The following is a 49,862-nucleotide window of genomic DNA, read 5'->3' as shown; positions in this document are numbered from 1 at the left end:
TATAGAAAATTTTTAAAATTGGTGTCATTTATTTACCTCCCAATGTTTTTTGGGAGGTTTATTTTTAACATATTTTTATTTTTCACTCAAGGTATTATTTAATATTTACCAAAAAGCTTTACCATTTGTTTTAGGTTTAACTGCTATTATTTTATTTGTAGTTATGGCTTTTTTATATTATAAATCTGGATAGAAAAAGATAATTTTTATAAGTTTAAGTATAGTTTATTTTTGAGGTGTTATTATGAAACTTATAATGGAGTTTCCTGATGAACTAAATTTAAGAGAAGATGAAGTAAAAATAGCTGCGTTAGCTAAATTATATGAACTTGGGAAAATATCTTCAGGCAAAGCTGCAAAACTTTTAGGTATATCCCGTGTTGAATTTTTAGATTTACTTGGAAAGTATAAAGTTCAAATAGAACCGGATACAGAGGAGGAACTTTTAAAGGATATAATGTAATAATTTTGTAAATAATTTAAAAATTTTGTATAATTTTTAATTAAAAAATTTAATAGAGGATAAAATGCCTATAGAGATTAAAGGCTCTACAATACCTGCTTTACTTATAAAGCTTGATAAAAATTTGTCCTTAGAGGAAAATATACAAGAGCTTGAACAAAAACTCTCATCTACCTTTTTTAAAGGTTCACTTGCAGTTATAGATTTCAACGGATTAAAAATTACAGATGAAGAAAGAGAAAAAATAGATAAAATCCTTCAAGAGTATAATACAAAATTACTTGGATTAACCGGTATAGAAAAAACAGAAAAAAAAGATTTAATACAAAATATAACACCTAAGAAATCATTAAAAATAATAAATAAAACATTAAGAAGTGGTCAAAAAGTAGAGGAAGATTCTGATGTTGTAATACTTGGAGATGTAAATCAAGATGCTTATGTTATAGCATCGGGAAGTATTATAGTTATGGGAACATTGAGAGGCATAGTCCATGCAGGAGCAAATGGAGATGAAACCGCAGTTGTAATGGCATTAAAATTAAAGCCACAACAACTTAGAATAGCAAGTTATATATCAAGGTCTCCGGATAATAAAGATGAAGAACCGGAATATCCGGAAAAAGCATATATAGAAGAAAATAAGATAGTTATAGAAAAAATATAGTGGGGTAAAATAATGGCAAGAGTAATAGTTGTAACATCAGGAAAAGGTGGTGTTGGAAAAACAACAATAACTGCAAATTTATCTACAGCCCTTGCTTCAATGGGTAAAAAAGTTTTAGCTATAGATGCAGATATAGGGCTAAGAAATCTTGATATGATACTTGGTTTGGAAAACAGAATAGTTTATGATATTGTTGATGTTGTAGAAAAAAGAGTTCCACCGGAAAAAGCATTTGTTAGAGATAAAAGAGGTTTACCTTTATATCTTTTACCGGCAGCCCAGACAAAAGATAAAGATGCAGTAAAACCTGAGCAATTAATAGAAATAGTAGAATCAGTTAAAGAAAATTTTGATTATATCTTTATAGATTCTCCTGCCGGTATAGAAGGAGGATTTAAAACTGCATCTGCACCGGCAGAAGAAGCACTTATCGTAGTTAATCCGGAAGTTTCTTCTGTAAGAGATGCAGACAGAATTATAGGATTACTTGAATCAATGGAAAAAAGAGATATGAAATTAATTATAAATAGGATAAGATTACATCAAGTTAAAAAAGGAGAGATGTTATCTGTAGAAGATATAGAAGAGATTTTACAAATACCTAAGATAGGAATAATCCCTGATGAAGAAAAATTAGTAGATTTTACAAATAAAGGAGAACCTATTGTTCTTTCGGAAGAATATTCAGCCTCCAAAGCATTAAGAAACATAGCAAAAAGATTGGAAGGTTTTGATGTTCCATTTACAGAGTTAGAAGAGAAAAAAGGATTTTTAAGTAGATTATTCGGGAGGTAAAAATGTCTTTTTTTGATATCTTTAAAAGAAAAGATTCTGCGAATAAGGCAAAAGAAAGATTAATGATGGTTTTATCTTACGAAAGGAAGGGATTACCACCGAATTTTGCAGAAATCTTACAACAGGATTTAATTCAGGTTTTTTCTAAATATCCCCAATTTAATGCAAAGGATATAGAAGTGGAAGTTAAATCGGAAAATAATAGAGATGAACTTTGGATAAGTGTTCCTTTTGCAAATGGAAAATAAAATGAGTTTAACAATAGCTGTTCCAAAAGGAAGATTATTTGAGCAAACCTTAGATTTATTTGAAAAAGCTGGATTAATAACAGAAAAAATAGATACAAATACAAGAAAATTAATAATTTCCGGAAATGATTATAACTTTTTAATGGTAAGAGCAAAAGATGTTCCTGTTTATGTAAATCAAGCAGTAGCAGATATAGGTATAGCCGGTGATGATGTTCTACTTGAGATAGATTTTGATTTATATAAGCCGGTAGATTTAGGGATAGGTTATTGTAATATAGTGGTGGCAGGAAAACCTGAAAGTAGAGATTTATATTTTTCCAATCCTTCTACATTAAAAATAGCAACGAAATATCCAAAAATTGCTCATAAATTTTTTTCCGAAAAAGGAATAAAAATTCAGATATTTGAGCTTTATGGCTCTGTTGAATTGGCTCCATTAGTTGAAATGGCAGATTTTATAGTAGATATTGTAGAAACAGGAAGGACACTCAAAGAAAATGGTTTAGTTGTAATAGATAACATAAGACCTTCAACGGCAAAACTGATTGTAAATAGAGTAAGTTATAAAACCAAAAGAAAAGAGATTTTAAATCTTATTGAAAAATTAGAAAATTATCTGGAGGCTCTTTATGATTGATTTTCCACTTAAAGCTATAATACTTGCAGCCGGAAAAGGAACAAGATTTAAATCTAAAAAGCCTAAGGTATTACATACAATCCTTGGAAAACCAATGATAGATTATGTTTTATTTTCTGTAAGATGGATAAATCCTGACCAGATAATAGTTGTTGTCGGGCATCAAAAAGAGCAGTTAAAGGAGCATATAAATTGTGATAAATGCAAAATAGTTGAGCAGGAAGAACAGCTTGGCACTGCCCATGCAGTAAAGATAACAAAATATCTTTGGGAAGATTTTGATGGATATTTACTTATAATAAGTGGAGATACGCCACTTATAAAAGGAGAAACCCTTTCCAATGCAGGAGAGTATCTAAAAGCTCTTGTTAGATATGAAGGAGCTAATTTAGCTAACTTTAGAAAAGGTTATAGAAATGAAAAAATTGCCGGAGTTGTCTTAACTGCAAGAGTTCCAAATCCTTATGGATATGGCAGAATAATAAAAGATGTAAACCATAGAGTTTTAAAAATAGTTGAAGAAAAAGATGCAACTTTTGAAGAAAAAAGTATAAATGAAGTAAATTCCGGTATATATTTCTTTTATGCACCTTATATAAAGGATTTAATAGAGAAAATATCCAATGAAAATGCACAAAAAGAGTATTATTTAACAGATTTGATAGAGTTATTAAATAAAGAAGGAAAAGAAGTTTATGCCCTTGAAATTCCTGATTATAGAGAAATACTTGGAGTAAATGATAGATTACAGCTTGCAGAAGTAGAAAATATACTACGAAGAAATTATATATATTTTTGGGCAATAAATGGCACAACATTCCATAATCCTGATTCAATCTGGATAGAGTTTGATGTAGATTTATCACCAGATGTTGAAATTTTCCAAAATGTTATATTATCAGGAAAAACCCAAATTGGTGAAGGAACTATTATAGGAGCAAATTCTGTAATAAAAAATTCAAAAATAGGAAAAAATGTAGTTATAAAAGAAAATTGTGTAATAGAAGATTCCATCATAGAAGATAATGCAGTTATTGGACCATTTGCAAGAATTAGAGAAAATTCTGTAATAAAATCCGGTGCAGTTATTGGTAATTTTGTAGAGGTAAAAAATTCCGAAATTGGAGAAAAAACAAATGCAAGACATCTATCTTATCTTGGAGATGCTCAGATAGGAAAAGAGGTAAATATTGGTGCAGGCACAATAACTTGCAATTATGATGGCTTTAGAAAACATAAAACTGTAATAAAAAATAGAGCATTTATCGGAAGTGATACAATGCTTGTAGCTCCTATAACAATTGGTGAAGAAGCAATAACCGGCTCAGGCTCGGTTATAACAAAAGATGTGCCGGATAAAGCCCTTGCAATAGAAAGAACCCAGCAAAAAATAATAGAAAATTATGCAGAAATAAGAAAAAAAAGAAAAGAGGGAAAAAATGAGTAGATTTTTTAAATTATTGCTGTTATTAATCATACTATCTTACCTATCTTCCTGTGGTGGAAAAAAATATAAACCTTTATCTAAACCAACAAAAGAAGAAGAAACGATAAAGATAGAAGATGCCCAGCTTGCAGATAAAGTTGTTTTAGTTGTAAATTCAGAACCAGTTTTATTATCAGATATAGAATTTGCAAAAACATGGTTTAATGAAAAAGATACAAAAAAGGCTACCAATAGATTAATAGATGAGATTTTATTATCCCAAGAAGCAAGAAAAATAGGCATCTCTGTATCTCCACAAGAAATAGATGAAGCTATCCTTAGAATAGCAAAAGCAAATAATATAAATAATTTAGAAGAGTTTAAAAAAGGTTTAGAAAAACAGGGAGTATCATACAGAAAATTAAGGGATTTTATACAAAGGGATATACAGGTAGCAAAATTTATGCAGTTTTATCTTAGACCACAGCTTTCTAAAAATGTTTTAGAAGGAAAACAGGATTTAGTAAGAAAGATAGATATGATTTATATAGATAAATCAGATGAGAAATATAAAGAAAAACTACAAAAATTAAAAGATTTAAATAAAGAAAATTTTGCAGAAATAGCAAAAACAATCTCTGATTATAAAGATATCTCTATGGAAGTAAAGAAAGGAGATATGATACCTCAGTTAGATGAAGAAATTTTTAAGCATAAAGTAGGAGATATATTTAAGGTAGAAACAGATAAAGCTATTTATTATGTGTATATTAAAGGCGAAGAGAAGAAATTTGTGCCGGATTTTGAGATGAAAAAAGAAGATATGGAAAAATTTGAAAAAGATTTTGATATTTATATAAAAAAACTTAGAGAAAAAGCAACTATTATGTATTTAGATGAAAGCTTAAAGTAAGGGGCAAAAATGATAAGAGAATATATAAAAATGCTTACCGAAAGGGTTAATTTATCTGAAAATCAGATGAAGGATTTATTTAATATATTAATGAGTGGAAATGCTACCGATGCACAGATAGGAGCAGTATTAACTGCATTGAAGATGAAAGGAGAAACAGAAGAAGAAATATCTGCTGCTGCAAAGATTATGAGGGAAAAATCTATTCCTATCCCTATAAAATCAAAAGAAAAAGTTATAGATACTGCCGGTACCGGTGGAGACCAACTTGGGACATTTAATGTATCAACAATAGCCGGATTTGTTATAGCAGGTGCAGGAGCAAAAGTTGCAAAACATGGAAATAGGTCAATATCTTCAAAATGTGGTAGTGCAGATTTAATAGAAGCCCTTGGTATAAAATTAGAACAAACACCGGAGCAAGTAGCTTATGCAATACAAAATATAGGATTTGGATTTATATTTGCCCCATTGTTTCATCCGGCTATGAAAAATGTTATAAAACAAAGAAGAGAAATAGGAATAAAAACAATATTTAATATCCTCGGACCATTATCTAATCCAGCAAAAGCAGAATACCAAATTATCGGTGTATTTGATAAAAATTTAGTTCCATTAATAGCAAGAGTCCTAATAATGATAGGTATAAAAAAAGCTTATGTTGTCCATGGATTAGAAGGATTAGATGAAATATCAATAACAGCACCTACATTAGTAGCAAAAGTAGAAAATAATGAGATAGAGATAAAAGAGATAAAACCGGAAGATTTTGGTTTAAAAAGAGCTTCCATACAAGATATAAAAGGAGCAGATATAGAAAAAAATAAAGAGATAGCATTATCAATTTTAAAAGGAGAAGATTACTCACCAAAAGTTGATTTTGTAGCTTTAAATTCTGCTTTTGCCATTGAAGCAGTAGGAGTTGTTAATTCTATAAAAGAAGGAATAGAGCTATCTAAGGAAGTTATATATTCTAAAAGAGCTTATGAAATTGTTGAAAAACTAAGAGATTTCACAAATGCATCTTAAAAAGATAATTGAGATAACAGAAGGAAAACCACTTACAGATATAGAAGATATAAATATAGAAAATTTCGTTATTGATAGCAGAGAGGTAAAAGAAGGGGATTTTTTTGTTCCGATTAATAAGGGTCATTTTTTCATTGAAGATGCATTAAAAAATGGAGCAGTTTCCCATTTTACGGAAAATAAAGATTTAAGATATAAAAACAGCATATATATTACAAATTCCATAGAAGCATTAAAAAAAATAGGAATATATAAAAGAAAATCTTTAAAAGCTACCATAGGAATAACCGGAACAAGTGGAAAAACCACAACAAAAGAGCTTTTACATTTCGTATTAAAAAATATATATAACAGCTATGCAACAAAAGGAAATTATAATAATGAGATAGGAGTTCCACTGACCCTTGCAAATATTCCGGATAACACGGAGATAGGCATATTTGAGATGGGAGCTTCTAAGATAGGAGATATAGAATATTTAAATAATATTGTTAATCAAGATATTGGAGTTCTTGTATCTGTTGGATATGGACATGTTGAAAAATTCGGTAGTTTTGAAAATGTTATAAAAGGAAAAGGAGAGATATTTAATAATACAAAATATCAGATATTACCTTATGATTTGGTTAAATTTTATAATGATAAATTAAAAAATTATATAACCTTTGGAGAAGAGGGAGATATAAAAGTCAGAACCTTAGATATAACAGAAAAAGGAACAACCGGTATTATAAAATACAAAAATCAAGAAATAATTTTAACAATTCCGGTTTATAACAAAGCATTATTTCATAATATAGGAGCCGTATCTGCAGTTTTATATGCCTTGGATTTAGACCCTATAAAAAATCTTAAATACCTAAAAGATTTTAAAGCCGTATCAAAAAGAGGAGAAATATATAAATTAAATAATCTCACCATAATAGATGATAGCTATAATGCAAATCCTTTATCTGTAAAAAATGCAATTGATACATTATCAAAAATGAAAAATAAAAAAATCTTCGTATTCGGAGATATGCTTGAACTTGGAGAAGAATCAGAAAAATTACATAAAGAGATAGGAGAGTATATATTAGACTCAAACATTGATATGGTTTTACTATACGGCAAAGAAGTTATCCATACTTATGAAATTTTAAAAGGAAAAATTGATGTTTGGATATTTGATAATAAAAAAGATATTGCAGAGTTTATAAAAAATATAAAAGAAGAGGCTACAATTTTAGTTAAAGCATCAAGAGGCATGAAGATGGAAGAGATTATAGAGAAATTGCTATAATCTCATTCCACTGTCACTGTTTTTGCTAAATTTCTTGGTTGGTCAACATCTTTTCCAAGGATTGTTGCTATATGATAAGCCAAAAGTTGTAAAGGAATTGCTGTCAAAATCGGATATAAATTTTCGTTTGTTTCTTCAATTTCTATAAAATCGTCTGAAATTTCTATCACTTCTTTATTCCCTTTTGTAATAAGAGATATAACCTTTCCTTTTCTTGCTTTAACTTCCTGAATGTTAGAAAGCATTTTTTCATATAGATTATCTTTTGGTATTATTGATACTACCGGCATATTTTCATCAATTAATGCAATTGGTCCATGTTTCATTTCACCTGCCGGATAACCTTCTGCATGAATATATGAAATCTCTTTTAATTTTAAAGCACCTTCTAATGCTATTGGATAATTTAATCCCCTTCCAAGGAATAGAAAATCTTTTGCATTGTGATATTTAAATGCTATATCTTCAGTTTTTTTATCTATATCTTTTAATTCTCTTTCTATAATAGAAGGTAGTTTTATTAAATCGTGGTAAAAATCTTCAAAATATTTTTCAGAAATCAGATTCTTAGAAAGGGCAGATTTTAAACTAAATAATAATAATGTTATCAGCTGTGCTGTAAATGTTTTAGTTGCTGCTACTCCTATCTCAGGTCCGCAATATGTATAAAGAACATAATCACTTTCCCTTGATAAAGAGCTACCAACAACATTAACAATAGAAAGTAATTTTGCACCTTTCTTTTTTGCTTCAAGGACGGCAAATCTTGTATCTGCAGTTTCTCCAGATTGGCTTATTGCTATAACTAAGGTTTTATCATCTATAACTAAATCCCTATATCTATATTCAGAGGCATAATCAACAATTACCGGAATTTTTGCAAATTTCTCTATCCAAAATTTACCTACCAATCCTGCATGGTATGATGTTCCACAAGCAACAATATGTATAATCTGTATATCTTTAATCTTTTCATATAATTCTTTATTTTCTTGGGAGAGAAAGCCCGTAATTGTATCTGTAATTGTTCTTGGCTGTTCATAAATCTCTTTTAGCATAAAATGCTTATAACCGGCTTTTTCAGCAACAGAAATATCCCAATTTACCTTAAAAGGTTTTTTTTCTACTTTTTCTCCGTGTATGTTGTAAATCTGAATATTATCTTTTGTAATAACTGCAATTTCATCGTCATCAAGGGTTATAAATTTTTTTGTATATTCTAAAACAGCCGGAATATCGGATGCTATAAAGTTTTCATTTTCTCCAACACCTATTATTAAAGGGCTTCCTTTTCTTACAGCAATAATTTTATCCGGTTCTATTGTAGATATGATACCAAGAGCATAAGCTCCTTTTAATTTTTTTACAACATTTAATGCAATTTGTAGAAGAGATTTATCAGGATTATTTTTATATTCATCTTCTATTAAATGGGCTATTACTTCTGTATCTGTTTGGGATTTAAATTGATAACCTTTTTTTATAAGCTCTTCTTTTAAATAGGCATAATTTTCTATTATACCGTTATGAACTAATGTAATTATATCTGATTGGCTTATATGGGGATGGGCATTTTCAACTGTTGGTTCTCCATGGGTTGCCCATCTTGTATGTCCTATACCTATATGTCCCTCTATATTTTTTCCCCATAAATGTTCCTGTAAGTCTTTTATTTTTCCTACTTTTTTTTCTATAATAAATTTATTATTTAATCTATCTAATACAGCAATACCGGCAGAATCATATCCCCTATATTCAAGTCTTTGTAAACCGTATAATAAAACCGGCACTGCATTTCTATATCCTACATAACCGATTATTCCGCACATTTTAAATTTCTCCTCTTGCTTTGTTTATTATAGATTTCATCTCTTTTACAGCATTATAAAGTCCCATAAATATAGAGTTAGCAATTATGGAATGTCCTATATTTAGTTCTTCTATCTCTTTTATTTTTGCTACTTCATACACATTTTGATAATTTAATCCATGTCCGGCAAATACTAATATTCCTTTTTGGGAAGCATATTTTGCAGCTTCTTTTAATCTGTTTAATTCTTTTTGTATTTGGGAGCCATAAGCATTTGCGTATTCTCCTGTATGCAGTTCTATTGCATCTGCTCCAACTTCAATAGAAGCATCTATCTGCTCAAAATCCGGGTCCATAAATAAACTAACCCTGATAGAGCTTTCTTTTAATCTTTTTATAAAATCTTTTAAAAGATTTTTATGAGAAATAATATCTAAACCACCTTCTGTCGTTATTTCTTCTCTTTTTTCCGGAACAAGGGTTACTGTATTTGGTAGAACTTCCAAAGCAATGTTAAGCATCTCTTCTGTTGGAGCCATTTCAAGATTTATTGGAACTGTTATATTTTTTTCATTAAACTCACATTTTAATCTAAATAAATCTTCATCCTGAATATGTCTTCTATCTTCTCTTAAATGTAATGTTATCTGGTCTGCTCCGGCTTCTATTGCTATCAAAGCTCCTTTTATAGGGTCTGGTTCAAATGTCTTCCTTGCCTGCCTTAATGTGGCTATATGGTCTATATTTACTCCAAGTCTCACTTTGCAATCTCCATTAACTAAAGTTTAATATATTTTAATACGAAAAGATAAAAAAGTGGAAATTAAATAAAGAGGTAAGATGCAAGTGTTATATAGATTGCTGTTTGTATTACTTTTTTTCTCTATAAGTTATGCTTTTGATATAAGAACAGGAAATTATGATAACTATTTTAGGTTAGTTATTGAGCCGGATGATAAAGGTTATCAACTTTTAAAATGTGAAGAAAAAAATTTGATTATAAGAGTTTCATCAAATCCCCAGACATTTTTAAAGAAAAATTTAAAACTTAATCTAAAATATATAGATGCAGTTGAGATATTTCAAAACAGCTATAAAAATGAATCCATTATAATTATCTCTTTAAAGGAGAAAATAACCCCTAAAATATTTACCTTAGATAAGCCATATAGGGTTGTGGTTGATTTTTACTTGAATAATGAAAATATAGCAAAAAAGGAAAATAAAGAAAAACCAAACAAAACTGATGATAAAGAAGATATTGTTTTATCAATGCTAGCTTCTGCCATATCTAATAAATCGGATTTAGATGATGATATGGATTTACCTAAGGAGAAAAAATTTAAAGGGAAAAAGAAAGTTATAGTTATTGACCCGGGACATGGCGGAAAAGATGCCGGAGCAACAGCTAACGGATTGGTTGAAAAAGATATAAATCTTAAAGTAGCAAAAATGCTAAAAAATTATCTTGAAAAAGATGGAAGATTTACAGTATATTTAACAAGGGAAGATGATACTTTTATTCCTTTATATGATAGAACTGTTTTTGCTATAGAAAAAAAGGCAGATTTATTTGTAAGTATTCATACAAATGCATCGGAAAATACGGCTTTATCCGGAACTTATATATACACACTTAATTTAAGAGGAGCCCAATCTAAATTAGCTAAAATGGTTGAGGAAAGAGAAAATAAAGCAGTTCTTGATATAGTAAAAGTCAGTGCTAACCCTACTGTAAATAAAATTGTAGCAGATTTATCTATCAGTAATACAATGACAGAAGGTTTAAATCTTGCAAAGACCTTAGAAAAATATCTACGTGCAGAAACAAATTTTAAAAGAATAGATAGTGCAAATTTTGCTGTTTTAAAAACCCCCGGAATACCATCTGTTTTAGTTGAAATTGCATTTTTAACTAATCCAAAAGATGCAGAAAAATTAAAAGATGAAGAATTTTTAAGAAATTTCTCAAAAAATCTTTATAAAGGTATAGCCAGCTATTTCTTTAGTTATAAAAATTATGTTTTCAAAGGGAGCAACATAAATTGATTTTAGCAATAGATATAGGTAATACAACTGTTGAGATAGGATTTGTAGAAGAAAATTTTATAAAAAGTTATAAATTATCTTCCGATTTAAGTAAAACCATTGATGACTGGTTTTTAGATTTTATCTTGATTAAAAATATTGAGAAAAATGAAGTTAAAGCAGGATTTATATCTTCTGTTGTTCCTAATTTAACGGAAAAAATAAAAAATGCAATAAAGAAAAGTTTTAATATAAATATTTACACAGTAGGAGAAGATATACAAGTTCCTATAAAAATAAATTATGAAAAACCGGAAGAAGTAGGCATAGATAGGGTTTTAAATGCTTATGCCGGTATAAATATATCAGAGCCACCATTAATAATAATAGACCTTGGAACAGCAATAACATTTGATATTGTAAATGAAAAAGGAGAGTATGAAGGTGGTGCAATATTCCCCGGTATGGAAAGTAGCATATTCGCATTATTTTCAAAAACTGCAAAACTTCCGAAAGTGGATATTAAAATAACAGAAGATATTATAGGAAAAACAACAGTAAAAAGTATCCAATCCGGCATATATTTTGGTTATGTATCCCTAATAGATGGAATGATAGAAAAATTTCAAAAAAAGTTAAATAACAAAGCTTCTGTAATTCTAACCGGTGGTCATAGTGAAATAATATCTTCCGGTTTAAGCCATAAACATATTTTGGAAAAAAATCTATCTCTCATAGGTATTAAATTGCTATCAAAATCGGTGAAATTACTATAAGATTATCTCTTCTTCCTGAAATCTATCTCCTTCTAAATACCAGCTCTGTATAGAATTTATTTTATCTTTACTGGCTGATATTATAATATAAGATAAATCCGGCTGGGCAAACATTAAATCTGTTTGGGAAGGTCTTGAAGGATGGTCAGGATGCGAATGATATATCCCTACTATTAGTAAATTTTTCTCTTCTGCAAAATTTTCTACTTTTAGATAATCTCTCGGAGATATTTCAAATCTATCATTTGCCCTTTCTTTATTTTGATTTTCTACCTGATAAGATAAAATAACTTCTCTTAAATTGTTTTGATAATCTATATTCCCTATTAAAAATCCGCATATCTCAAAAGGATACCCTTTCTTAGCTTCTTCTTTTATCTTTTCTAAAATTTCCTTTCTAATTTTAAGCATCTTTTTAACTTCCTTTCATATCCAAATTTTTCTTTTTTAGCTTACTTTCATGTTCGCATTTTCTTTTTTTTAGCTTCTTTTCATATCCACATTTTTCTTCAGAAATAAATGTTTTATCATAAGATTTTTTTATAATTTCTCTCCAACCTTTTAATTTAGATATCCATAAACTTTCTTCCGGTATTTCTGAGATTTCATCTGATGGAGCTGTTATCTCATTAGATTTTAAAAAAGGAATAAATTTACCATCTTTCTTTATACCAAAAACAACATACAATCTTTTAAACGGAGCATGATAATTTATATAATATTTACCCCAATTTATATCTATATCAATATCTAATATCTCTTCATTTTCAACAAACAGCTTTAGAGCAAAGTTTTCATTTTTATATCTGTCTTCAACTTCAAAATAACAAAAATGCTTAGAAGGATTTACAGGTAATAAAACAATCCTATTTATATTATAATTTTCCGGTATCTGATAATCTTCTTTTATAAAACTTTCTTTTGCCACTTCGTCCGATATATACCCAATATGAGATGAAACTTTATCTTCTTTTAAACTTTCTTTGATTAGCTTAATTTTTGATTTTATCTTCTTTTTCTTTTCTTTTATTTCCATTTTTTCCATAAACGTTTTACCGCACATTTTACATTTATATCTCTGTTTTCCTCTTTGTTTCCCGTATTTAACAATTTTATCCGAAAAACATTTTGGACAAAATAGGTTTGTTTCCATAGCCTTATGCCTCCCTTATCCATAAATTAGATTCTGATAAAGTCTTATATAAGATGATGCAGTTTTTTCTAAGGAGAAATCAAGTTGCATAACTTCTTTTATTAATTTTTTCATTCTTTCTTTATCATTATAAAGTAAAATAGCCCTATCAACAGCATTTATAAAATCAGATAGATTTTCAAATAAGATACCATAGCCGTTTGGCTCTGATATATCTATAATTGTATCTGCAAGACCTCCTGTTTTATGGGCTACTACCAATGTCCCATATCTCATAGCTATCATCTGGTTTAAACCGCAAGGTTCAAATAAAGAAGGCATAAGAAGGAAATCTGCCGAAGCATACATCTTCCTACTAAGTGGTTCATCATATCCAACTTCTATATAAATATTTGGATATTTACTGATTATAGAACTGAAAAAATCGTTATATCCTTTATCTCCGGAACCAAGTATTGCAAGATTAATATTTCTTGAAGCTAAATTCTCTATATTCTCTATTATTAAATCAACACCTTTTTGTTTTGCAAATCTTCCGATAAATATAAATAAAGGTTTATTTTCATCTTTTAGATTATATTCTTTTAAAAATTCTTTTTTGTTTAAAGGTTTATATTGTTCAAAAGTTCTCCAGCAATATTTATGATATATATATTCATCCGTTTCCGGATTCCAGACATCATAATCAATACCATTTATGATGCCAAATAATTTATAAGAATATTTTCTTAAAACACCATCAAGACCATATCCGTATTCCGGTGTCAATATTTCTTTTGCATAAGTTGGACTTACGGTAGTTATAATATCACTAAAAACAATACCACCTTTTAGAAAATTTACTTTATCCCAAAATTCAAGGGCTTCCATATGAAACAGATGCCATCCAAGATTTAACCTTTCTATTGTAAATTTATCAAATATTCCTTGATATGCTAAATTATGTATTGTTAATATAGTTTTGGATTTCACATCAGGATATTTTTCTTTAAGATAAACAGCTAATAAAGAAGTTTGCCAATCATGTATATGAAATATATCAATACTTATATTTTCAGATTTTACAAATTCAAGAACTGCAAGATTAAATGCTCCAAATCTAATATCATTATCAGGATAATCTCCTTCAGGAGTAGAATATAGAAAATCTCTTCCAAATAGCTCATCATTTTTAAAGAAAAAATATGTTGCGTGGTCTGTATATTTATAAATCTCAAAAATATATTCCCTATTATTCAGATATACTTTTATATATTTATCTATGGATTTTATACCAAATTTTTCTTTATCAACCGATTTATAAAGGGGCATAAATGCAAATGTTCTTATACCTTTGTTTGCTATCTCTTTTGTTAATGCCCCTGTCATATCTGCAAGACCACCGGTTTTTGCAAATGGATATATCTCACTTGCCACAATAGCAACTTTCATTTTATATAACCTCCCTTAAAAACTTAGCCGCATCTTCCGGAATTGTCGGGTTTATATAAATATCAGTCCCAAGCTCAAAACCTGCAAGGGTAGTTATTCTTGGTAATATTTCTATAAACCAATGATAAAATCTATCTATACCATTATAATAAAGTGGTTTTGCAGGATAATCCCTTATCGGTGGAGATGTATGAAGTATCATATTAAAAGGTGGATTTACAAGGGCTTTATGTAATTTTTTTATTACTACTTGGGATATTTCTGATAATTTTAATAACTGATTTTCATCTATCATAGAAAAATCATGGGAATGATATTTTGGGGCAATTCTTACCTCAAAAGGATATAAACTTGCATAAGGACAATAGGCTATAAATAAATCATTTTCATAAACAACTCTATTATATGATTTAATTTCTTCTTTTATCTCATCACATAAAAGACATCTTTCTTTTTCTTGAAAATAAATTCTGGATTGATTTATCTGTGTATCAGGAAGTGTAGGAATGATTGGAGTGGCTATTAGTTGTGAATGGGAATGAACGAGGGATTTTCCGGCTTCTTTCCCGTGATTTTTAAATATATGGACATATTTTATTCTAATATCCTGATATAAAGCCCTCATTCTTTCCCTAAAAGTAAAATACATATTTTTGTATTCTTCTATACTAAAATCTTGAATATGCTTAAAATGCTCCGGTGTTTCTATTATTACTTCATGGGCTCCAAATCCACCATATTTATCATATATTCCTTCTGACTCAGGTAAATTACTATTTTCTATTCTTAAAGCCGGATATTTATTTGGAACTACCCTTACCTTCCAACCGGGAGTATTAGGTAAAGAACCATCAGGTCTTATCGCAAAAATTTCAGGTGGAGTTTTATCTTCATTTCCATATTCAAAAGGACATTTTGATACATCAGAACTTTCTTCATAAACAGAAACAGGATAATCATGAGGTCTTCTTGACCTTTCAATAGATATAATCACCCATTTGTTTTTAAGCCTGTTATACCTAATTTCAGACATCTTATAACCTCTCTTATATAATTTTTAAATTTAAAGATAAATTTTGTATATTGCAAATAAAACCAATAGATAATCCTTGATTAATTGTATCTATGCCTTTTTCTGATTGGGTTATTGTATTTATAGGATATACAAAAATTTTCATATCTTTATCAAAAGAAAATATTATCTCTTTTTTTGTATAACTATCATAAATTTTAAACTCTTTTGAAAAATCTTCAAAAAATATATCTTCTCTACCCTGTATTGTTATATCTTGTAGATTTGCAAAATGAAAATTAAATTCAACTAAATATAATAAATCTGCTTTTATATCAAAATTAATATCTGCTTTTATGCTGCTATCTTCAACTACAATATTTTTTTCTATATATGCTGGTAATATAGAATCACCAATATATATATTTCCTTTTCTGTAAAGGGCAAATTTATTGTTTGAAAAATCTTTTATCTCAAAAGTTTCTTTTGTGAAATCTGAATACTCTTTAAAACTGCATCTATAAAAGCTATTTAGATTTATACTGTTATCAACTATATGGTCTATAAATGAGTTTTTATCATACCAATCATAAATAAGTAAATCTTTTAATTTTTCAATATCTTGTGATAAATCTATTTCATGAATTGTAGATATTCCTTTTGTTTCTTTTTCTTCTTTTTTAATAAAAAATAATTGATGGTATCCTTCTTTTCTTCTTGTTAATGTATTTTGAAAGTTAAACTCAACATCTTTTAAAGATAGTTCTGTTAATTGTCCGCCTTTTGTATCAAATATTGTTATTATTTTTTCATTATTTATTTTTATTTCTTCATATCCATCAAAATTTATATCTTCTATTTTTGTTTCTGTATTTTCTTTATCCGCTTGGATTATATATCTATAAGCATTATCTCTTAGATTTGGAAGATATAAACCTCCAAATATTCCGTGCCAATATACATCATTGCATTGGGCTTTCATTATTGCTTCTTCATTTTTGCTATATTTTGCTACTTCAAGCATTCTTTTGTGTAATCTATTACTTTCCGGATATTTTACAAAGAAATTTTTCCATATATTTCCTTTTACATATTTTTCAAATCTTTCTTCTCCTATGATTTCTTTCAAAGAGAGTATCTCAATATAATCATCTGCAAAACAGCTCCATTCTCCCATTTCTTGATAAGATGTGATAGGTAAATATGCAATTCCTTCCGGTTTATGATTATCTGAATACTCTTTAAATAAAGATGTTTTGATATTTTTTGAGGATAAAACAGCATTTATAAAATCTTCAAGCCATCTATTTTCATAAACCCACCAATAAGTGTTAGGCCATATACCGAATTTTTCACCATCATCAAATATAATTCCGGCTTTATTTTCTTTAATACTGCTTAAATAATTTATAACATCATCTATGGGCTTAAATGGTATTATATACCTGAGGGTTTTGTCTATCGGGAATAATTTTATTTTATATCCATCTACTTCTGTATTGTAAAATCCATAAAGATTTTCTTTTTTAAATCCGGAAGAGAGAAAATGATAATCATCTACCACAACATACTCTATTCCCATTTCTACCAAATCCGGAACTATATTATCACTCCATACCCTTTCAGTTAGCCAAACTCCGGTTGGTGTTTGCCCGAAATTTTCCTTTATAAATCTGTTTAATTTTTCTATCTGTTTTTTTCTATAATCAGATGGTATAGATGCAAGAACCGGCTCATAATATCCACTTGTAAAAAACTCTATCTGCCCATTATCAGCTGATTTTTTCATCATTTCAAATAATTCTTCATCTTTATATTTTATATATTCCAAAAGCCAACCACTATAATGGACAGAAAATTTAAAATCTTTATATCCTGATATCACTTTGAAAAATGGTTTATAAGCTTTATTTATAGCTTCATCTACAACATTGTGAAAATTATCAACCGGCTGGTGGCAATGTATCCCAAAAAGTAATTCCACAATCTCTCCCTTTTGTTATAAAATTTTGATAAAATTATATCATAGGTGATAATAATGGAAGAGAAATTAGCTCAGAAACTAATAAAAGAGTTTGATATAAACAGCTTTAAGCCGGTTGTTTTGTTATATGGTCAAGAAGAATATTTAAAAAGATTGATTATTGATAAATTTAAAGAAAAAGAAGACAGCTATCTTTTTTGGGGTGATGAGGTAGATGATTATCAGATTTACGATAAATTATCTTCTTCCGGATTATTTTCTACCGGAAATACGGTTATCTTAATTGATATAGATGTATTTTTTAGTAAATTATCCAAAGAAAAACAAAATAATTTTCTACATTTTTTAAAAAATATAAAACTTCCAAACAGATTAATCCTAACTTCCAATAAAGAAAAATTAACCGAAAAAGAACCTTATAAAACAATTATAACTATTGCAGATATAATATCAAGCAAGCCTCTCACTCCTTCTGCTTTTGAAAGTTCAATAAAAAATAAAATAACAAGAGAAGGAAAAAAAATAGATGATGAAACCTTAAAATATTTAGTTTCAAAATTAGATAATGATTTATATTATGCAAAGCATGAAATTGAAAAATTAATTTTATATTGTGCAGATAAAGAAGAAATAACAAAGGAAGATATAGATAAAATCATTGTTCCAAAATTTCAAGAAAATGTTTTTGTGTTCTTAGATAAATTTTTTGCAAAAGATAAACAGGCAGTTTTAATGTATAAAAATTTATTGCAAACTTCCCATCCTTTTGAACTTCAATCACTTATACTTAATTATTTGAATAAATTATTAATCTACAAAACATTGCAAAATATAAAACCACCGGAAGAGATATTTAAACAGCTAAATATTACCCACCCATTCCAAAAAAGCTCTATCCAAAAATTATCAAAAAATGTATCTACTCAGGATTTAATAAATGCAGTAAAATCTTTATATAAAACAGAAATCAGCCAAAAAGTATTTTACGAAGACCCGGAAAAACAATCAATTTTATTTGTATCAAAATTTATCCTCGGAAAAGGTTAAATTTAAATCATGTGGATAAGGCTCAAAATATTTTTGAACCATAAGATACTCATTCTCAAATCTAAATGCAAATCCCTTGATATACTCAATAACCACCGAAATATCTATTTTTTTATTTATTGCTTTTTCAAATAAATTTTGGATATATTCTTTTTCTTTCTTAGAAAGATTTTTAGAAAAATGACCGTATATATGCTGTAAAACATTTATATGAGACCTTACAGATGGGGTTTTATGAAATGATTTTTTAAATATAGTTTCATACTGGATTTTTGTTTCCTCTAAACCTATTTTTTTCCAATTTGCAACAATCTGACCTAATTTTTTAAGATTAGTTTGATGATAAAGCATTAGGAGATATTTATATCTTTTATGGAAATCTATAAGTTGGTTTATATCTTTTGTATTTTGCAATGTGTATCTTAAATCTGAAAAAGAAAATATCTTAACTAAAAAATTTCTTCTTATGTTGTTATCTTTTAATCTTCCTTCATCTTCCACCGGAATATCCGGAAAATTTTCTATAACTTTTTGGGCAAATAATCCGTTTGTTTTTCCAACAGCCACTTTATTATTTTGTATATATTTTTTTGCAGATTTTACTCCACAGCTTGGAGATTTAGATTTTAATAAAAATCCATCAATATCTTTCAGATTTTTTAAAAAATCCTGCGAAAATTGTATTATCTGGTCTGTATAATCTTTTTGGGTTTGTGGGTCTATCATTTTTATATCATTATCTTTTTCAATCAATATAACCGGATTTCTCGGAACACCCATTCCTATTGCAACTTCCGGACAAACCGGTATATAATTTACATATTCGGATAGCTTTTTTGCAAATTCATCATTCACAATCCCACCATTATATCTAACCGGCTTTAAATTTATGCATTCACTTATAACAATATTAGGCTTCATTTTTGCTCCTTTTTAAAATGGTTTATTAGTTGCAAGAAAAATTATAAACAAAGATACAAAAATAAGTGGCAAAGTTATTATCATCACAAATTTATCATATTTTTTATAAGCATATATCTTATTTTCACTATTTGGAATATACAGATTAACAAAATAAAAATTTATAATTTCAAGTAAAACCAAAACAGAAAAAACTAAAAAAATCTTTATATTTAGCCAAATAATATTAAAACTAAATTTTAAAAGATGAAGCATCAGAAAGCCCATCATAATTGCAAATAAAAATCCTACAATCTCAATATTAGTCATAATTCTATAAAATTTTCTTATATCTTCATTATAAGCAATCTCTTTTTTCCGGTAAGCAGAATATAGCATAAACAAACCTAAGGAAGATGCAGAAGATGCCCATATCAATATACCTATTATATGTAAAAACTTTATAAAGTTGTAATCCATTTTTTCACATATTTATGTATATCAAATTTTCTTTCTAAGCCTTTATCATTCATATATCTTATTTTTCCGAAAATTTTTCTTTCAGTCCAAGGTCTATCGTGGGTTCCAAAGCACCAAGATATTCCTGCATAGCCATTTGGGTCTCTTCCATCAAGTTCATATTTATCATTTAGATAACAGGCTATATCAAAGGCTTTTTGTGGGTGGTCTGTCCATTCTATTAATTTTTTTGCCCAATACATTCTCATGTAATTATGCATCTTTCCTGTAATTAAAAGCTCTTTTTGTGCTGCATTCCAATATATATCATGGGTTTTTGCATTTTCAAGTATATCTATATCATATATATATTCTCTTTTGTCTGATAAATGCTCTTCCAATGTTTTTTTAGCCCATTCCGGAATACCTTCATAATAGTTGTAAAAAGAGTTATAATAACAAAAATTTCTTGCAAGCTCCCGCCAAACCACAGCTTCATTATAAAATGATTGGATATTTTCATCTTGAAAATCGTAATGCTTTAATATCTCTACCATAATTTTTTGAGAAGAAATCTGACCAAAATGTAGATACGGGCTTAAATTTGATTGATAATCTTTACTTGGGTCTGACCTAAACTCTTTATAGTAGCTTAATTTTCTTTCTATAAAATCTTTTAATCTATTTTCAGCTTCATCAAATCCACCTTTATAATATTTTTCTACAGTAGATATAGATTTATCTATATTCAAAATATCAAGATAGTTTTGTGGCTCTTCAAAATTTAGGCTTTCTAAATCAATTTCTGTTTTTATTTTTGGTTCTAATTTTTGATAATCGTATAAAAATTCAAAGAATAAATTTTCAAGTTTTTTTCTGTATATATAGGCATAAGGAACCATATCTTTTGAAACAACTTCTATCGGAACAATAACATCTGTTTCAACTTCAAAGATTTTAACATCTGATTTTTCTGCTACTTTGTACCTCCAATTTCTTTGGGTTTTAAGATAACTTTTATCAAAAACTATACAAAAAGCATCTTTACTTAAAGACAAACAACCATTTACAAAATCATCTTTTTTTATAACAAAATTTATTCCTCTTTTTTGTATCTGGTTTTTAGTTTTTATAATTCCTTCAAGCATAAATCTGTAATATCTTTGATTAGAATATTTATATTTATCTGTTATAAAAAATGCTACAACTACCGGTTTTGTATACTGATTTGCTATCTGTATGGCAAATTCAAGGGCGTGATTATAATCTTCCCTTTGGGCATTTTCCATACAATATAAAACATATTTTCCGGAAAAATTAAAATCCTTATCATTAAGCTGGTTTATTCTTTCTTTTCTCATATTGTATATTATAAATGCTATTTTTCATAAAATACTATAAATATGTAATTTTTGCATGTAAAATGTTAAATTTTGTTAATTTTATGAAATGTAATTTTTAAGCTATAATCTGCATAAAAGAAGATTTAAAGAATATAAGAAAACATTTAGATTTATAATACAACTTTAAAAGGGAGGTAATAGCCATGAATTTACCAGAACCATTCAGATTTTTGAGAATAGGATGGTGGATAGTCCATCTTATTGGTATTTCAGTGGTGTGTTATATTGGCTATCTCTTGGGAAAAGGTTAAAATTATAATGTTTAATGCCGGCTTTTGCCGGCTATTTTAAAAAAAGGAGCCAGAGATGCAAGTTTTTATAGTTGATGATGAATATATAGCAAGAGAAAGATTAAAAAGATTTTTAAAGGATATAAAAGATGTTGAGGTTGTAGGAGAAGCAGAAACTAAAAAAGAGGCAGTACAGAAAATTATTGAAACTGAACCGGATATAGTTATTCTTGATATAAAACTTCCTGATGGAACCGGTTTAGAAGTAGCAAAAGAGATAATAGAGAAAGGAACTAAACCTTACATAATATTTGCAACTGCTTATGGAGATTATGCCTTAGAAGCATTTAAATTAAATTCTGTGGATTATCTTTTAAAACCTTATGAGTTTGAAGATTTGGAAAAAGCTATTGAAAAAGTTAAAAATTTAGAAGAAAAAGAAAGAAATTTTGTAAATGTGGCAAAAGTTATAGCAACAGACCAAGATTTTTTAATACCTGCAAAAACATTAAATAAGGTAGTATTACTTAGACCGGATGATATTTATTACATAAAAGCAGAGCTATCTGAAACATTAATCAGAACAAAAGATAAAGATTATTTATCTAAAAGAAAGCTATATGAATTTGAAGAGCTTTTATCTCATAAAGGATTTTTTAAAGTTCATAAAAGTTATATTGTAAATCTTACAAAGATTAAAGAGATGAAAATTGTTGAACAATCTAAATTTTTAATATCTTTTAAAGATATACCGGATACAATCAAAACAAGCAGAGAAGGTGCAAAAAAATTAAGAGATTATCTTGATATATAATCAGTAAAATTTTTAGTTTAATTTTCATTCTTCAATCCTTATATTAAAGATACAAAAAATTCCAAAAAGGAGCTTATTATGGTTATCTTTTTAGATTATGCAATCCAAATTTTTTATGTAAAAAATGGAGATTTTTTAGAAATTCGCAATTTAGAAGGTGATAAATTAAAATTTTCATTTATATCTGATAAAGATTTTAGCATAGAGATTAACCCGACAGAGACTTGCAAAACGGGGTTCGTTGCTGATGGATTACTTACTTATAGAACTTCAAGTAAGGTTATAAAAATAAAAGTTGTTGATGCAAAATCAGATATAAAGATAGTTGTCAGAAATACAAACAAATTTAATATAAAAGGGTTTAATCTAAATTAAGATGATTTACGATTATATAATTGTCGGTGGTGGCATTGGTGGTGTTGCTTCTTATATTTTACTGAAAAGTATTGGTAAAAATGTATTACTTTTTGAAAAATTGGATTATCTTGGTGGATGTGCCGGAACATTTGAAAAAGATGGTTATCTATATAATGTAGGTGCTTCTACTCTTGTTGGACTAAAAGATAACATGCCACTTAATATATTACTAAAAATAGCACAAAAAGATAAAAAAGAACTGCCTGTAAAACCGATAGACCCATCAATAATTGTTTTTGTCAAAGATAAAGTTATAAAAAGATATAAAGATAAACAGAAAGCTTTTGAAGAAATAAATAAAAGTTTTTACCATAAAAATAATAAAATTTTGTGGGATAAAATATATAAAACAGCTGATATTAACTGGGAAAATTTATATAAATTAATTCCTTTTAATCCAAATGATAAAATTGATATTGTTAAAAAATTCTTTTTAAATTGTGGATATTTTTGTAAAAATGGATTAAAACTTGTTTTTTCTGCAAAAGATGTTATAAAAAGTTATGTGCCGGATATTTCAAAAGATTATATAGATTTTTTAAATAGTCAGATACTTATGACATCACAGGGATATTGGGATGAAGTTAGTTTTTCCATAGCATCTATGGGACTTACTTATCCAAATCTTGATAATTATTATGTTTTTGGCGGTATAAATCAAATTCTTGAAATTATGGTAAAAGATGAAAAAAATATAAAAAGAAAAGATAAAGTTATAAAAATATCCAAAGATAAAGATATTTTTAAAGTTTTATCAAAATCCGGTGAGTATTACTCAAAAAAGGTTTTATTAAATAAAACAATATGGGATTTTTGTGAAATTTTAGATAATCAATTAAAAGATAGCATCTGTGAAAAAAATATAAAAAAATACAACAAAATATGGTCTTCTGCTACTTTATATTTTAATGTAAAAGATGATAAAAATATTTTAAATGAACATCATTATCAGATAATTCATGAGAAAAATCCTTATACCGGAAGTTATTCATTTTTTCTTTCTGTATCGGACAAAGATGATAATATAATGAATAAAGATGGATTTAGAAGCATAACAATATCAACCCATTGTAAAATAGATTTATGGGAAAATTTAACTGCCGAGGAGTATAAAGAAAAAAAAGAGATGCTTAAAGATTTTATATTGGAAAAATTATATGAAAAACTTCCATTTTTTAAAAATTTAGAGATAAAAAATATTATGGTAGGAACTCCAAGAACATTTAAAAGATATACAGAAAGATATAAGGGAACAGTTGGTGGTATTCCATTATTAATGGAATATACTATGCTAAATTATCCATCTGGAATAACTCCGATAAATGGTTTATATATTGTTGGAGATTCTGTTTTCCCCGGACAGGGATTTCCGGGGGTTATACTTGGAGTTTTTAATATTATCAGCCTTATAGAGAGGGATTTTAGTGAAATATTTTATAAATATATCTTTTAATGATTGGCTTATTGTTTTATTTTTTGGTTTAACATTCGGAGGAATACTTGGAGCATTTATATCAGTATTAATCGGATTATCCGGTTTTTTTTATGGATTTTTGGCAGGTATGATTTTTGGGTTATCAATTTTTATCTACTCTTTTATTTTGATAAATTTTTCAAATAAATATATCTTAACTAAAATAGATGAAAAATATTGGGAGCCTGTTAGCTTATTTTTTTCATTTTCATCTGGTTTCTTAGGAAGTATTACCGGATATTACATAATTTTTTATTTAAATTTAATCCATATAAACTTACCAAAAAATATACTTTATGTTGGATTTTTATTTGTAGGATTTTTGACTGCATTGATAGCAAATCTGCTTTATAAAATAGTAAATTTAAGAAAGATAGAAGCAGAACTTCAAAAATCCCTAATAACATCCAAACTAAAAGCCCTTGAATACCAGATAAATCCGCATTTTTTATTTAATACATTAAACACAATCTTAGAATTAATCCATATAAATCCAAATCTTGCAGAAAAAGCAGTTATATCTCTTTCTAAGTATTTAAGAGAAATAATTGATGAAGAAAGTTTAATCAGTATTGAAAAAGAGATAGAGATAGTAAAACATTATATTTTTATACAAAAATTAAGATTTCCAAATATAAATTTTTATTTTGATATAGATAACTCAGTTTTAAATATTAACATTCCAAAATTATCTATACAGATTCTTGTTGAAAATGCTATAATCCACGGCGTTAAATCAAAAGGAAATATATGGATAGAAGCAAAAAAATCAGATAATAAAGTGGTTATAAAAGTTATTGATGATGGAATATATTTTCAAAAAATAAAAGAAGGGACAGGGCTTTCCAATTTAAGAACAAGATTAAAATTAATGTTAAATGGAGATTTAAAATATTACAGGCAGGATAATAAAACTGTGTTTATAATTGAAATTCCTTTATAATTTTATAAATAGCTACCAATATACCGGAAAATGCATTAAAAAATACAACCGTATATCCGGTTGGAAAATCAAACTGGTAAGATATATAAACAGCAAAGGCATTTATAAAAAATCCTATAATCCATGCATATATAAAAAGATGCTTATTAAAAAGTTTGATAGCAATATAAGCAGGGGCTATTAAGATAGAAAAAACAATCAATACACCGGCAACTTTTACAGAGCTTGCAACTGTAAGAGAAAACAAAACAAAAAAAGCTATATCTTTATTTTTCAGAAAATATAAAGCTATTCCTACAAATATGTATAAAATAGCTACTTTTAAAACCGTATCTAAGGATACAAATAAAATATCGGTAGCCATAAGATTTTGAAAATCTTCCATTCCGTGAGGATATTTTGAAAAGATAATAAAAACGGTAGATATACCAAAAGCATAAATAAGTCCTATAAACGCTTCTATCTCTTTATCAAATTTAGAGGCAAAAGATATAATTAATCCGGTAATTACTGCAAATAAAACAGCTATTGGATACAAAAACTCACCATTAAAAAAATAAAGGGAGACAGCAGCTCCCACCGCTGCCATCTGCCCGACTGCAAGGTCTGTAAATATAATCCCCCTCCGGATTATTTCAACTCCAAAAAATGAATGGATACCAAGCAAAACAATAATCAGTAAAAATGCAGTAAATAAAATATCTATCATTTTGTTAATCTCTCCACAATAATATCAAACAAAGAGAATATATCCTTAGCCTCAGGAATAGCTCCAACATCATGAGGCAATATAATTACAGGAATACCGGTTTTAGAAGATACAAATTTAGCTGCATCTTGGCTATGATAAACGTCTTGAAGAATAAATTTAACATCTTTTGAATTTTCAATAAGATTTTGAAGATGTTTTGAGGTTGGTGGTATTCCAGGAAGTGGTTCTAAGGTTCCGGCTACTATAATTTGGTAATTTGTTAAGAAATAATCATAAAGTCTGTGGTATTCATAAACTTTGGAACCTTTTAAAGATTTCATCTTTTCATCCCATACTTTCTTTTTTTCTGAAAACTGCTTTTTAAAATCATTTAGATTTTGTTTATAAAAGCTACAATTTCCACTATCTATTTCACATAATCTTTGGGTTATTGCATCTGCTAAGATAGGGATATTGTTTGGATTTAGATAAAAATGAGGATTTCCTTCCGGATGTACATCACCACCTGCTCTTGATACATTTTCCGGTTTTTGTATTAGCTCCACAAAATTAGATAAATCTAAAAATCCATTAGTATTTGGATTTATTTTTGGATTATTAGCCTGTCTTATAAGTGGTGGAAGCCATCCAATCTCCAAAGAAGCTCCGTTTATTATAAGCAAATCTGCATCTCTTAATTTTACTATTAAAGATGGCTTTGGTGTAATAAAATGAGGGTCAAGATTTCCATTAGCAAGAGAAATTACATTGGCTTTATCTTTTGCTATTTTTTGAGTAATATCAGCTATATAAGGATAAGTTGTAGCAACTTTTATCTTTGCAAAAGAGAAAGAAAAAATAAATAAAATTAATGGAAATATATATCTAAGCATTTTTCACACCTCCTGTAATTTTTTTAAAATGGATGGGCTCCATGTGCCCCGATTGCCATATTAAATTGTAATATAACTTCATTTATAGTTTTTCTACTGCCTTCAAAAAACTTTGACCTATCTTGATTAAATTGTAATCTTATTTTTGAAAACTCAGTAGGTGAATAATCTATCATAAAAGCATATTTATAAAGATTATCCGGTTGATTTTGATTTATTCCGTTTATATAAACGTCATTTTTATTTAAAAGGTCATATCTAAAACCTGTTCTCCATCTTTGATTAAATCTATACACAATTTGGGAATAAAGTCCGGATTGTTTTTTTTCTAAATGTGGCATTACGAGATTATCATTATCATTATATCCATATCTTGTTCCATCCATATTTCTGTATATATATTCAGATTGCCATGAGATATATCTGTAAGAATCTATATTGTATCTTAATGTTAAATCAGTTCCGTATATCTTTGTTCTGCCGGCAAAAGCATGGGGGTTATCAGCATCTTCTAAATGGTCTATTCTTGTTTTACCTTCTGCATAAGATAATCCAAATAAAGTGGTTAAATTGTCTGTAATATCAAAAGATGTTTTAGCAAATAATGTATAAAGATTTGGTTTTTGAGTATCCGGTACATTGATATTATCGCCACTTCCATCTTTCTTTGTATTTACACTAAATCCTTTTGTGCCAAAGCTTAACTCATTTTCGCCCTGTAATAACTCTGTGCCAATTTGTAGATAAAATGGAGTTGGTGCAACCCAGTTAAGCTGAACTCCTTTTTCAAGTAGGTTATCTGCTCCAAATATTGCATTATAAACAAGTGGTTGGTCTGCAAAATCCCAACTATGTGGATGTTGTTGATTTAACCTTCCAAACGAACTTTTAAATTTACCTATTTTTAATCCAAAAGGTAATGTTTTTGTATTTATATAAGCCTCTTCTATCTCAAAGCTATCTTCCGAAAGGTGGAATATTCCGACTAAATCAAAATAAGGGTCAACCGGTGAAGCTACATAAAGCTCTCCGTAGTTTAGATTAAATCCTCTATCTTTATTTAGGTCTGTTAATCCCTCATTGTCTTCCGGATGGCTATGGACAAAAGCCGGTATTTCAAGGGCTTTATAAGTTTCATCTCTTATATTTCTATTAACATAAGAAAAATCTGCTATAAATGAAATATCCGGCACAAATTTTGCCTGTGAAAAAGGATTAGATAATTTATCAATTTCTGATATTCTTCTTTCTGCTTCCTTTTCTATCTTTGCACTTTTTTCCTGTTTTTCTTCAAGTTGTTGTAATCTTTGTTGTAATTGCTGGATTAGCTCTTTTTGTAATTCAAGTTGCTTCTTTAACTCTTTTATATCTTCTGTTTCAGATGCAAAAGCAACAGAAGTAGATAATAAAGTAGTAATTAATAATTTTTTCATACTCCGATACCTCCTTTTTAAAAATTTTTCAAGCTAAAGTTAAATATATAAAGGAGATACCGGAGGAGCCCTTGGATTAATAGGAATATTTAATATAAGTTGTAATATAGGAGAGTTATAATTATACTCATAAATAGGTTTTTCAACATATATTTTAAAATCATTTATAAGTTCTTCCGGATTATTAGATTGTTGATTTATTGATAGAACACAAACCGGACAATCATAATGGGGCTTTCCATCTTCGTGGTGGTGGGTTATGGTAATAAAATTAGAAAATAAAATAATTACAGAAGATAGAATATACAAAAATCTCTTTGAAAATCTTATTTTGAAGGTTGAAGGATAATTTAATTTTAACATAAACCTTATTATATCATAGGTTTTAACTGCTTAAATTATTTAATAATTTCTCTAAAAAACATAGATTATCATAGATTTCATTTAAAGTTTTTGCTATTTTTGATTTTTCATCTTCATACTCATGGACTATAATATTTCTCAATTCCCTTAATTCAAGCCATTTATTGCTATCTATACTTCTTTAAAATCTCTTCTTGCCTGTTTTTAAACTCATTGTTAGCATCTTCAATAATTTTTGCTAATGAAGTTGTTTTTAATTTTTCAATAATTTCATTTTTTTTATATTGCATTCCTGTTATGTATTCTCCATAGGGGAATTTGCCGATAAGCATATCAGGGTATTCTTCAAACTCATAAAAGTATACACCCCAAAATTCTTCTCCTGTTTCCTCTTCAAATTCCATTGCATCTACAAAGAAATCACATTCAATAACCACATCATCTCCGGAAATTCCTATTTTTTTACCTTTTTTCTCCCATATTTCTTCGTCATATTTTCTGTTTATGTATGTAAGATTCCATTCTTCGGAGATTAAATGCCATTTAAGCAAATCTTCTCTTAATACACTTTCTATTGGTTTTATGACGGGGTATTCTCCTTGTATTGCATAAGCAGGAGTTCTTCCTATTTGGAAGAAATCTACATTTTCAAATACATCTTCTACCTTATATCCGTATTCTGTTATCATCTTTTCAACAAATTTTCCCTGCTCGTCTCCGTATTTTTCTTTTACGGCTAAGATTATTTCTGCAAATGCATCATTATCGTGAATATCTGATGAAGTTATTCCTGCAACTAAAATATTAGCATTGCATTTTTTACATCTATGTTTTCCACCAAATATATCTGCATCTGAAAATCCGGTATAGCAAAACGGACATTTATATCTTTCTTTTACAACGAATTCGTTGATAGACTTTATTACCTCTTCCAGTTCTTCAAGTGTTCCTTCTGCAAAAAACACACCGTAAGGATAAACTCCGATTTTAACCGTATATTCTTTTGTTCTTTTGTTGTAAGATGCATCAAATATTTCTATATCAATGATGTTTGGATATTTTGACACCATTCTTTTTGCAAATTCATTGATTTCTTCCCACCAATTCATCTTAAATATCCTTTTTTTAAATTGATTGTTTTATCTTACCAGATCAATAAATTAAAGTCAATTATAATTAAAGTTGACATCATCAGCCTCTCAATTTTAATAATTTTTTGAGAGCTTGCTTTGCTTTTGAGCTTACGGTTGGATATCTATGCATTGTCAATTTGTGCAAAAGCTCAAGGGCTTCAGGATGACTCATCATTGCAAGGGTATCTACTATCTGCATTAGCACTACAGGATTAGTCTCTTTATTAATCATATTTTCAATATAAGGAATAGCTTCCTTTAAGTTCTTCATACCTATTACATGTAGCACATTCAACTTCATCTCCGTAACAGGATGGTTTAATCCCATAAGCAGTTTACGTTCGTAGGGCATCTGTTGAAAATCTCTCAAGTCATAACCGCAGTAAGGACATATTATGTCATCTTGGGATATAACATTCCAGCATGCAGGACAGAAGTATGTAATCATTGACACCTTTATTAATTATATATTCTAATGGAATGGTTCCCTTTTAAAAAGTTAACATTCTGTGTGTGGAACCTCATTACTTCTAATTATAAGACTTTTCATCAAAATTTCAAATACTCCTACAAAGTGTTTGAAAAATCCAAAGCAATTGATTTTTCTTTATATTATAAATGATAAATCTGGCTAATGTAATCTTGCCATATCTAAATCCTTTAAATCACCTCTATCCATAAATCCAATTTTTAAATAAATTTAAAATTTCAAGGTGGATTTAGTTTTTGTTTCAAGAAAATTTCTTATCTACTTTTTAACTTTAACTAGAAAATTGTTTGGAATTTTTGGGAATTTTAAAGTTAATTAAAATTTATAAAAATTTTTTAATGAAAATTTAATAAAATTTTAAAACTAATAAAGTACAATTTAATAAATTTAAAAATTTAAAAAGGAGAATTTTTTTAATGAAAAGTAGAACTAAATTTTTATTTTCTGCTGTTCTTTTTGGTAGTATAGTTGCAAGTTCATCTTTATTATTAACTGGTTGTGGCGGCGATGATAGTGGTAGTAGTAATCAATCAAATGTCTCTCAGATGGGAGAAATTATTACCCCTCACCTACCTAACTTGCAATTCGGGAGTGTTGAATTTAAAAATGGAAAAGTTTTAAATTTTACATGGGGAATAGGAAGTGCAGCAGCTCATAGACAAGGAGATGACGAAAAAACCTTTTATACTATGACTGATAGAGGAGTTAATATTGATTGCAAAGATGCTAAAGACATTATCGGAATTGATATATGTAATGGAGCTTCGGGAGTAATTTTTCCATTTCCTACATTTACACCTCCACCAACTATTTTTAAATTAAGGTTATCTGATGATGGGAAAAGTGTATATGTAGTAGATGTTATTCCTTTAAAAGATAAAGATGGAAATCTCATAACTGGACTTTCAAATCCGTTATCAAATTTTCAAGAAATACCTTTTGACAAAGATGGAAATCAATTAAATTATAATCCAAACGGTCTTGATACTGAAGCACTTGCTATTATGAAAGATGGTAGTTTTTGGATTGGTGAAGAGTATGCACCAAGTTTAGTTCATGTGTCCAAAGATGGAAAAATAATAGAAAGGCTTGTTCCAAAAGGATTAGAAACTGAATTAGCTAATGCTAATTATGTTGTTAAAGGAGTCTTGCCTTCAATAATAGCAAAAAGACATCCAAATAGAGGTATAGAAGGAGTAGCGATTAGTCCAGACGAAAAATATTTATACTTCACTCTTCAAAGCCCTTTAGATAATCCAGATTCGAAAGCTTATTCCAAAAGTAGATATGTTCGTATGTATAAAATGTCTTTAACAGATTACAACGATATAAAAGAATATGCTTATCAATTAGATACTCCAGATACTTTTATTCAAGACAATAAAAATACAACAAATCCTCCTAAACAGAAGGATGTAAAAATATCAGAAATGACTGTTCTTGAAAATGGAGATGTAATAGTATTAGAACGTATTACTAAAACAACAAAATTATATAAAGTAGATTTTAATAATGCTGTACCAGTTCCAGCTGATAAATCTGCAACTCTTGAAACAGATGCTACTGGAATAACTCCTTTATCTAAAACATTAATATTTACAACGGATAACTATAATGATGGCGAATTTCCAAGTAAAATTGAAGGAATGACTTCTCTTGGAAATGGAAAACTTATACTTATTAATGATAATGATTTTGGAATAAGAGGAGAAGATACAGTAATAAAAATAATTAATTTAAAATAAACACTTTTTTAAATAACACTTACTCTGCTGCATATTTGCAGCAGATTTTTTTAACTAAATATTATCTATTTACTATTGATTTACCTGTTTTCCTAAACTAAAATATTTTTATGAAATTTATAAAGAATTTAGAAAACAAAGTTGTAAAAATAGAGTATATAGATGAAAAACCGGCTGAATTTTCAGAATTTATTTTTGATAATCCAAATATAAACCTATTTTTAAGAGATAAAAAATTATATACCCATCAAGTAGAAGCCATTAAACTTATAAAGAAAGGTAATAATGTTGTAATTACTACTCCTACTGCTTCCGGTAAATCATTTATATATTTGCTTTCTATTCTTGATAGATTTTATAAAAATCCATCTACAAAAGCATTACTTATATTTCCTTTAAAGGCATTATCAAAAGACCAGAAAAAGAAGATACTGGATTTCATTCAAAATATAAACTCAGATGCAACAGTAGAAATTTACGATGGAGATACTTCAAAACAAGAAAGAAGTAGAATAAAAGAAAATCCACCGACTTTTTTAATAACTACTCCGGATATGTTAAATCAGGGAATTTTGCCTAATCATAGAAGTTGGAGTGATTTTTTTAAAAATTTAGAGTTTATTATGATAGATGAGATACATTATTATAAAGGTGTTTTTGGCTCCCATATTGCAAATGTTTTAAGAAGATTAAAAAGAATTATAAATTATTACAACCGGAAAAAGCCTATATTTATTATGAATTCTGCAACGGTTCATAATCCGGTATCTTTTGCACAAAAATTAACCGGTGAAACAGATATAAAATTAATATCAAAATCGGGAGCTCCTTCACCACTTAAAAAATTTATAATAATGAATAATCTTCATTCGGAAGATTTAGTTAAATTATTGATAAAGCTTGTAAAAAATAAATTATCTTCAATAATTTTTGTAAATAATAGAAAAGATACAGAAATTTTATATAAAAGAATAATTACAGAAGATAGAAAAATTATCAATCTTGTATCTCCATATCGCTCCGGATATACACCGGAAGAAAGGGAAGAGATAGAAAATAAACTTCAAAAAGGAAAGCTCAAACTTGTTATATCTACCAATGCATTAGAAGCCGGTATAGATATAGGGGAGCTTGATTGTAGTATAGTTTATGGTTATCCGGGGACATTATCTGCTCTATGGCAAAGATTTGGAAGAGCCGGTAGAAGAGATAAAGAAGCATATTATATTTATATTCCCAAAAATGATGTTCTTGATAAATATTTTGTAAAAAATCCACAGGAATTTTTTAAAAGAGATGTGGAAGAAGTAATAATCAATCCGGAAAATGAAAAAATATTATCCAAGCATATACTCTCTATGGCAAGAGAATTACCGATAGATTTAAAAGAATTGGATAAACCCCATATAAAAATTGTAAATAATTTATTAAAAGAAGGAAAGTTAAGATATATAAACGGCAAATTATACAGCAATCAGTATATAAATTTCAGTATAAGGTCAGCAGGAGAGCAATTTACCATTTATGATGAGAACAGAAAAATAGGCACATTAAATGAAGAAAATATAATATATGAAGCCCATCCAAAAGCTATATATCTACATAATGGAGAAAGATATATTGTTGAAAATGTAGATTATAAAGAAAAAGTAGTTTATGTTAGAAAATACGATATAGGAAATTATATAACATATCCTATAAAAGATACGGAAATAAACATTATAAATATTACCGGCTCAAAAGATATAAACAATATACAGCTTTTTGTGGGAGAGGTTGAAGTTTTAAGTAAAGTTATAGGATATTCTAAAATTGATATTGGAACAGATAAAAAAATCAATGATATATTTTTTGATGAATACTTAGAAAAAAGATTTATCACAGAAGCATTTTGGTTTACATTACCAAATGATATTGAAAAAAATACTTTTGACAAAACTAAAAAAAGTTATCTTGATAAATTGGTAAATCTTTTATTAGAGTCAGATATTTTAAAAGATTATATACAGCTTCTTGTAATGTATTCTGATGATAAATCCAAATTTAGAACAATCTTAGATAGCTTGGTAAATAATTATATAGAGGACAAAAAGAAGAAAGAACAGATTAATGAGATTGCAAATAAATTTTATGAAGAAGATAAATATTTTGTTGGAGCTTTGCATGGCACAGAGCACGCTATGATAGGTATATATCCTTTATTTGCTATGAATGATAGATGGGATATTGGGGGAATGTCAACTCCTTTTCACCAAACAACCGGAAAAGCTACAATATTTATATATGATGGATATGAAGGTGGTATAGGTTATGCAAAAGTAGGTTTTGAAAGATTTGATGAGATTATTCAGGCAACATATAAAAGTATAAAAAATTGTAAATGCCTAACCGGTTGCCCTTCCTGTATCTTTTCGCCAAAATGTGGCAACGCCAATGAATACCTTGATAAAGAAGCCTCTTTAAATCTACTTGAAAAGCTTATATCTTATATCAATACCGAAAAGTAATAATAGTTCATTTTTCAAAAACATTTTAAATTTCCTATTTTCTATTTCTCTATCATTGAAATCATTAATTAATTCAGGATACCCTATAAATTTATATTGTAGCAAGTTCTGTTTTAAAAGGTAACTCTATATTTTCTTTTTCGCTCCAATCAAAAATTTCCAATCCTATTATATTATCTTTCTCGTCGTAGTCTACAACAATTCCTTGTTCTACAAAATGCTCACTATCAACAGGTTTTTTATCAGTAAATCTTATAGTAAGTATATCGGTGTTTTTATCATATTTTATTCGCATAATCCTTTATACCGATTTTGGTATTATTTATCTTCCGGTAACAATCTTACTTCTGTATAATTGTTATCCTTTAAAAATTCTCTTACAAAATTATCTACATCTTCTTTTGAAACCTTTTTTATATTTTCAAGATATTTAATATCATAATTTATATCCCTTGCAACGGTTACAGCATAACCAATAGAGTCAGCTTCATCATCTACTTCTTCTCTTGCAAATGTTTCCCTATTTATAATTCTTCTTTTTGCATTTTCAACAGCTTCTTTATCAAATCCATTTTTTGCATAATCTTTTATTATCTCAAATAATTTTTCTTTTGCCTTATCTATCTTGTCAGGGTCGGTTATCATATAAAAGATAAATTGGGAAGTGCCGGCATGTGCCATATAACCACCGAAGATTGATTGGACATAACCTTTTTCTTTTAATTCTTGGTAAATTACTGAGCTTTTTCCGTTAGCTAATATTTCTTCTAAAATCTGTGCAGTAAAGGATTTTTTATCTCTTATTGATGGAGCTTGCCAGCCAATTACAACATAACCTCTGGTTATCTGTTTTTTCTTTATAACAGCAGTTCTTATATCTGTTTGTGGGTCTTCAAGTTCTACCTGTGGTGGAGTGTATTTTTTGCCTTTTACGGTTCCGAAAGTTTTTTCTATCTCATTTAAAACTTCATCTTTATTTATATTTCCTACCACAACAACGGTTGTATTATTAGGTGTATAATGGGAGTAAAAATAATTTCTAACAAGCTCAGGAGTATAATTTTCAATAGTTTCCCTGTATCCTATTACCGGATGTTTATAATTTGTTTTTTTATAAGCTAATTTATAATATTCATCCCATAAAAGATTTTTTGGGTCGTCAAGATGTCTGTTTAACTCCTCTAAAACGATAGGTTTTTCTTTTTTAACCATATCGTCAGATAAAGATGGAGCAGTTGTCATATAATAAAGATATTTTAATGCAGTTTTCCAAAAAATATCTGCAATTTCTATATGATAATATGTAAAATCAAAACTTGTTGCTGCATTTATATGCCCGCCTTTTTTCTCTATCTCAAACTCAATTTCTCCGGGTTTTGTATATTTTGTGCCGTTAAATAGCATATGCTCTAAGAAATGGGACAATCCTCTTTCTTGGTCATTTTCATAAATAGAACCAACCCCAAACCATACTTGAACGGCTACTGCTTTTGTATCCGGTCTTTCTTTAATAATTGCTTTTACACCATTTGGCAATTTTTTTATATAAATCTCTTCTTTCGCGGCTACTGTCATAACACACCCCATTATAAATAAAATTAATATTCTAAGCATTTTCTTCCAAAAACCTCTAAAAATTTTAAATCGGCAATATATTATAATATATATCAAAAATTTATATGTAGAAGGTGAAATTGGATAAGATAATTATACACGGAGCAAGACAACATAATTTAAAAAATATAGATTTGGAAATCCCTAAGAATAAGTTAGTTGTTATAACCGGTCCATCAGGCTCAGGGAAATCTTCCTTAGCTTTTGATACTATATATGCAGAAGGACAAAGAAGATATGTAGAAAGTCTTTCTGCTTATGCAAGGCAATTTCTCGGTATAATGGAAAAACCGGATGTAGATAGTATAGAAGGGTTATCACCGGCTATAGCAATAGACCAAAAAACCACATCTAAAAATCCACGCTCAACGGTAGGGACAATAACAGAAATATATGATTATTTAAGGGTTCTTTTCGCAAGGGTAGGAAAGCCCCATTGTCCTGAATGTGGAAGATTGATAGCTTCCCAAACACCGGAAGATATATCAGGTAGATTAATAACCTTACCGGAAGGAACTAAATTACAGATTTTAGCTCCCATAATAAGAGGACAAAAAGGAGAGCATAAAGATATTATTGAAAAAATCAAAAAAATGGGATATTCCCGGGTAAGAATAGATAAAGAGATATACACAATAGATGAAGTTCCAAAACTTGAAAAAAATAAAAAACATGATATTGAGATTGTAGTAGATAGGGTTGTGATAAAACCGGATATAAGAACAAGGTTAAATGATTCTATAGAACAGGCATTTAAATTATCAGATGGATTAGTTATAATCCAAAATCTTTCTGACAATACTGAAAATATATATAGTGAAAAATTTGCCTGTCCGGAGCACGGATTTTCAATATCAGAACTTTCACCAAGATTATTCTCTTTTAACAGCCCTTATGGAGCCTGTCCTACCTGTAAAGGTCTTGGTGTAATCCATAAAATAGATACGGAACTTTTGATAGATGAAGATAGATATATAACCGATGCTTTTAGAATAGCAGAAAATATATCATTTAAATATATTAAACCAATGGTAGGAGAGTATTTATCATACATTGGAATAAGCAGATTAAAGAAATTTAAAGATTTAACAAAAGAACAAAAAGAAGCTATCTTATACGGCAAAGGATTGCCACCTTACTTTGAAGGTATTATTAATCATCTTGAAAGAAAATATTTAGAAACAGATGTAGAAAAATATAGAGAAGAGATAGGGAAATATATTGTTGAGATTGTATGTCCTACCTGTCAGGGTTCAAGATTAAAGCAAGAAGCCCTATCTGTTTATGTAGGTGGTAAAAATATATATGATATAGCTAAAATGAATATAAGAGATTGTTATCAATTTTTTGAAGATTTAGAAAAAAATAATGAAATGTCAGAAAAAGAAAGAATTATATCTTCTAAGGTTATAAAAGAGATAAAAGATAGATTAAAATTTTTGATAGATGTTGGGGTAGATTATCTTACAATAGAAAGGTCGGCAATAACATTATCCGGTGGAGAAGCTCAAAGAATAAGACTTGCTACCCAGATAGGTTCAAAACTAACAGGAGTTTTATATGTATTAGATGAGCCATCCATAGGACTTCATCCAAGGGATACTGCAAAATTAATAAACACATTAAAAGAGTTAAGAGACCTTGGAAATACGGTTATTGTAGTAGAACATGACCAAGAAACCATAGAAGAAGCAGATTATATAATAGATATAGGTCCCGGAAGTGGAGTTTATGGTGGTTATATCACAGCAGTAGGAACACCGGAACAAATAAAAGAAAATCCAAACTCATTAACCGGCAAATATTTAAGTAAAAAATTAACTATTCCTGTCCCGAAAAAAAGAAGGCAGTTAAAAGATAAATTTATAAAAATAGTAGGAGCAAAAGAACATAATTTAAAAAATATAGATGTAGAGATACCCCTTGGATTGTTTGTTGTTATAACCGGTGTATCCGGTAGTGGAAAATCCACATTAATATATGATATCTTATGGCAAGCAGCAAAAAATAGATTTTATTCATCAAAAGAGCCTGTAGGAAAACATGACAGAATAGAAGGTTTAGAGTATATAGATAAAGTGATAAATGTTGACCAATCGCCGATAGGAAGAACTCCCCGTTCTAATCCGGCAACATATACAAAAGTTTTTGATTTAATAAGAAATCTTTTTGCACAACTACCGGAGGCAAAAGTTAGAGGATATGATGCAGGGAGATTTTCTTTTAATGTAAAAGGTGGAAGATGTGAAGCCTGTCAGGGAGAAGGTGTTGTAAAAATTGAGATGCATTTCTTACCGGATATATATGTAACCTGTGATGTATGTCAGGGGAAAAGATATAATAAAGAAACTTTGTCTATCACATACAAAGGCAAAAATATAGCAGATGTTCTTGATATGACAGTAGCAGAAGCCCTTGAATTTTTTGAAAATGTTCCATCTATCAGAAATAAATTAAAAATACTTCATGATGTTGGACTTGATTATATAAAGCTCGGACAACCGGCAACCACATTGTCCGGTGGAGAAGCTCAAAGAATTAAGCTATCAAGAGAATTATCCAAAAGGGATACAGGCTCAACCCTTTATTTATTAGATGAGCCTACAACAGGACTTCATTTCCATGATGTTCAAAAATTGATAAATGTTTTAAATAAACTTGTAGATAAAGGAAACACCGTTGTTGTTATAGAACATAATCTTGATGTTATAAAATCTGCAGACTGGATAATAGACCTTGGACCAGAAGGTGGAGATAAAGGTGGAGAAATAGTAGCAGTAGGGACGCCGGAGCAGATTATTCGTAATAAAAAATCCTACACAGGACAATTTCTAAAAAAATACTTAGAGGAAAGATAATTGAAACTCGGTATTGTAGGAGCAGGAAGCTGGGCAACAGCATTAGCCCACATTTTATCTAAAAATTTCCAGAGTGTAATCTTATGGGCAAGAGATAAAGATGTAGCAGAAAATATAAACCAAAACCATAAAAATGATAAATATCTACCGGATATTCTATTAAATTCAAATATATCAGCAACGATAGATTTAGAAGAAATCTTCCGGCAAGATATTATTATAATAGCCATTCCTATGCAACATATAAGGGAAACTATATCAAATATAAAACTGAAAGAAGAAAAAATGATAATATCTGCATCAAAAGGAATAGAAATAGGGAGTTTAAAACTTCCTTCTGATGTTATAAAAGAAAGTTTGGATATACCGGAAGAGAATATTTTTGCTTTATCCGGTCCATCTTTTGCAAAAGAGGTAGCAAAAGAATTACCTACAGCTTTAACATTAGCCGGTAAAGATATACAAAAAGCAGAAAAATTACAACAGCTTTTAAACACAAAAACATTTAGAATTTATATATCAGAAGATATAAAGGGAGTAGAAATAGGCGGAGCAGTAAAAAATGTTATTGCTATCGCCTGTGGTGCAAGTGATGGTTTAAAACTTGGAAATAATGCAAGAGCTTCTTTAATAACCAGAGGACTTTATGAAATGACAAAATTTGTCCCTATATTTAATGCAAATCCACAAACAATTTACGGATTATCCGGACTTGGAGATTTAGTTTTAACAGCAACCGGAGATTTATCAAGAAATAGAAGATTTGGCTTGTTGATAGGAGAAGGATATTCGGTAGAAGAGGCAATTAAAAAGATAAATCAAACAATAGAAGGTATAGAAACAGTAAAAGCAATAAAACAACTATCTGAAAAATATAATTTAGAACTTCCAATTTCTGAAATGGTTTATAAAGTTATTTATGAAAAACTAAATATAAAAAAAGCAGTAGATTTATTAATGAATAGAGAGCTTAAAAAGGAGTTTTTATGAAAATTATAAAAGTAGAAAACAATTTATTAAAGCATCTTATCTCAAAAATTAGAGATAAAAATACAGATAGTTTTCTTTTTAGAAAATATATATCAGATATATCAAAAATTTTGTTAATAAAATTTTTAGAAGATGAAAATCTGGTTTATAAAGAGATAGAAACATGGATAGGTAAATTAGAACAGCCATTTTTAGAAGAAGATAGATATGTATTTATCCCTATTTTGAGGGCAGGACTTCCTATGCTTGATGGAGCATTAGAAATTTTGCCCAATTCAAAAGCCGGTTTTTTAGCAATAAAAAGAGATGAAGAAACCTTAGAAAGTAAAATTTATTATAAAAGATTACCGGATTTGAAAAATAAAATAGCAGTAATATTAGACCCTATGGTTGCAACCGGTGGTTCTTTATCCCTTGCCATAGATATTTTAAAAGAAGAAAATCCTGAAAAAATAATATCTTTAAATATAATAGCAGCACCTGAAGGATTAGAGAGATTAAAAACAAAAGATTTTGTTATGTATATAGCCCAAATAGATGAAAAATTAAATGATAAAGGCTATATTATTCCTGGCATAGGAGATGCCGGAGATAGACTGTTTAATACATAGATATTGAATTTTTCATTATTTCTATTGGTGCTTTTTTACCAGTCCATATCTCAAAGGATTTTGCACCTTGATATATCAGCATCGGCAATCCGTCCTGATATTTACATCCTATTTCCTTAGCCTTTTTTAATAATTTTGTTTCTTTATATATAATATCAACAACAATATGTTTTTTTTCTATCCTTGAATAATCAAAAAGTTCAGGGTCTTCATCTTTTAGCCCTACTGATGTTGTATTTATTATAATATCCACTTCTTTTAATATCTCTTCTATCCTATAAAATTCTATATATTGGATAAAATCTGTTATATATTTAGTTAAAGTTTTAAAATCATCAATTATTTGTTCTACTTTTGCTTTTGTTCTGTTAGCTATATATATTTTTACACCTTCTGTGATTAAGCTATATATAACAGCCCTTGATGCACCGCCAGCACCTAAAACCAATGCAGTTTTACCTGATAAATCCGGCTCAACTTCTTTCAAACCGGTTATAAATCCGTAAGCATCTGTATTATATCCTATTATATATCCATCTATTATTTTTAAGGTATTTACTGCTTTGATAATTTTAGCTTCCTGAGAAATTTCATTTATATATTTAATCACTTCCTCTTTATGGGGGATAGTGACATTTACACCTTTTACAGATAAAGCTTTTAGACCTTTTATTGCAGATTCTAAATTCTCAGGTTTTACTTCAAAAGGAATATAAACAGCATTTATCCCAAGATATTCAAATGCTTTTGTTTGAAAGATTGGAGATTTGGAATGTTTTACAGGATAACCTATAATACCATAGACAGAAGTTTCACCATTTATAATCATTCTATTATATATTTTTCCTGCCCTATTATAACAGATTTAACCCAAGGTAAAGATTCTTTAATTGTATAAACTATCATATCTTTCATTGTAATATCTGCTACCGGACAGGAGCTACATGTTCCGAAAAGTTTTAGATAAACGTCTGAATCTTCAATTTTTACAAGCCCTATATTTCCTGCATCCTGAGCAAGAGCAGGTCTTATTTTTTCTAAGACTTCTTCTACTTCTAATTCCTTAGTTTTTACCATTATTGCTGACCTCTTTCTTAATAGTAACTATTTTATTAAATTTTTCTAAAAATTCTTCTTTTTTTGCTTCGTCAAGTTCAATAATATTTAATGCTCCTTTTACAGATAATCTTTTAAATAAAATTTCATCTAATTTTTCATCATAAAAATATTTAAAATATTCTTTAAAAAGAGCTTCAACTTCCGGATATTCCTGTATAAGTTGTTGTATTTTCATCTCTATTGGAAGCCTCATCCTTGAGTTTTCCTTACATAAAAATGTAAAATTCCATCTTCTTCTTTATATCCGAGGAATTCATTTCCGGTGGTTTGACACCAAGCAGGCACATCTTGGATAGCTCCTTCATCATCTGCAAGCAGTTCTACAATGGTTCCTACTTCTACTTTTTTCATCACTTTGGCAAGTTCTGTAATCGGTATCGGGCAATAGGTTCCGGTTGCATCATGGGTTATGTCTGGTTTAACATCCATTCTTTAATCCTCCAACCTTCTAATAATTCATCATCTATTTTATATCCGGTAATATCTAATATTTTACCATTTTTATTGTGATATAGCACATCTATTTTACCATTTTCATCTGTTTTGGAGTATCTTGCTATCATATTGGCTATTATATAAATATCTTCTTCAGGCAAATCTTCCTGTCCTATGGGTTTTGCTATTGCTACTGCTCCTTTTCCAACAGGCTCAAAATAATCATATCTATTTTTAAACCCTCTTAAAAAGTTTCCTTCTCCTTCATTCCTTGATATTATAACCTTTGTTCCTGAATCTAATCTAAAATGTCTTCCTACGGTAAAAAGAACTAAATCATCTTTTGTTAATTTACCTTCTTTTAATAAAGCTTCTTTAAATTTTACTGCATAATTTTCATCTGTAAGATAACAGCAACCTCCACCGGGAGATTCAAACTCATCTATACCAAGCTCTTTTGCAAGTTGGAAATGTCTTTTTCTACTTCTGCCGTAAATAGCTTCTAATTTATCTCTATCTATTATTCCTTTTATTTCAGGAATAGTTGGTGGTAAAAGTTTTGCAGATAATGGTCTTACTATCAATCCTTCCAATCCGGCTTCTTTTTCTATAAGTTTCATCACATTTGCCCTTTGGCTCATAGGTCTTTGTCCAAGAACTTCACCGGATATAACAAAATCGGCTCCTATATCTTCCATTATCTCTTTTGCTTTTTTAAACATATAAGCTCTGCAATCTATACAAGGATTAACATTGCTACCATATCCATATTTTGGATTTGTAATTACATCAAAATAACCATCGGATATATCTACTATTTCAAGTTTAAAACCATATTTTGCAGCATACTTTAAAGCCGGATTCATATAATAAGAGCCATCCGGTTTCTTTTCTCCTCTCCTTCTTTTTGTTTCTGTTATACAAAAACCGGTATAAAAATGTAAAGCTAATACATCTATTCCTTGTTTTTGAATGAGCCTGATAGCCAATGTGCTATCAAGCCCACCTGAATATAAAGCTACTGCTTTTGCTTTCATATTATCCTATATGTTCCAAAGATACTGATTCTTCTTCGTGTTCTTCTTCTATGCAGTCAGGTATTTTGTTTGCTTCTTCTATTCTTCCTTGCTTTAAAAGATAATCTTTTATAGCAACATGAAGAGTTTCAAGTCCAAGATTTGTGCAATGTATTTTTTGAGGTGGAAGTCCTCCAAGCTCCTCAAAAATCTCCTTGTATGTGAGATTTAATGCATAATCTATTGGTTTTCCTTTTACCATTTCTGTAAGCACAGAAGAAACAGCTATTGCAGAACCACAACCGAATGTTTTAAATTTAACATCGGTAATTATATCTGTATCTTTATCAACTTTTATAGTAAAGAGCATTGCATCACCACAAGATGGATTACCACATTGTCCGTATCCATCCGGATTTGGTATTTCTCCAATATTTCTTGGATTCATAAAATGATCCATAACTTTTTCTGTATATTCAAACATCTCCAAAACCTCCTACGATAAATTTGTCATATAAACAATATACTACTTATATATATTCTCAATGACAAATATCAGTAATATATTTCTTTTAGATATAATCCACAAGCCGGTGCTATAAATCTTCCTTTTGAAGGGTCTTTTGCTTTTATAATTTCTTTAAATTCTTCAATGGTCAGCTCTTTAGTTCCTATTTTTACAATATGTCCAACAATTCTTCTTACTAAATTTCTCAGAAAATGTGAGGCTGTTATGGTAATTGTTATAATCTCTCCATCGTAATGAAGATATACTTCTCTTAAATCTATCTCTTTTCTTAAATAATTTTCTTTCTTTGCAAGGCTTGTAAAATCTTTATAATTTTTAAGAAGATTTAAACCATCTACCATTTTTTTTATATCAAGAGGTTTATCTATATACCAGGCAAGCCCGTATAAAAATGGATTTGGCTTTGTATATATCTTGTATATATATGTTTTCCCTTTCGCAGAAAATCTTGCATTAAAATTTATATCAACTTCTTCTACTTTTAAAATAGATATATCCCTTGGAAGTTTTGCATTTAGATATTTATATAACAATTTTGGCTCTTTGTAGATATTTGTTTTAAAATTTGCTACCTGACCGAGGGCATGGACTCCGGCATCGGTTCTACCGGCTCCTATTAATGTTATTTTTTCTTTAAATAAATCTATCAAAAGATTTTCAATAATTTCCTGTATTGTGATTGCATTTTTTTGTTTTTGCCAGCCGTGATAATTTGTTCCTATATATGCTATGGTTAATTTATAGTTATATCTTTTATCCATTTTTTGCGAAGCTATTTATAAGATTTTTTGCAAGCTGGATACTTTTTTCATCTATAATGCCGGATAGCATTCTGGCAATCTCTTTTTCTTTTTCTATATCTTCAATCTCTTTTATTACTGCTTTTGTTGTATCCGGAAGATTATATTTTTCTATATAAAAATGCTTATCAGAAATAGATGCTATCTGTGGCAAATGGGTAATTATTATAAGCTGAAAATTTTTTGATAAATCTTTTAATTTTTTTGATAAATTTAAAGCTGTTTTTCCGCCAATGCCTGTATCTATTTCGTCTAATATCAATGTTTTTGCAGATTTTTGTGTAAGTAATCTTAAAACCAATGATAATCTTGATAACTCACCACCGGAAGCAGTATCTTCTAAAAAAGATGGCTTTAATCCTTTATTAGCAGAAAATAAAAATCTAACTTCATCTTTGCCGTATCTATCCGGTTGTTTTTCCTGTATATCTGTTATAAATGTAGCCGATTCAAGGGCAAGCTCTGATAAATGTTTTTTTACGATTTCATCAAATATTTTTGCTTTTTCTTTTCTCTTTTGAGATATAATTTCTGCAAGTTGGTTTATCTTTTCTTTTAATATATTTATATCTTTTTGTAGATTTGGTATTTGTATCTGGCTGTTTTCAAGCTCTTGGATTTTTTCTTCTATTTTATTTTTTAGCTCTATCAATCCTTTTTCATCTGTGTTATATTTTCTTTCTAAATGGTTTATAAGATTTAATCTTTCTTCAATGAGATTTATCTCTTTTTCATCAATATCAAGCTCTATTTTACTTAGCTGATAACCGGCATCTTTTAAGATATTATAGGCTTCTTCTATCTGATTTAATGCTTTTTGTATATTTTTATCATAACCGGCTATTTTTGATAAATTTTTTATTATAACCGACAATTTTTCAAATATTTCTTCGGATAAGCTATATTCGGTTATGCTTACAATCTCTTTTATTGTTTGGATATTAGATAGATATGAATATCTTTCTTCAAGGGCTTCTTTTTCACCTGATTTTATATTTGCATTATTTAGCTCATTTAATTGATATTTTAAAAAATCAAGTTCTCTTAATCTCTCTGACTGGGCTTGTATTAATTGATTATACTCTTTTTCTTTTTCTTTAAATTCTTTGTATAGCTTTTGGTATTCTTCAAGCAAATCTTCTATTTGACAGAAACTATCAAATATCTTTCTTTGGTTGTCTTTTGAAAATAATTTTTGGTATTGATGCTGGGAGTATATTTCTACTAAATCTTCTGTTGCTTCTTTTATTGTGGAAAGGGTGGCTCTTTTGCCGTTAAGGTAATATATACTTTTTCCGTTTTTTATCTGTCTTGATACTATTAATAATCCTTCTTCTGAGTAATCATTTTGTATATTCTCAAAAACAAGCTCTACATAGCTATCTTCCGGATAGTTTCCTCTTTCACCAAGAACAAATGCTATTGCATCAACAATAAGCGATTTACCGACCCCGGTTTCACCGGTAAAAACATTAACTCCATCTACCAAATCTAACTTAATATCCGTAAGATACAGAAATTTTTTTATAGTTATCTGAGAAAGCATTTTTATTAACTATCACCTATAATCTGAAGTTATAAAATTTATTATATGTTAGCTTAAGTTTTGCGTCAATAATGTGATAAAATTTTTTAAATCTCTTTTTGGGGCTAAATATGGAAAAGGTTAAAATTAAGATAGATAATCAGGAGATAGAAGTAGAGAAAGGAATAACCGTATTGGAAGCAGCAAAAAGATTAAATAAATTAATACCTACATTTTGTTATCATGAAAAACTACCTATATTTGGTGGTTGCCGTATATGTCTTGTTTGGGATGTTAAAGCAAGACGCTCTATTATAGCCTGTGGAAGTTATGTTTATGATGGAATGGAGATAGAAACTGAAAATGAAAAAGTAAAAGAAGATAGAAAATTTATATTACAGATGCTTTTTAGCCGGCATCCTCTTGATTGTCCGATATGTGATAAAGCCGGTGAATGTGATTTACAAAACTGGGGAACATATTGGGGACCTCAACAAAATTTACTTCCTATAACACCTTTTGAGAAAGTAAGACTGGAAGATGATTGGGAAAGTGATTATCTTGAGTTTGTATCAAATAGATGTGTCCTTTGCATAAAATGTGTGTCGGTATGTAGCAATATTGTAGGTGCAAATGCTTTATATCAGCTTGAAAGAGGATTTGAAACATTAATATCTCCGGTAACAAAGCCTATGGATACAAGCAGTTGTGAGATGTGTGGGCTTTGTGTTGATATATGTCCAGTTGGAGCAATTTTATTTAAACCATTTAAATTTAATGCAAGACCTTGGCTTTTAAAAGAAACATTTTCCCATTGTGGAATGTGTAGCCTAAACTGTCCGGTAGTTATAGACCACGATGGGAAAGATATTCGTAGAATAAGAAGCACAGCAGATTTAAATATATGTGCCGGAGCATATCTTGGTTATGATGTATATAAAGAAAACAGATTAAAATATCCATTAATTCAAAATCAAGTTAAAACCATTGATGAAGCTCTGCAAAAAGTAGCAGATATAATAAATAATGAAGAAACAGCAATAATATTATCCTCTTATAGCAATAATGAATCCCTTGATATTTATAAAGAAATTATTGAAAAATCCGGTATAAAAGCAACTTCTTTATCAACAATAAACACAATACCGGTTTTAGTAGGATATAAAGAAACAGCAGAGGAAGATTATACAATTGATTTAAGCCTTATAAAAGAATTTAAAGATGTATTTATAATAGGCGATGATATAGCAGATACAACACCTGTTTTATCTTATATGTTAAACGGGAAAAATATCACCTATATTGGAAAAAATGCAAACAGAATAAAAAAATTCTTCCCAAGGATAGAAGAAAAGTTAAATATTGAAGATATTCCAGAAAACTCATTAATTATTTATAGCACTACTTCCGATATAGCACAGCAAAGTTATGAAATGGGAAAAACTCTCGGAAGATTAAAAAAAGAGAAAAATTGCAATATCTTAATTATTCCTTTTGAAAGAAACAGTTACGGACTGATAAATAGATTTGAAAATCTTTATTATCTTCCGGATATATTAAAAGATATAGAAGAAGGAAAAATCAAAAATCTGATAATCATAGGAGAAGAGATAACAGATTATATAGAAGAAGAAAAATTAAAATATATATTCCAAAAAGTTGAAAATCTTATTGTATTTTCTCCCTTTGAAGATGGATTAACTTTGATAAGTAATATAGCAATACCTATATCTTTATGGTTTGAAGAAGAAGGATATATAGATAGCATTTTCGGAAAAGTAAAAACCAAAAAATCTATAAAAAATATTTTTGAAGAAAAAACAATTTTGCAAAGATTGAATAATCTAATAATAAAAAAAGAAAAGCCACAAATTGATTACAGCATTAGATTTTATGATACAGATTATATAGTTAAACCGGAAATCAAAATATGGGATTTTGGTTATGTAGGAAAAAGGTCAAATAATCTTTTAAACTGGAAAATGAAAAACATAGGAGTGTTGGAAGATGCAGATTAAAATGGGAGTAGCAAAAGCAGGTATTAAGCCATCCGGAGATTATGATATTCTTGTATTAAGATTTAATCCTTCTGTTTATTCAGCAGTATTTACACAAAACAGCTTAGCAGCAGCACCGGTAATATACGATAAATTGGTCTGCTCTATTCAGGATAAAATATCTGCAATTGTTGTAAATAGTGGAAATGCCAATGCAGCCACAGGACAAAAAGGATTTGAAAATGCAGAAAAAATGGCTCAAATAACAGCAGAAAATCTCGGAATTGAAAAAGAAGAAGTTCTTGTTTTCTCTACCGGTGTAATAGGCGTTCAACTTCCGATGGATAAAGTAGAAAACGGCATAAAAGAAGCAACAAAAAATCTTCAAGATTTTGATTTAGAACTATCTGCAAGAGCTATATCAACAACAGATGCATTTTATAAATATTATGAAACAACCGGAGAAATTGATGGAAAAATATTTCATATCAAAGGCATAGCAAAAGGTGCCGGAATGATACATCCAAATATGGCAACAATGCTTGCTTATATCTTTACAGATGTAAAAATAGAAAAGCCACTTCTTGATAAAGTTATGAAACTTGTTGTAGAAAGAACATTCAACTCTATATCGGTAGATGGTTGCGAAAGCACGAATGATAGCTTTGTAATAGTAGCAACCGGAGAAAATGATATAGAAATAGATGATTCAAATAAAGTATATTTTGCAAAAAAGATTTATGAAGTTGCCCTAAAACTTGCAAAAATGATAGTGAAAGATGGAGAAGGAGCCACAAAATTAATTGAGATAAACATATTCGGTGCGGATACAAAAGAAAAAGCAAAAAAAGTAGCAGAAGCAATAGCTACATCAAATCTATTTAAAACAGCAATGTTTGGAAATGACCCGAATTGGGGAAGAATACTTGCAGCAGTAGGACAACTGCATCACAATATAGATTTTAGTAAAGTAAAATTATATATAGGCAATTATCTCATATATGCCGGCGAACCAATAGATTTTAATAAAGATGAAATCGTTGAATATATGAAAAATAACAAAGAAATTAATATAGATTTATATCTTAATCAAGGAGAAGAAGACTGGAGTTTTTACACCTGCGACCTTGGATATAAATATGTAGAAATCAATGCAGAATATACTACTTAACTATCTTTCTAAATTCTCTCTTGGGATATTTACAAACAGGACAATGCCAATTGTCCGGTAAATCTTCAAAAGAGATACCGGGAGATATGGCTCTCTTTTCATCTCCTTTTTGCGGGTCATAAATATATCCACAAACCCTGCATCTATATTTATCACTAAATATATCTTTTACAATAACTTTGACCATATTTTAACCTTTATTTAGATGCCGAAGGCGGGAGTCGAACCCGCACGCCCTTGCGAGCGGGGGATTTTGAGTCCCCTGCGTCTGCCAATTCCGCCACTTCGGCATTGGTTGATATTACTAAGTTATTATTATATAATAATTACCTGCTTTTTGCAAATAGGTAAAATGAGGCTGTTTGAAAAATCCCAAATAGTTGATTTTCCTTGTTTCTAAAACTGACTTTAAAAATAACCAAAAAATAAGGAAAAAAATAATTTTCGCAAGAACTATTATGTTATAAATTATAAATCTGGCTATCACATGTAATCTCGCCATATCTAAATCCTTTAAATTATCTCTATCTTTAAATTCATTCTTGATATTCCCTATTAACTGCTCTATTTTGTATCTCTCCTTTTTATATATATCCTT

At 28.8% G+C, this 49,862-nt stretch carries 50 protein-coding genes, 1 tRNA gene and 2 pseudogenes; 23 read left to right on the top strand and 30 right to left on the bottom strand.

Annotated features, from left to right (window positions below):
* The first annotated feature begins 244 nt into the window (after positions 1 to 244).
* The 9 genes from QOR43_RS05635 (at position 245) to QOR43_RS05595 (ending at position 7,463) form a co-directional block, all read left to right on the top strand.
* Positions 245 to 463 carry a UPF0175 family protein gene (locus QOR43_RS05635; protein WP_265134649.1) on the top strand — a complete coding sequence of 73 codons (219 nt, stop codon included), beginning with the start codon at positions 245 to 247 and terminating at the stop codon, positions 461 to 463.
* Positions 464 to 527: 64 nt separating this feature from the next.
* Complete coding sequence (minC, locus tag QOR43_RS05630; protein WP_265134648.1) at positions 528 to 1,130, top strand: septum site-determining protein MinC; 603 nt, start codon at positions 528 to 530, stop codon at positions 1,128 to 1,130.
* Between the two features lie 12 nt (positions 1,131 to 1,142).
* The gene (gene minD / locus QOR43_RS05625) at positions 1,143 to 1,925 is read left to right on the top strand and encodes a septum site-determining protein MinD (RefSeq protein ID WP_265134647.1); all 783 of its coding nucleotides are present in this window, start codon (positions 1,143 to 1,145) and stop codon (positions 1,923 to 1,925) included.
* Between the two features lie 2 nt (positions 1,926 to 1,927).
* Positions 1,928 to 2,173 (top strand): cell division topological specificity factor MinE, encoded by a 246-nt coding sequence (minE, locus tag QOR43_RS05620; RefSeq protein ID WP_265134646.1) that lies wholly within the window; start codon positions 1,928 to 1,930, stop codon positions 2,171 to 2,173.
* Positions 2,163 to 2,813 (top strand): ATP phosphoribosyltransferase, encoded by a 651-nt coding sequence (gene hisG, locus QOR43_RS05615; protein WP_265134645.1) that lies wholly within the window; start codon positions 2,163 to 2,165, stop codon positions 2,811 to 2,813. The genes minE and hisG overlap by 11 nt, the downstream gene beginning before the upstream one ends.
* Positions 2,806 to 4,260 (top strand): bifunctional UDP-N-acetylglucosamine diphosphorylase/glucosamine-1-phosphate N-acetyltransferase GlmU, encoded by a 1,455-nt coding sequence (gene glmU, locus QOR43_RS05610; RefSeq protein WP_265134644.1) that lies wholly within the window; start codon positions 2,806 to 2,808, stop codon positions 4,258 to 4,260. The genes hisG and glmU overlap by 8 nt, the downstream gene beginning before the upstream one ends.
* Positions 4,253 to 5,152: a peptidylprolyl isomerase gene (locus tag QOR43_RS05605; RefSeq protein WP_265134643.1), complete on the top strand. Its 900-nt coding sequence runs from the start codon at positions 4,253 to 4,255 to the stop codon at positions 5,150 to 5,152. Before glmU ends, QOR43_RS05605 begins: the two co-directional genes overlap by 8 nt.
* Positions 5,153 to 5,161: 9 nt before the next feature.
* On the top strand, positions 5,162 to 6,181 hold the full coding sequence (trpD, locus tag QOR43_RS05600; RefSeq protein WP_265134642.1) for an anthranilate phosphoribosyltransferase: 1,020 nt from the start codon (positions 5,162 to 5,164) through the stop codon (positions 6,179 to 6,181).
* Positions 6,171 to 7,463, top strand: a complete 1,293-nt coding sequence (locus QOR43_RS05595) for a UDP-N-acetylmuramoyl-tripeptide--D-alanyl-D-alanine ligase (RefSeq protein WP_265134641.1) — start codon at positions 6,171 to 6,173, stop codon at positions 7,461 to 7,463. The genes trpD and QOR43_RS05595 overlap by 11 nt, the downstream gene beginning before the upstream one ends.
* Positions 7,464 to 7,465: 2 nt before the next feature.
* Here the strand turns inward: QOR43_RS05595 and glmS are convergent, their stop codons facing one another.
* Positions 7,466 to 9,292: a glutamine--fructose-6-phosphate transaminase (isomerizing) gene (gene glmS, locus QOR43_RS05590; protein WP_265134640.1), complete on the bottom strand. Its 1,827-nt coding sequence runs from the start codon at positions 9,290 to 9,292 to the stop codon at positions 7,466 to 7,468.
* Between the two features lies 1 nt (position 9,293).
* Complete coding sequence (locus QOR43_RS05585; RefSeq protein WP_265134639.1) at positions 9,294 to 10,034, bottom strand: pyridoxine 5'-phosphate synthase; 741 nt, start codon at positions 10,032 to 10,034, stop codon at positions 9,294 to 9,296.
* Positions 10,035 to 10,113: 79 nt separating this feature from the next.
* Here QOR43_RS05585 and QOR43_RS05580 point away from each other — a divergent pair, with 79 nt between their 5' ends.
* Together QOR43_RS05580 and QOR43_RS05575 are read left to right on the top strand one after the other, a co-directional pair.
* Positions 10,114 to 11,322, top strand: coding sequence for an N-acetylmuramoyl-L-alanine amidase family protein (locus tag QOR43_RS05580; RefSeq protein WP_265134638.1), 1,209 nt, complete (start codon positions 10,114 to 10,116; stop codon positions 11,320 to 11,322).
* Positions 11,319 to 12,077, top strand: coding sequence for a type III pantothenate kinase (locus QOR43_RS05575; protein WP_265134637.1), 759 nt, complete (start codon positions 11,319 to 11,321; stop codon positions 12,075 to 12,077). Before QOR43_RS05580 ends, QOR43_RS05575 begins: the two co-directional genes overlap by 4 nt.
* On the opposite strand, the gene QOR43_RS05570 is transcribed toward QOR43_RS05575, so the two are convergent.
* From QOR43_RS05570 to QOR43_RS05550, 6 genes and pseudogenes are all read right to left on the bottom strand, one after another.
* On the bottom strand, positions 12,072 to 12,488 hold the full coding sequence (locus QOR43_RS05570) for a M67 family metallopeptidase (protein WP_265134636.1): 417 nt from the start codon (positions 12,486 to 12,488) through the stop codon (positions 12,072 to 12,074). The genes QOR43_RS05575 and QOR43_RS05570 overlap by 6 nt on opposite strands.
* 4 nt (positions 12,489 to 12,492) lie before the next feature.
* The gene (locus tag QOR43_RS05565) at positions 12,493 to 13,122 is read right to left on the bottom strand and encodes a DUF4912 domain-containing protein (RefSeq protein ID WP_283571446.1); all 630 of its coding nucleotides are present in this window, start codon (positions 13,120 to 13,122) and stop codon (positions 12,493 to 12,495) included.
* A 6-nt stretch (positions 13,123 to 13,128) separates the two neighbouring features.
* Positions 13,129 to 13,230 (bottom strand): annotated as a pseudogene (locus QOR43_RS08615) (transposase-like zinc-binding domain-containing protein); the annotation flags it as partial.
* A gap of 15 nt (positions 13,231 to 13,245) precedes the next feature.
* Positions 13,246 to 14,661 carry a glycogen synthase gene (locus QOR43_RS05560; RefSeq protein WP_265134634.1) on the bottom strand — a complete coding sequence of 472 codons (1,416 nt, stop codon included), beginning with the start codon at positions 14,659 to 14,661 and terminating at the stop codon, positions 13,246 to 13,248.
* A gap of 1 nt (position 14,662) precedes the next feature.
* Positions 14,663 to 15,694, bottom strand: coding sequence for a galactose-1-phosphate uridylyltransferase (locus QOR43_RS05555; protein ID WP_265134633.1), 1,032 nt, complete (start codon positions 15,692 to 15,694; stop codon positions 14,663 to 14,665).
* A gap of 13 nt (positions 15,695 to 15,707) precedes the next feature.
* Complete coding sequence (locus QOR43_RS05550) at positions 15,708 to 17,657, bottom strand: alpha-amylase/4-alpha-glucanotransferase domain-containing protein (RefSeq protein ID WP_265134632.1); 1,950 nt, start codon at positions 17,655 to 17,657, stop codon at positions 15,708 to 15,710.
* Positions 17,658 to 17,711: 54 nt separating this feature from the next.
* On the opposite strand from QOR43_RS05550, the gene holA reads away from it, so the two are divergent.
* Positions 17,712 to 18,704: a DNA polymerase III subunit delta gene (gene holA, locus QOR43_RS05545; RefSeq protein WP_265134631.1), complete on the top strand. Its 993-nt coding sequence runs from the start codon at positions 17,712 to 17,714 to the stop codon at positions 18,702 to 18,704.
* On the opposite strand, the gene QOR43_RS05540 is transcribed toward holA, so the two are convergent.
* Genes QOR43_RS05540 through QOR43_RS05530 form a run of 3 tightly spaced genes read right to left on the bottom strand, consistent with a single transcriptional unit; the run spans position 18,678 to position 21,424 of the window.
* Positions 18,678 to 19,625 carry a YbgA family protein gene (locus tag QOR43_RS05540; protein ID WP_265134630.1) on the bottom strand — a complete coding sequence of 316 codons (948 nt, stop codon included), beginning with the start codon at positions 19,623 to 19,625 and terminating at the stop codon, positions 18,678 to 18,680. The genes holA and QOR43_RS05540 overlap by 27 nt on opposite strands.
* A gap of 12 nt (positions 19,626 to 19,637) precedes the next feature.
* Positions 19,638 to 20,084: a hypothetical protein gene (locus tag QOR43_RS05535; RefSeq protein ID WP_265134629.1), complete on the bottom strand. Its 447-nt coding sequence runs from the start codon at positions 20,082 to 20,084 to the stop codon at positions 19,638 to 19,640.
* Positions 20,066 to 21,424 carry a deoxyribodipyrimidine photo-lyase gene (locus tag QOR43_RS05530; protein ID WP_265134628.1) on the bottom strand — a complete coding sequence of 453 codons (1,359 nt, stop codon included), beginning with the start codon at positions 21,422 to 21,424 and terminating at the stop codon, positions 20,066 to 20,068. The genes QOR43_RS05535 and QOR43_RS05530 overlap by 19 nt, the downstream gene beginning before the upstream one ends.
* 348 nt (positions 21,425 to 21,772) lie before the next feature.
* On the opposite strand from QOR43_RS05530, the gene QOR43_RS05525 reads away from it, so the two are divergent.
* From QOR43_RS05525 to QOR43_RS05510, 4 genes are all read left to right on the top strand, one after another.
* Positions 21,773 to 22,510, top strand: a complete 738-nt coding sequence (locus QOR43_RS05525) for a LytR/AlgR family response regulator transcription factor (protein ID WP_265134627.1) — start codon at positions 21,773 to 21,775, stop codon at positions 22,508 to 22,510.
* A 78-nt stretch (positions 22,511 to 22,588) separates the two neighbouring features.
* Entirely contained in the window at positions 22,589 to 22,885 is a 297-nt protein-coding gene (locus QOR43_RS05520) for a hypothetical protein (RefSeq protein ID WP_265134626.1), read from the top strand.
* A 1-nt stretch (position 22,886) separates the two neighbouring features.
* Positions 22,887 to 24,380, top strand: a complete 1,494-nt coding sequence (locus QOR43_RS05515) for a phytoene desaturase family protein (protein ID WP_265134625.1) — start codon at positions 22,887 to 22,889, stop codon at positions 24,378 to 24,380.
* The gene (locus QOR43_RS05510) at positions 24,352 to 25,344 is read left to right on the top strand and encodes a sensor histidine kinase (protein WP_265134624.1); all 993 of its coding nucleotides are present in this window, start codon (positions 24,352 to 24,354) and stop codon (positions 25,342 to 25,344) included. The genes QOR43_RS05515 and QOR43_RS05510 overlap by 29 nt, the downstream gene beginning before the upstream one ends.
* Here the strand turns inward: QOR43_RS05510 and QOR43_RS05505 are convergent.
* The 6 genes from QOR43_RS05505 to QOR43_RS05480 all read right to left on the bottom strand — a co-directional run bounded on the left by QOR43_RS05505 (position 25,322) and on the right by QOR43_RS05480 (position 30,209).
* Positions 25,322 to 26,053 (bottom strand): metal ABC transporter permease, encoded by a 732-nt coding sequence (locus tag QOR43_RS05505; RefSeq protein ID WP_265134623.1) that lies wholly within the window; start codon positions 26,051 to 26,053, stop codon positions 25,322 to 25,324. The two genes, QOR43_RS05510 and QOR43_RS05505, sit on opposite strands and share 23 nt — an antisense overlap.
* On the bottom strand, positions 26,050 to 26,928 hold the full coding sequence (locus tag QOR43_RS05500; protein WP_265134622.1) for a metal ABC transporter substrate-binding protein: 879 nt from the start codon (positions 26,926 to 26,928) through the stop codon (positions 26,050 to 26,052). The genes QOR43_RS05505 and QOR43_RS05500 overlap by 4 nt, the downstream gene beginning before the upstream one ends.
* Before the next feature lie 23 nt (positions 26,929 to 26,951).
* The gene (locus tag QOR43_RS05495) at positions 26,952 to 28,361 is read right to left on the bottom strand and encodes a TonB-dependent receptor (protein ID WP_265134621.1); all 1,410 of its coding nucleotides are present in this window, start codon (positions 28,359 to 28,361) and stop codon (positions 26,952 to 26,954) included.
* Positions 28,362 to 28,400: 39 nt separating this feature from the next.
* On the bottom strand, positions 28,401 to 28,724 hold the full coding sequence (locus QOR43_RS05490; protein ID WP_265134619.1) for a hypothetical protein: 324 nt from the start codon (positions 28,722 to 28,724) through the stop codon (positions 28,401 to 28,403).
* Between the two features lie 167 nt (positions 28,725 to 28,891).
* Complete coding sequence (locus QOR43_RS05485; RefSeq protein WP_265134618.1) at positions 28,892 to 29,833, bottom strand: hypothetical protein; 942 nt, start codon at positions 29,831 to 29,833, stop codon at positions 28,892 to 28,894.
* Between the two features lie 82 nt (positions 29,834 to 29,915).
* On the bottom strand, positions 29,916 to 30,209 hold the full coding sequence (locus tag QOR43_RS05480) for a HEAT repeat domain-containing protein (RefSeq protein ID WP_265134650.1): 294 nt from the start codon (positions 30,207 to 30,209) through the stop codon (positions 29,916 to 29,918).
* A 554-nt stretch (positions 30,210 to 30,763) separates the two neighbouring features.
* On the opposite strand from QOR43_RS05480, the gene QOR43_RS05470 reads away from it, so the two are divergent.
* Together QOR43_RS05470 and QOR43_RS05465 are read left to right on the top strand one after the other, a co-directional pair.
* The gene (locus QOR43_RS05470; RefSeq protein ID WP_265134616.1) at positions 30,764 to 32,092 is read left to right on the top strand and encodes an esterase-like activity of phytase family protein; all 1,329 of its coding nucleotides are present in this window, start codon (positions 30,764 to 30,766) and stop codon (positions 32,090 to 32,092) included.
* A gap of 110 nt (positions 32,093 to 32,202) precedes the next feature.
* Positions 32,203 to 34,599 carry a DEAD/DEAH box helicase gene (locus QOR43_RS05465; RefSeq protein WP_265134615.1) on the top strand — a complete coding sequence of 799 codons (2,397 nt, stop codon included), beginning with the start codon at positions 32,203 to 32,205 and terminating at the stop codon, positions 34,597 to 34,599.
* Between the two features lie 91 nt (positions 34,600 to 34,690).
* On the opposite strand, the gene QOR43_RS05460 is transcribed toward QOR43_RS05465, so the two are convergent.
* Complete coding sequence (locus tag QOR43_RS05460; RefSeq protein ID WP_265134614.1) at positions 34,691 to 34,894, bottom strand: DUF2283 domain-containing protein; 204 nt, start codon at positions 34,892 to 34,894, stop codon at positions 34,691 to 34,693.
* Between the two features lie 23 nt (positions 34,895 to 34,917).
* Complete coding sequence (locus QOR43_RS05455; protein WP_265134613.1) at positions 34,918 to 36,213, bottom strand: M16 family metallopeptidase; 1,296 nt, start codon at positions 36,211 to 36,213, stop codon at positions 34,918 to 34,920.
* Between the two features lie 80 nt (positions 36,214 to 36,293).
* Here QOR43_RS05455 and uvrA point away from each other — a divergent pair, with 80 nt between their 5' ends.
* From uvrA to upp, 3 genes are read left to right on the top strand one after another with little or no spacing between them, the layout of a single operon-like run.
* Positions 36,294 to 39,071 carry an excinuclease ABC subunit UvrA gene (uvrA, locus tag QOR43_RS05450; protein ID WP_265134612.1) on the top strand — a complete coding sequence of 926 codons (2,778 nt, stop codon included), beginning with the start codon at positions 36,294 to 36,296 and terminating at the stop codon, positions 39,069 to 39,071.
* Entirely contained in the window at positions 39,072 to 40,061 is a 990-nt protein-coding gene (locus QOR43_RS05445; protein WP_265134611.1) for an NAD(P)H-dependent glycerol-3-phosphate dehydrogenase, read from the top strand. It begins immediately after the preceding gene.
* Entirely contained in the window at positions 40,058 to 40,672 is a 615-nt protein-coding gene (gene upp / locus QOR43_RS05440) for a uracil phosphoribosyltransferase (protein ID WP_265134610.1), read from the top strand. The genes QOR43_RS05445 and upp overlap by 4 nt, the downstream gene beginning before the upstream one ends.
* Here the strand turns inward: upp and aroE are convergent.
* From aroE to QOR43_RS05400, 8 genes are all read right to left on the bottom strand, one after another.
* Positions 40,662 to 41,501 carry a shikimate dehydrogenase gene (aroE, locus tag QOR43_RS05435; RefSeq protein ID WP_265134609.1) on the bottom strand — a complete coding sequence of 280 codons (840 nt, stop codon included), beginning with the start codon at positions 41,499 to 41,501 and terminating at the stop codon, positions 40,662 to 40,664. The two genes, upp and aroE, sit on opposite strands and share 11 nt — an antisense overlap.
* Positions 41,498 to 41,749 carry a NifU family protein gene (locus QOR43_RS05430; protein WP_265134608.1) on the bottom strand — a complete coding sequence of 84 codons (252 nt, stop codon included), beginning with the start codon at positions 41,747 to 41,749 and terminating at the stop codon, positions 41,498 to 41,500. Before QOR43_RS05430 ends, aroE begins: the two co-directional genes overlap by 4 nt.
* A complete protein-coding gene (locus QOR43_RS05425) occupies positions 41,736 to 41,984 on the bottom strand; it encodes a hypothetical protein (RefSeq protein WP_265134607.1) in 249 nt (82 codons plus the stop codon). Before QOR43_RS05425 ends, QOR43_RS05430 begins: the two co-directional genes overlap by 14 nt.
* A complete protein-coding gene (locus QOR43_RS05420) occupies positions 41,981 to 42,220 on the bottom strand; it encodes a sulfurtransferase TusA family protein (protein ID WP_265134606.1) in 240 nt (79 codons plus the stop codon). The genes QOR43_RS05425 and QOR43_RS05420 overlap by 4 nt, the downstream gene beginning before the upstream one ends.
* Positions 42,199 to 43,263, bottom strand: a complete 1,065-nt coding sequence (locus QOR43_RS05415) for a hypothetical protein (protein WP_265134605.1) — start codon at positions 43,261 to 43,263, stop codon at positions 42,199 to 42,201. Before QOR43_RS05415 ends, QOR43_RS05420 begins: the two co-directional genes overlap by 22 nt.
* Position 43,264: 1 nt before the next feature.
* Positions 43,265 to 43,726: an iron-sulfur cluster assembly scaffold protein gene (locus tag QOR43_RS05410; protein ID WP_283571445.1), complete on the bottom strand. Its 462-nt coding sequence runs from the start codon at positions 43,724 to 43,726 to the stop codon at positions 43,265 to 43,267.
* A 71-nt stretch (positions 43,727 to 43,797) separates the two neighbouring features.
* Complete coding sequence (truA, locus tag QOR43_RS05405) at positions 43,798 to 44,532, bottom strand: tRNA pseudouridine(38-40) synthase TruA (protein ID WP_265134604.1); 735 nt, start codon at positions 44,530 to 44,532, stop codon at positions 43,798 to 43,800.
* Positions 44,525 to 46,117: a DNA repair protein RecN gene (locus tag QOR43_RS05400; protein WP_265134603.1), complete on the bottom strand. Its 1,593-nt coding sequence runs from the start codon at positions 46,115 to 46,117 to the stop codon at positions 44,525 to 44,527. Before QOR43_RS05400 ends, truA begins: the two co-directional genes overlap by 8 nt.
* A gap of 110 nt (positions 46,118 to 46,227) precedes the next feature.
* Between QOR43_RS05400 and QOR43_RS05395 the strand changes: the two genes are divergently transcribed.
* Together QOR43_RS05395 and argJ are read left to right on the top strand one after the other, a co-directional pair.
* Positions 46,228 to 48,114 carry a 2Fe-2S iron-sulfur cluster-binding protein gene (locus tag QOR43_RS05395; protein ID WP_265134602.1) on the top strand — a complete coding sequence of 629 codons (1,887 nt, stop codon included), beginning with the start codon at positions 46,228 to 46,230 and terminating at the stop codon, positions 48,112 to 48,114.
* Positions 48,104 to 49,264 carry a bifunctional glutamate N-acetyltransferase/amino-acid acetyltransferase ArgJ gene (gene argJ / locus QOR43_RS05390; RefSeq protein ID WP_265134601.1) on the top strand — a complete coding sequence of 387 codons (1,161 nt, stop codon included), beginning with the start codon at positions 48,104 to 48,106 and terminating at the stop codon, positions 49,262 to 49,264. The genes QOR43_RS05395 and argJ overlap by 11 nt, the downstream gene beginning before the upstream one ends.
* On the opposite strand, the gene QOR43_RS05385 is transcribed toward argJ, so the two are convergent.
* The 3 genes and pseudogenes from QOR43_RS05385 to QOR43_RS05375 form a co-directional block, all read right to left on the bottom strand.
* On the bottom strand, positions 49,257 to 49,451 hold the full coding sequence (locus tag QOR43_RS05385; RefSeq protein WP_265134600.1) for a rubredoxin: 195 nt from the start codon (positions 49,449 to 49,451) through the stop codon (positions 49,257 to 49,259). The two genes, argJ and QOR43_RS05385, sit on opposite strands and share 8 nt — an antisense overlap.
* A gap of 19 nt (positions 49,452 to 49,470) precedes the next feature.
* Positions 49,471 to 49,554 (bottom strand) — tRNA-Leu (locus tag QOR43_RS05380).
* A gap of 14 nt (positions 49,555 to 49,568) precedes the next feature.
* Positions 49,569 to 49,862 (bottom strand): annotated as a pseudogene (locus QOR43_RS05375) (hypothetical protein); the annotation flags it as partial.

Origin of the sequence: Venenivibrio stagnispumantis (assembly GCF_900182795.1) — a bacterium.
Lineage (GTDB): Bacteria > Aquificota > Aquificia > Aquificales > Hydrogenothermaceae > Venenivibrio > Venenivibrio stagnispumantis.
Note: the sequence above shows the minus strand (reverse complement) of the source record. Positions and strands in the feature narration are given on the sequence as shown.

Excerpts from the sequence above, each read along its gene's own strand:
- QOR43_RS05425 (WP_265134607.1), bottom strand. The coding sequence starts at position 41,984 with ATGAGGCTTCCAATAGAGATGAAAATACAACAACTTATACAGGAATAT.
- QOR43_RS05470 (WP_265134616.1), top strand. The coding sequence starts at position 30,764 with ATGAAAAGTAGAACTAAATTTTTATTTTCTGCTGTTCTTTTTGGTAGT.
- QOR43_RS05495 (WP_265134621.1), bottom strand. The coding sequence starts at position 28,361 with ATGAAAAAATTATTAATTACTACTTTATTATCTACTTCTGTTGCTTTT.
- aroE (WP_265134609.1), bottom strand. The coding sequence starts at position 41,501 with ATGATTATAAATGGTGAAACTTCTGTCTATGGTATTATAGGTTATCCT.
- QOR43_RS05480 (WP_265134650.1), bottom strand. The coding sequence starts at position 30,209 with ATGCCCTACGAACGTAAACTGCTTATGGGATTAAACCATCCTGTTACG.
- QOR43_RS05605 (WP_265134643.1), top strand. The coding sequence starts at position 4,253 with ATGAGTAGATTTTTTAAATTATTGCTGTTATTAATCATACTATCTTAC.
- QOR43_RS05635 (WP_265134649.1), top strand. The coding sequence starts at position 245 with ATGAAACTTATAATGGAGTTTCCTGATGAACTAAATTTAAGAGAAGAT.
- QOR43_RS05500 (WP_265134622.1), bottom strand. The coding sequence starts at position 26,928 with ATGCTTAGATATATATTTCCATTAATTTTATTTATTTTTTCTTTCTCT.
- QOR43_RS05565 (WP_283571446.1), bottom strand. The coding sequence starts at position 13,122 with ATGGAAAAAATGGAAATAAAAGAAAAGAAAAAGAAGATAAAATCAAAA.
- QOR43_RS05560 (WP_265134634.1), bottom strand. The coding sequence starts at position 14,661 with ATGAAAGTTGCTATTGTGGCAAGTGAGATATATCCATTTGCAAAAACC.
- QOR43_RS05570 (WP_265134636.1), bottom strand. The coding sequence starts at position 12,488 with ATGCTTAAAATTAGAAAGGAAATTTTAGAAAAGATAAAAGAAGAAGCT.
- argJ (WP_265134601.1), top strand. The coding sequence starts at position 48,104 with ATGCAGATTAAAATGGGAGTAGCAAAAGCAGGTATTAAGCCATCCGGA.
- QOR43_RS05535 (WP_265134629.1), bottom strand. The coding sequence starts at position 20,084 with ATGGATTACAACTTTATAAAGTTTTTACATATAATAGGTATATTGATA.
- QOR43_RS05420 (WP_265134606.1), bottom strand. The coding sequence starts at position 42,220 with ATGGATGTTAAACCAGACATAACCCATGATGCAACCGGAACCTATTGC.
- QOR43_RS05455 (WP_265134613.1), bottom strand. The coding sequence starts at position 36,213 with ATGCTTAGAATATTAATTTTATTTATAATGGGGTGTGTTATGACAGTA.
- glmS (WP_265134640.1), bottom strand. The coding sequence starts at position 9,292 with ATGTGCGGAATAATCGGTTATGTAGGATATAGAAATGCAGTGCCGGTT.
- QOR43_RS05540 (WP_265134630.1), bottom strand. The coding sequence starts at position 19,625 with ATGAAGCCTAATATTGTTATAAGTGAATGCATAAATTTAAAGCCGGTT.
- QOR43_RS05595 (WP_265134641.1), top strand. The coding sequence starts at position 6,171 with ATGCATCTTAAAAAGATAATTGAGATAACAGAAGGAAAACCACTTACA.
- QOR43_RS05395 (WP_265134602.1), top strand. The coding sequence starts at position 46,228 with ATGGAAAAGGTTAAAATTAAGATAGATAATCAGGAGATAGAAGTAGAG.
- QOR43_RS05465 (WP_265134615.1), top strand. The coding sequence starts at position 32,203 with ATGAAATTTATAAAGAATTTAGAAAACAAAGTTGTAAAAATAGAGTAT.
- QOR43_RS05410 (WP_283571445.1), bottom strand. The coding sequence starts at position 43,726 with ATGTTTGAATATACAGAAAAAGTTATGGATCATTTTATGAATCCAAGA.
- QOR43_RS05580 (WP_265134638.1), top strand. The coding sequence starts at position 10,114 with ATGCAAGTGTTATATAGATTGCTGTTTGTATTACTTTTTTTCTCTATA.
- QOR43_RS05520 (WP_265134626.1), top strand. The coding sequence starts at position 22,589 with ATGGTTATCTTTTTAGATTATGCAATCCAAATTTTTTATGTAAAAAAT.
- QOR43_RS05415 (WP_265134605.1), bottom strand. The coding sequence starts at position 43,263 with ATGAAAGCAAAAGCAGTAGCTTTATATTCAGGTGGGCTTGATAGCACA.
- hisG (WP_265134645.1), top strand. The coding sequence starts at position 2,163 with ATGGAAAATAAAATGAGTTTAACAATAGCTGTTCCAAAAGGAAGATTA.
- minE (WP_265134646.1), top strand. The coding sequence starts at position 1,928 with ATGTCTTTTTTTGATATCTTTAAAAGAAAAGATTCTGCGAATAAGGCA.
- QOR43_RS05460 (WP_265134614.1), bottom strand. The coding sequence starts at position 34,894 with ATGCGAATAAAATATGATAAAAACACCGATATACTTACTATAAGATTT.
- QOR43_RS05430 (WP_265134608.1), bottom strand. The coding sequence starts at position 41,749 with ATGGTAAAAACTAAGGAATTAGAAGTAGAAGAAGTCTTAGAAAAAATA.
- QOR43_RS05525 (WP_265134627.1), top strand. The coding sequence starts at position 21,773 with ATGCAAGTTTTTATAGTTGATGATGAATATATAGCAAGAGAAAGATTA.
- QOR43_RS05400 (WP_265134603.1), bottom strand. The coding sequence starts at position 46,117 with ATGCTTTCTCAGATAACTATAAAAAAATTTCTGTATCTTACGGATATT.
- truA (WP_265134604.1), bottom strand. The coding sequence starts at position 44,532 with ATGGATAAAAGATATAACTATAAATTAACCATAGCATATATAGGAACA.
- QOR43_RS05555 (WP_265134633.1), bottom strand. The coding sequence starts at position 15,694 with ATGTCTGAAATTAGGTATAACAGGCTTAAAAACAAATGGGTGATTATA.
- QOR43_RS05505 (WP_265134623.1), bottom strand. The coding sequence starts at position 26,053 with ATGATAGATATTTTATTTACTGCATTTTTACTGATTATTGTTTTGCTT.
- upp (WP_265134610.1), top strand. The coding sequence starts at position 40,058 with ATGAAAATTATAAAAGTAGAAAACAATTTATTAAAGCATCTTATCTCA.
- QOR43_RS05385 (WP_265134600.1), bottom strand. The coding sequence starts at position 49,451 with ATGGTCAAAGTTATTGTAAAAGATATATTTAGTGATAAATATAGATGC.
- QOR43_RS05485 (WP_265134618.1), bottom strand. The coding sequence starts at position 29,833 with ATGAATTGGTGGGAAGAAATCAATGAATTTGCAAAAAGAATGGTGTCA.
- QOR43_RS05530 (WP_265134628.1), bottom strand. The coding sequence starts at position 21,424 with ATGAGAAAAGAAAGAATAAACCAGCTTAATGATAAGGATTTTAATTTT.
- minD (WP_265134647.1), top strand. The coding sequence starts at position 1,143 with ATGGCAAGAGTAATAGTTGTAACATCAGGAAAAGGTGGTGTTGGAAAA.
- minC (WP_265134648.1), top strand. The coding sequence starts at position 528 with ATGCCTATAGAGATTAAAGGCTCTACAATACCTGCTTTACTTATAAAG.
- trpD (WP_265134642.1), top strand. The coding sequence starts at position 5,162 with ATGATAAGAGAATATATAAAAATGCTTACCGAAAGGGTTAATTTATCT.
- QOR43_RS05515 (WP_265134625.1), top strand. The coding sequence starts at position 22,887 with ATGATTTACGATTATATAATTGTCGGTGGTGGCATTGGTGGTGTTGCT.
- QOR43_RS05490 (WP_265134619.1), bottom strand. The coding sequence starts at position 28,724 with ATGTTAAAATTAAATTATCCTTCAACCTTCAAAATAAGATTTTCAAAG.
- holA (WP_265134631.1), top strand. The coding sequence starts at position 17,712 with ATGGAAGAGAAATTAGCTCAGAAACTAATAAAAGAGTTTGATATAAAC.
- glmU (WP_265134644.1), top strand. The coding sequence starts at position 2,806 with ATGATTGATTTTCCACTTAAAGCTATAATACTTGCAGCCGGAAAAGGA.